At 57.0% G+C, this 57671-nt stretch carries 45 protein-coding genes and 7 pseudogenes (1 of these 52 running past the window's edge); 23 read left to right on the top strand and 29 right to left on the bottom strand.

Annotated features, from left to right (window positions below; all coding sequences use genetic code 11):
• On the bottom strand, positions 1-491 hold the 5' portion of the coding sequence (locus AVZ66_RS15385; RefSeq protein ID WP_058985043.1) for a winged helix-turn-helix domain-containing protein. It extends 433 nt beyond the left edge of the window; the window shows 491 of its 924 coding nt (coding positions 1-491); it begins with the start codon at positions 489-491; its stop codon lies beyond the left edge, outside the window.
• Between the two features lie 722 nt (positions 492-1213).
• Between AVZ66_RS15385 and AVZ66_RS15380 the strand changes: the two genes are divergently transcribed.
• The 8 genes and pseudogenes from AVZ66_RS15380 (at position 1214) to AVZ66_RS15350 (ending at position 7441) form a co-directional block, all read left to right on the top strand.
• Entirely contained in the window at positions 1214-2077 is an 864-nt protein-coding gene (locus AVZ66_RS15380) for a hypothetical protein (protein ID WP_058985042.1), read from the top strand.
• Positions 2078-2285: 208 nt separating this feature from the next.
• On the top strand, positions 2286-3212 hold the full coding sequence (locus AVZ66_RS15375; protein ID WP_058985041.1) for a transcription initiation factor IIB family protein: 927 nt from the start codon (positions 2286-2288) through the stop codon (positions 3210-3212).
• Positions 3213-3412: 200 nt separating this feature from the next.
• Entirely contained in the window at positions 3413-3655 is a 243-nt protein-coding gene (locus tag AVZ66_RS15370; protein ID WP_058985040.1) for a hypothetical protein, read from the top strand.
• A gap of 235 nt (positions 3656-3890) precedes the next feature.
• Entirely contained in the window at positions 3891-4709 is an 819-nt protein-coding gene (gene tbsP / locus AVZ66_RS15365; protein ID WP_058985039.1) for a transcriptional regulator TbsP, read from the top strand.
• Positions 4710-4774: 65 nt separating this feature from the next.
• Positions 4775-5005: pseudogene (locus tag AVZ66_RS16010) on the top strand (hypothetical protein); the annotation flags it as partial.
• A 75-nt stretch (positions 5006-5080) separates the two neighbouring features.
• A complete protein-coding gene (locus tag AVZ66_RS15360; protein ID WP_058985038.1) occupies positions 5081-5476 on the top strand; it encodes a hypothetical protein in 396 nt (131 codons plus the stop codon).
• Positions 5477-5624: 148 nt separating this feature from the next.
• Positions 5625-6575 (top strand): winged helix DNA-binding protein, encoded by a 951-nt coding sequence (locus AVZ66_RS15355; protein ID WP_058985037.1) that lies wholly within the window; start codon positions 5625-5627, stop codon positions 6573-6575.
• Positions 6572-7441, top strand: coding sequence for a hypothetical protein (locus AVZ66_RS15350; RefSeq protein ID WP_058985036.1), 870 nt, complete (start codon positions 6572-6574; stop codon positions 7439-7441). The genes AVZ66_RS15355 and AVZ66_RS15350 overlap by 4 nt, the downstream gene beginning before the upstream one ends.
• A 73-nt stretch (positions 7442-7514) precedes the next feature.
• Here the strand turns inward: AVZ66_RS15350 and AVZ66_RS15345 are convergent, their stop codons facing one another.
• A complete protein-coding gene (locus AVZ66_RS15345) occupies positions 7515-8879 on the bottom strand; it encodes a restriction endonuclease (protein WP_058985035.1) in 1365 nt (454 codons plus the stop codon).
• 347 nt (positions 8880-9226) lie between these two features.
• Between AVZ66_RS15345 and AVZ66_RS15340 the strand changes: the two genes are divergently transcribed.
• Both AVZ66_RS15340 and AVZ66_RS17220 read left to right on the top strand, forming a co-directional pair.
• The gene (locus tag AVZ66_RS15340; RefSeq protein ID WP_058985034.1) at positions 9227-9505 is read left to right on the top strand and encodes a type II toxin-antitoxin system Phd/YefM family antitoxin; all 279 of its coding nucleotides are present in this window, start codon (positions 9227-9229) and stop codon (positions 9503-9505) included.
• Between the two features lie 30 nt (positions 9506-9535).
• Positions 9536-9762: pseudogene (locus tag AVZ66_RS17220) on the top strand (type II toxin-antitoxin system RelE/ParE family toxin).
• Between the two features lie 152 nt (positions 9763-9914).
• Here the strand turns inward: AVZ66_RS17220 and AVZ66_RS15335 are convergent.
• From AVZ66_RS15335 to AVZ66_RS15310, 6 genes are all read right to left on the bottom strand, one after another.
• Entirely contained in the window at positions 9915-10574 is a 660-nt protein-coding gene (locus tag AVZ66_RS15335) for a helix-turn-helix domain-containing protein (protein ID WP_058985033.1), read from the bottom strand.
• A 75-nt stretch (positions 10575-10649) separates the two neighbouring features.
• Positions 10650-11741: a LeuA family protein gene (locus AVZ66_RS15330; protein ID WP_058985032.1), complete on the bottom strand. Its 1092-nt coding sequence runs from the start codon at positions 11739-11741 to the stop codon at positions 10650-10652.
• Entirely contained in the window at positions 11742-12974 is a 1233-nt protein-coding gene (locus AVZ66_RS15325) for a CaiB/BaiF CoA-transferase family protein (protein ID WP_082678920.1), read from the bottom strand.
• Between the two features lie 37 nt (positions 12975-13011).
• The gene (locus AVZ66_RS15320) at positions 13012-13644 is read right to left on the bottom strand and encodes an isochorismatase family protein (protein WP_058985031.1); all 633 of its coding nucleotides are present in this window, start codon (positions 13642-13644) and stop codon (positions 13012-13014) included.
• Positions 13645-13679: 35 nt separating this feature from the next.
• Entirely contained in the window at positions 13680-15533 is a 1854-nt protein-coding gene (locus AVZ66_RS15315) for a hydantoinase B/oxoprolinase family protein (protein ID WP_058985030.1), read from the bottom strand.
• On the bottom strand, positions 15530-17593 hold the full coding sequence (locus tag AVZ66_RS15310) for a hydantoinase/oxoprolinase family protein (RefSeq protein ID WP_058985029.1): 2064 nt from the start codon (positions 17591-17593) through the stop codon (positions 15530-15532). Before AVZ66_RS15310 ends, AVZ66_RS15315 begins: the two co-directional genes overlap by 4 nt.
• Before the next feature lie 351 nt (positions 17594-17944).
• Between AVZ66_RS15310 and AVZ66_RS15305 the strand changes: the two genes are divergently transcribed.
• A complete protein-coding gene (locus tag AVZ66_RS15305; RefSeq protein WP_058985028.1) occupies positions 17945-18292 on the top strand; it encodes a hypothetical protein in 348 nt (115 codons plus the stop codon).
• Between the two features lie 27 nt (positions 18293-18319).
• Here AVZ66_RS15305 and AVZ66_RS15300 read toward each other — a convergent pair whose 3' ends face one another.
• A complete protein-coding gene (locus AVZ66_RS15300) occupies positions 18320-18466 on the bottom strand; it encodes a hypothetical protein (protein WP_197407832.1) in 147 nt (48 codons plus the stop codon).
• Between the two features lie 157 nt (positions 18467-18623).
• Here AVZ66_RS15300 and AVZ66_RS15295 point away from each other — a divergent pair, with 157 nt between their 5' ends.
• Positions 18624-19553 carry an ArdC-like ssDNA-binding domain-containing protein gene (locus tag AVZ66_RS15295; protein ID WP_058985026.1) on the top strand — a complete coding sequence of 310 codons (930 nt, stop codon included), beginning with the start codon at positions 18624-18626 and terminating at the stop codon, positions 19551-19553.
• Positions 19554-19678: 125 nt separating this feature from the next.
• Here the strand turns inward: AVZ66_RS15295 and AVZ66_RS15290 are convergent, their stop codons facing one another.
• Positions 19679-20374, bottom strand: a complete 696-nt coding sequence (locus AVZ66_RS15290; RefSeq protein ID WP_058985025.1) for a hypothetical protein — start codon at positions 20372-20374, stop codon at positions 19679-19681.
• Positions 20371-21042 (bottom strand): helix-turn-helix domain-containing protein, encoded by a 672-nt coding sequence (locus AVZ66_RS15285; RefSeq protein ID WP_058985053.1) that lies wholly within the window; start codon positions 21040-21042, stop codon positions 20371-20373. The genes AVZ66_RS15290 and AVZ66_RS15285 overlap by 4 nt, the downstream gene beginning before the upstream one ends.
• A gap of 227 nt (positions 21043-21269) precedes the next feature.
• Between AVZ66_RS15285 and AVZ66_RS15280 the strand changes: the two are divergent.
• Both AVZ66_RS15280 and AVZ66_RS15275 read left to right on the top strand, forming a co-directional pair.
• Positions 21270-21560 (top strand): annotated as a pseudogene (locus tag AVZ66_RS15280) (hypothetical protein); the annotation flags it as partial.
• Positions 21561-21639: 79 nt separating this feature from the next.
• Entirely contained in the window at positions 21640-21963 is a 324-nt protein-coding gene (locus AVZ66_RS15275; RefSeq protein WP_058985024.1) for a hypothetical protein, read from the top strand.
• Between the two features lie 88 nt (positions 21964-22051).
• On the opposite strand, the gene AVZ66_RS15270 is transcribed toward AVZ66_RS15275, so the two are convergent.
• Entirely contained in the window at positions 22052-23278 is a 1227-nt protein-coding gene (locus AVZ66_RS15270; protein WP_058985023.1) for an RNA-guided endonuclease TnpB family protein, read from the bottom strand.
• Between the two features lie 605 nt (positions 23279-23883).
• Between AVZ66_RS15270 and AVZ66_RS15265 the strand changes: the two genes are divergently transcribed.
• Both AVZ66_RS15265 and AVZ66_RS15260 read left to right on the top strand, forming a co-directional pair.
• The gene (locus AVZ66_RS15265; RefSeq protein WP_197407831.1) at positions 23884-25170 is read left to right on the top strand and encodes an orc1/cdc6 family replication initiation protein; all 1287 of its coding nucleotides are present in this window, start codon (positions 23884-23886) and stop codon (positions 25168-25170) included.
• A 1769-nt stretch (positions 25171-26939) separates the two neighbouring features.
• A complete protein-coding gene (locus AVZ66_RS15260; RefSeq protein ID WP_058985021.1) occupies positions 26940-28157 on the top strand; it encodes an RNA-guided endonuclease TnpB family protein in 1218 nt (405 codons plus the stop codon).
• Between the two features lie 115 nt (positions 28158-28272).
• Here the strand turns inward: AVZ66_RS15260 and AVZ66_RS15255 are convergent, their stop codons facing one another.
• The 6 genes from AVZ66_RS15255 to AVZ66_RS15990 all read right to left on the bottom strand — a co-directional run bounded on the left by AVZ66_RS15255 (position 28273) and on the right by AVZ66_RS15990 (position 33848).
• On the bottom strand, positions 28273-28548 hold the full coding sequence (locus tag AVZ66_RS15255; protein ID WP_058985020.1) for a helix-turn-helix transcriptional regulator: 276 nt from the start codon (positions 28546-28548) through the stop codon (positions 28273-28275).
• Positions 28549-29386: 838 nt separating this feature from the next.
• Positions 29387-30502, bottom strand: a complete 1116-nt coding sequence (locus AVZ66_RS15995; protein WP_082678919.1) for a tubulin/FtsZ family protein — start codon at positions 30500-30502, stop codon at positions 29387-29389.
• 3 nt (positions 30503-30505) lie between these two features.
• On the bottom strand, positions 30506-31684 hold the full coding sequence (locus tag AVZ66_RS15245) for a tubulin/FtsZ family protein (RefSeq protein ID WP_058985018.1): 1179 nt from the start codon (positions 31682-31684) through the stop codon (positions 30506-30508).
• A 343-nt stretch (positions 31685-32027) separates the two neighbouring features.
• Entirely contained in the window at positions 32028-32750 is a 723-nt protein-coding gene (locus AVZ66_RS16475; RefSeq protein WP_157575746.1) for a homing endonuclease associated repeat-containing protein, read from the bottom strand.
• 38 nt (positions 32751-32788) lie between these two features.
• Entirely contained in the window at positions 32789-32959 is a 171-nt protein-coding gene (locus AVZ66_RS17140) for an HVO_0758 family zinc finger protein (protein WP_331456491.1), read from the bottom strand.
• Between the two features lie 268 nt (positions 32960-33227).
• Entirely contained in the window at positions 33228-33848 is a 621-nt protein-coding gene (locus AVZ66_RS15990) for a TetR/AcrR family transcriptional regulator (RefSeq protein WP_082678918.1), read from the bottom strand.
• Between the two features lie 227 nt (positions 33849-34075).
• Between AVZ66_RS15990 and AVZ66_RS15240 the strand changes: the two genes are divergently transcribed.
• From AVZ66_RS15240 to AVZ66_RS15225, 5 genes are all read left to right on the top strand, one after another.
• Positions 34076-35323 (top strand): COG1361 S-layer family protein, encoded by a 1248-nt coding sequence (locus tag AVZ66_RS15240; protein WP_197407830.1) that lies wholly within the window; start codon positions 34076-34078, stop codon positions 35321-35323.
• Entirely contained in the window at positions 35320-35682 is a 363-nt protein-coding gene (locus AVZ66_RS16795; RefSeq protein WP_197407829.1) for a COG1361 S-layer family protein, read from the top strand. The genes AVZ66_RS15240 and AVZ66_RS16795 overlap by 4 nt, the downstream gene beginning before the upstream one ends.
• Before the next feature lie 27 nt (positions 35683-35709).
• Positions 35710-37956 (top strand): RND family transporter, encoded by a 2247-nt coding sequence (locus tag AVZ66_RS15235; RefSeq protein WP_058985017.1) that lies wholly within the window; start codon positions 35710-35712, stop codon positions 37954-37956.
• 334 nt (positions 37957-38290) lie between these two features.
• Positions 38291-39886 (top strand): COG1361 S-layer family protein, encoded by a 1596-nt coding sequence (locus AVZ66_RS16990; RefSeq protein WP_231727233.1) that lies wholly within the window; start codon positions 38291-38293, stop codon positions 39884-39886.
• A 3-nt stretch (positions 39887-39889) separates the two neighbouring features.
• On the top strand, positions 39890-42355 hold the full coding sequence (locus tag AVZ66_RS15225) for an RND family transporter (protein ID WP_058985015.1): 2466 nt from the start codon (positions 39890-39892) through the stop codon (positions 42353-42355).
• A 1397-nt stretch (positions 42356-43752) separates the two neighbouring features.
• Here the strand turns inward: AVZ66_RS15225 and AVZ66_RS15220 are convergent.
• The 6 genes and pseudogenes from AVZ66_RS15220 to csg all read right to left on the bottom strand — a co-directional run bounded on the left by AVZ66_RS15220 (position 43753) and on the right by csg (position 50820).
• Positions 43753-44976 (bottom strand): RNA-guided endonuclease TnpB family protein, encoded by a 1224-nt coding sequence (locus AVZ66_RS15220; RefSeq protein ID WP_058985014.1) that lies wholly within the window; start codon positions 44974-44976, stop codon positions 43753-43755.
• Positions 44977-45235: 259 nt separating this feature from the next.
• Complete coding sequence (locus AVZ66_RS15215) at positions 45236-45421, bottom strand: hypothetical protein (RefSeq protein WP_231727232.1); 186 nt, start codon at positions 45419-45421, stop codon at positions 45236-45238.
• A complete protein-coding gene (locus tag AVZ66_RS15210; RefSeq protein WP_058985013.1) occupies positions 45418-45726 on the bottom strand; it encodes an AbrB/MazE/SpoVT family DNA-binding domain-containing protein in 309 nt (102 codons plus the stop codon). Before AVZ66_RS15210 ends, AVZ66_RS15215 begins: the two co-directional genes overlap by 4 nt.
• 595 nt (positions 45727-46321) lie before the next feature.
• The gene (locus AVZ66_RS15205; protein WP_058985012.1) at positions 46322-46597 is read right to left on the bottom strand and encodes a PadR family transcriptional regulator; all 276 of its coding nucleotides are present in this window, start codon (positions 46595-46597) and stop codon (positions 46322-46324) included.
• Between the two features lie 53 nt (positions 46598-46650).
• Positions 46651-47378, bottom strand: a pseudogene (locus AVZ66_RS15980) (IS6 family transposase).
• 544 nt (positions 47379-47922) lie between these two features.
• The gene (gene csg / locus AVZ66_RS15200) at positions 47923-50820 is read right to left on the bottom strand and encodes an HVO_2072 family ArtA-dependent S-layer glycoprotein (RefSeq protein WP_082678917.1); all 2898 of its coding nucleotides are present in this window, start codon (positions 50818-50820) and stop codon (positions 47923-47925) included.
• 269 nt (positions 50821-51089) lie between these two features.
• On the opposite strand from csg, the gene AVZ66_RS16470 reads away from it, so the two are divergent.
• Positions 51090-51833, top strand: coding sequence for a homing endonuclease associated repeat-containing protein (locus AVZ66_RS16470; protein WP_157575744.1), 744 nt, complete (start codon positions 51090-51092; stop codon positions 51831-51833).
• Between the two features lie 508 nt (positions 51834-52341).
• On the opposite strand, the pseudogene AVZ66_RS17215 reads toward AVZ66_RS16470, so the two are convergent.
• From AVZ66_RS17215 to AVZ66_RS16985, 5 genes and pseudogenes are all read right to left on the bottom strand, one after another.
• A pseudogene (locus tag AVZ66_RS17215) lies at positions 52342-52730 on the bottom strand (DoxX family protein).
• Between the two features lie 121 nt (positions 52731-52851).
• Positions 52852-53529, bottom strand: a complete 678-nt coding sequence (locus AVZ66_RS15185) for an IS6 family transposase (protein WP_058985010.1) — start codon at positions 53527-53529, stop codon at positions 52852-52854.
• A gap of 317 nt (positions 53530-53846) precedes the next feature.
• The gene (locus tag AVZ66_RS15180) at positions 53847-54074 is read right to left on the bottom strand and encodes a helix-turn-helix domain-containing protein (RefSeq protein ID WP_058985009.1); all 228 of its coding nucleotides are present in this window, start codon (positions 54072-54074) and stop codon (positions 53847-53849) included.
• Positions 54075-54631: 557 nt separating this feature from the next.
• Complete coding sequence (locus tag AVZ66_RS15175; RefSeq protein ID WP_058985008.1) at positions 54632-55081, bottom strand: hypothetical protein; 450 nt, start codon at positions 55079-55081, stop codon at positions 54632-54634.
• A gap of 21 nt (positions 55082-55102) precedes the next feature.
• Positions 55103-55440 (bottom strand): annotated as a pseudogene (locus tag AVZ66_RS16985) (DUF6516 family protein).
• A 561-nt stretch (positions 55441-56001) separates the two neighbouring features.
• Between AVZ66_RS16985 and AVZ66_RS15170 the strand changes: the two are divergent.
• A pseudogene (locus AVZ66_RS15170) lies at positions 56002-57330 on the top strand (ISNCY family transposase); the annotation flags it as partial.
• Positions 57331-57671: the final 341 nt, after the last annotated feature.

The raw sequence follows: 57671 nt of genomic DNA, 5'->3' as shown, positions 1-57671 counted from the left end.
TGTTGTTCGACGGTCTGGCGATGGTCGTGGTGGACGAGTTCCCGAGCAAGCGTACTCAGTTGTTCGAATCCCTCGTTCAGCGCATAGGCATCGTCGTCAGTCTGGTAGATAATCCCTCGATGCTGAAGTGGATCGAGGGCGCGATGAACAGTACTCCGGTGAATGTTGGCCCGACGTGCGAGCTCCGTTGGGACTCGCGGTGTTTCAAGATAGTAGAGCACGCGGAGCGTCGCGCCCGACAACAGTTCGGGCCATTCGATGTGCGAATACGCTTGGGTGATATCTGCGAGGAGTTCGAGTGCTTTCGCGTCCGATGGCCGGATCTGCTTTGTTTTCCCTTTTCGACGCGTCTCGACGAGTCCGGTCGCTTCGAGACGATTGACGAGTTCAGACGTGTAGCTGAGACTGCGGTCCAGCTGGGTCGCAAATTCGGAGACGGTCTGCTCACTATGCAGGACAGTGAGCGCGCGGATCTCGCCTTCAGTAAGCATCTGTTGCGTAGTTACGAATCGATATTTAAATAACTTCGCTATCTCGCAACGACTACGGCTGGCTCAGCTGCGGCTACTGGTGGCAACACGATGAAGACTCGGCCGCTCACGGGCGGCGTGTCCCCCGTTAGCTCTGGAGCGCCTGCGCTCCCGGTGACCGAGACGGCCTCGCCCGTTCTGCGTCGACCAGGTAGCGGCTGGAGCACGAGCGTCGATGTCGGTTGAACAGGTGATTCTCCACGGCCCGCCCCACTCGCCGCTGCCGCCCTCCGCTTGCTCACGGCTCACGCTGTTCGCCGTTCGCATCGCGGCGCTCACTGCGTTCGCGCCGCGCTTCGCTCGCGACCGACCAGTCCGGGCATGCGGGCGCTCTCCGCACCGCCCGCGCCCGTTCCGGGCTAAAATGCATCTGGTCTCGACGCCAGCGTTTCACCCGTCCGGGTCCTCCGGACCTCGCCGACGGCGACCGCGACGGACAGTGGTTGCGTCGCGGCGAACGGGAAATGCGCTGGCCGCTCGCTCCGGGCGGCGCTGGCGCGCGCGGCTGGCTGGGGCTACCTCATGCAGGCGCGCTCTCGCTCGCGCCCGGTAGGGCGCTCGCGAAGGCGCGAGCGAGAGCGCGCAGACGAGTCTGTCGGTCGGTGTCGTCGTTGAAAAATCCGCGATGTTGAGGCATCGCGGTGGCGGCGCGTGAGCGCCTTCAGTGGTACGAGTGAGTACCAATGTCTAGTAACAACGTCACTACGTATGTAGTTTCGGTCGATGAACAGGCATTCGAGAACGCAGACAAACGAGAGGTCGACGAAAATGGGTTCGAGGTCGTCGACGAGACCCCAGAGTTCCAAGCGACGGTCGACATGGAAGTGGAGGCGAAAGTCGATTCTAACCATCCAGACGCCCGCGTCGAGGAAGGTCCGGACCACCTGTTCGGGAAGACCCTCGAACAGGAAGAGCGCATCAAGGCACAAGAGGCCGAACTGGAACACATCAGTTCCCAAGCCGAACTCAGCCACCAAGAGGGACGCGCGAAGCGGACACGAGACATCGTCATCGAACAGTGTGACCGGGACAAACCGAAACAGAAGGAGCAGACAGATCCCCGAGAGGAGCTAACACAGGAGGAACTCGCAGAAGTGAACAGGCAGGCGATGCGGATCAGTGATGAAGTCGATGGCGGGTGGTCAAGAGCGGTCGTCGCCAAGCAACTCGCCGAAAAGGTCCATCACGGTCAGGACGTCACCAAGGCAGTCCTGGAGACGCTGGAAGAACTGAAGGCGGTGCCGGGGGCAATTGTACCCATCGCGGATGTGCCAGACGTGCCAGTTGGGGAAGTGACGGTCGAAGGGCAGGTTACCGAACTCTGGACCCCCAGTAGCAGTGCAATCGCCCAAGTCGGGCTGATCGAGGACGAGAGCGGGCGGACGAAATTCACGATCTGGGAGAACAGTCGAAAAACGGTGGTTCGAGAAGGGCAGACGGTCCGGTTCAGAGCAGTCAAGAAAAACTGGTACCAAGGCCGGTGCAGTCTCGCTATCACAGGCTGGAGTCGGATCGAATTCCCAGAGCGCGGCCGCTGGTGGAAATAGCCGGGCCTGAACCCCCTTTTTTGCTGGTGTATACGTAGTCACCGCCACCTCCCACCACCTCCACGGTCCGGGCGGCGCATAGCGCCGCCGGGCTTTCGCCACAGCAAACTACGACACTACCGCCGCACCGCTTGGTGTTTTTCTCCCCCTTAACGGGTGAGGGGCGTTCCGAGAGACGCGATCCGCGTGAGTCCCCTCGTGCGTACCCATGGCAACCAGAGAAATCTACGAAACGAGCTTCGACGAAGACGTCCAGACCGAGACCGAATCGACTCAGTGCCCCGAATGCGGTGGTCGAGTCACCACCAACGCAGTCGAAACCGTCTGCGAGGACTGCGGGCTTGTCGTCGACGAGCAGCGAATCGACCACGGGCCAGAGTGGCGAGGCTTCGATGACAACGAGCGTGAACGGACTGGCGCTCCGTTGACAGCAGCGCGGCACGACCGGGGCCTGTCGACGGAGATCGGCCGGCGGACCGATGCGAACGAGAACGAACTCTCCGGACAGAAGCGACGGCGACTAGCCCGAATGCGGCGTGAACAATCTCGTGGGCGGTTTCAGTCAAAAGCCGAGCGCAACCTCGCCCACGGGCTTGGTGAAGTCCGCCGGATCGTGAGCACACTCGAATTATCCGAGACGATCCGCGACCAAGCGTGCCAACTCTTCCGCAGTGCCCAAACCGAGGACCTTCTCCGTGGGCGGTCGATCGAGGCGATGGCCGCCGCAAGCGTCTACGGCGCCTGTCGCTGTAACGGGCGGCCGCAAACCCTCGACGATGTCACCGAGTCGGCGCGCGTCGAGCACTCGCGGGTGACGAACGCGTACACGACGCTGAATACGGAACTTGGCCTACCGGCCCAGCCCATGACGCCCAGTACGTTCGTTCCCCGCCTTGCATCAGAACTCGACGTCTCCGATCAGATTCAGCAGCGGGCTCGACAGTTGGCGGAAGCATCCGAATCGACCGCGGCAACCACGGGAGTTCAGCCGTCCGGGTTCGCTGCAGCCTGTCTGTACAAGGCCGGACGCGAACAGGGGTGGTTGCTCACTCAGTCCGACATCGCGGAAGCCGCAGAGGTCTCACCGGTCACCGTTCGAACCCGCCGCGACACGCTCGACGAACTGGCTTTGTGACGCCCACGTTGTTGATGTCCGGGTATCTCCCTGGAGAGGCTGTCATAGAACGCGTTCAACGAAGTTGATTTCATCTATCCACACAGTGAACACGCCGATAAGTAGATGTGCGAGTTTATCGAGGTCAGTTTACAACGCCGATCCTCAGAACCGTTCTGCTTGACAACAGTCTTATCTCGAATCCCATTGGAAGTACCCATATGGATGCTATCGGAAATATAATCCTTCGCGCCGACGGGTTGCTCTGGCATCTATCCAACGTCACTGTTGGCGTTGCTGTCTTTCTTGCTACCGTCCTGTACGCCTCGCCGGGGACCTATTCATTGAATCTGATTATAGCCAGTGTAGACCCATTCTACATCGTTGCTCCCCTCTCTCTACTGTACACCTGTTGGTGCGGGTTTGACTTGTGGCGGTGGTACGAGGACGACGGGATACTGTGATTCGGTAGGTCCACAACCTGTACTTAGCAATTAAGAGCTAAGACTTGGTAGCGATTGAGGAGTTCAACAAAGCCAAACAGCCCAGCTTCGCAGTTAATTCGCACGACCGCTCTGAAACGAACTGCTATGAGAGCCGTTCTATGACAGCTCCAGACCGTATGACACGAATGCTATCGTTTTACTACCTCGATATTCGGTGAAATTAAATACGTCGTCGCCCTACACGCAGACAGAAATGTCACAGAATCTACTAGGAACGAGCGTCGACGACATTATCCACGCCATCCTCGACGACAACCCCGACGACCTGTACGTCATCAACCCCGCCGGCCACACCATCAAGGAACTCGTCAACACCACTGACGCCTACGACGGAGACCTCCCCGACATCCGCCTCCTTGCCAATCATCGAACCCTCAAAGACGTGATGGACGACTTCCTCGTCGCAAGCACCGCCGCGAACCTCATCGAGGAAAACATCCTCGAGCTACGGACCGTCAACGGCGGCCTCCGGTCGTCGATGCTCGTGACGGCCGACCGCACCGTCGCACTCCTCGAAGGTAGCGAACTCACTGGCGGTCTTCCCACCGACGACGACGATTTCACCGACATTGCCTACGACGCCGTCGGCGACGACTGGGAAGCCGCCGAGGAGTTCACGCTCCGCACGCCCGCCATCGACCGCGTCCGACAGACGCTCGGCGAGGATATCGGCGAGGATGTTGAAGCCGATTTCAGCGAAGTGCTCGCTTCGATGGAGACCGCACGTGGTGACGGCGATGGCCTTGACGAGGTAACGGTGAGCTTGCTGGTCGCCGCGAAGAACCGTGAGCAACTCTACGACATCAGCAAGTGGGGCGAGGATGTCGGTATCGCGTCGAAGGCAACGTTCTCCCGCATGAAGACCACACTTGAGGACCTCGGGCTCATCGACACCGAGAAAGTCCCCGTCGACATTGGGCGGCCGCGCCTCCGCCTAAAGCTCGCCGACGAGCACCTCGAAGACGCGCCCCCAGCGGAACTCGCGAACGCCGCCCAGTCGGTTCTCTCGTAACCGCTCCGTCAAAACCGGCTAAAGAGATATCCCACGGACATCGACGTAGGGACCTGACCACTACTGTCGACGGCTACCCGGTGTGGTCGCGAGGGTATGAGACGAAAGACGCGAAATCGTTCCGGGACGAACTTCGGAAGCGGCCTGCACCCGAACTGAATTGTCCGGAGTGTCCGAACGATAACGTCCTCGTCGGTGAGAAGTCAGCAGACGGGGCGAAGATCCAGCGTTGGTTCGACTGCCCGGACTGTGGGTACGAAGCCCCCTCACGCATCGTCTACGGCGCCGAGCGGTAACTGAACGGACGTCCGCCTCGCTGTTTTTCGTCCGGGCAAGAGGGGTGGCCCGGTTCGACTGGGCCAGATCCACAGATGAGTCTCGAACTACTCAACCGACACAGTGAGGCACTGTTCGAGTTCCTCTGGTGTCCTGTCTGCGGGCACGAGATATTCAGCCACATTCCCTTCGAGGGGGTGTTCTGCAAGCACTGCAACACGCAGGTTGAACTCCAAGAATCACGGGAAACACGCGGCTACGAGGAAGCTGTCCTCGCCTGCTTCGACACCCATTCGACGTGGAACCTTCACGTCGACGAGAAACTTCGTCGCGACCTACCTGATGGGTCGGCGCGGGTGAAAGTCCTCGGTTCCCCAGGCGACTACAAGGTCGACTGGTGGAGTCCGAAGCCAGATGAGGATTGGGAGCCGGTCGAACGTGACGAATTCGACGATGTCGACGAACCAGACGAGGTGTCACACCTGGCTTAGCGATGTTCGCTCCAGTATTGAGATAGTAGCTCAACCGGCCATTAGAGACTACGGTCGCAGATCGCATTGACGAATCGTTGTTGAATCGATTTTCGTCAACCTAAACCAAGAAACGTATTTATAGGTATAGTACTTACAGTAGACATAGATGCTTACGAAGGCCGGACTCGCCGTCATCGACACGTTGAGCACCGGCCGGGAAGCAACAGCAGCCGATCTCGCGATGGAAACCGAATATTCCCAGACTCATCTCTACGACGTACTCGACGAGTTACTCGAATCGGGGTTGCTCGCCGAACACCGTGGGGCAAACAACCAGCGGGAAGTCTCCCTCACAGACCACCCGGTCGTCGAAGCGTACCGAGCCCTTCGATCCGAACTCGGACACGTCGAATGGCCCGACCTTCTCTCGCCGGCCACACTCCGGGTATGTTGGTATCTCGACGAGCCTCGACGCGTGTCTGAGATTGCCGAGCGACTCAATATCACTCGACAAGGCGTCCACAAGGCGCTGTCACCGCTCAAGCATCGTGCAATGCTATCCCCCTCTGGCCCAGAGTACGCGTTGAGTGAGGGGCTCTCGCCGCTGCTAGCGTTCGCTCAGGCCGTCGTGACCCACGAGCACCAGTCGCGAGCTCGGGAGATCGCACCGAGTGCAACTGTCGAGTGGTGCGACCCGAAACGGACACTCGTTCGCGTCCAGACCACCGAGGATACAGACGCACTACTAGACGTACCTGATTGGCAGGTGACCGGGCTCGGACGATTCGAGGAGTACGGCCTGCAGTTCTTCATTGCAGGTGAGCCCGCGTTCTGGTATGCACCCAACGAGGAACTCACGCCGGAGGAAGTGGTGTGTCACACGCTCATCCTCGATAGCGGCTCCCGGCGGGTTAGCTATGCGATGCTCTTGATCGAGGCGTTGGACATCGACCAAGAGACGCTCACAGACACTGCAACGTGGTACAACCTGGAATCCACGATAGCTGCGATGTACCAGGCACTGCAGGGAGGGGTCGAGGACTCGGACGTAATCCCTGTCGTGCTTCCAAGTGAATCAGAATATATGGCGCTCAAAGAGCAGTACGGAGTAGTATGACGGTATTCAAGGGTGGAGAGGCGATCAAAGAGTTCCTCGAGGAGTTCGATAGCTGGCTGTCAGAGTCCGTGACAGTGTATCTCCTCGGTGGATCTGCAATGACGGTTCGGGGGTTGAAAGACCAAACCGAAGATATCGATCTCGCGGTGGGTGTTGTTTCTGAGTTCGAACACGTCTACCAGACGCTCACGTCACAGGGATTCACCGTTGTCGACGAACCAACGGAGTCGTTCGAAGGCGTTGGAAAAACCGTCGAATTGCATCACAACAAGCGCGGGTTTCGGGTCGATATCTTCGAACAGCAAATCGTCGGGAAAGTCTGGATCACCCACCGGATGCGCGACCGGGCCGAAGAGTTCTGGACCGGGAACTACGTAACAGCACACATCCTCTCCGATGAGGACATGTTTCTGCTAAAAGCGGTCTCCGGCGGAGACCTGGGGAGTGGCCGGCGCCGCGACATCGAAGATATGCGAACGTATGCCCAGCGTGGGTTGGACTACGAGGTGATTCTAACGGAGATTGACGATCAGCGACCGTTCAATACTGGCTCCACTGAAGCACGACAAATCCGTGACCGCACCCACCCGCTATTCGCAATCGAGATGGCGGTGAGCTCATTGTCTGGGCTTCCGGATTCGTTCATCGACCGCATAGAAACGTTCGCGACAGCCTTCGAGATCGAATACACTGTATTGAATGCTGTTGACGAGGGTATCAACGGAGTCGAAGCAATTCAAGAGCGGGCGCTCTCGAATGTGCGGGCACTTTCTGGCAATCAAGAAGATGCCGTCGACGACGCGATTGAGCGACTGGTCACGAAGGATATTCTCGACCGGGATGGAGAAACGGTTCGACTTCGGTGACACACCACTTCCCAGGTGTTCCAAGAAGAGACGCATATTCCTCGTTAGGAAAACAATGTGAGAGCCAACCAATTCAGATGACACCGCCGATAACGAGGAGGACGATGAGGGTCAGCAGCGTCGCGATAACGCCTCCGCCAGCGAGGACCTGGTTCTCCATCGCCTTCTCGTGGATGGGCATGGCGGCGTACTCCTCGCGGAACGTCTTGAGGTTCTCCTCGTCGTAGAAGTACTTCGTCTTCAGCGCGAACCGCTCGGTGACCGCACAGCCCGTACAGACCGGTTCCTGCTCGAGCCGTTCGGTCTTGATGTGACTGTCGCAGGCGATCGCCCCGCAGTTCGAACAGTACGTGTACGCCTCGTCGACGCCGCTGGTCTCGCAGTGGACGCAGCGATGGATGCCGTCCTCGGCGGTGACCCTCGAGGGGCCCGCTACGAAGTACTCGTAGGGATAGGTGTACTCCTGAAGCTCGGTCGTCTGTCGAACATCGGGGAGATACACCGGTTCGATCGACTGGACGGAGATATCCGAGCGATTCGGCTCGCAGGTCTTGTTGTACGTGACGTTGTTGTCGCCGGTGTAGGTCACCGTCGTCGTGTGATGATCTTGAAGCCGGTCGACGGCCCACTCCTTGTACTCGGTTTGGGTCTGTCCGAACCGACGCGCTTCGACCTCGTTGAACACCTCGCCGAAGCGGTCGGTGTCCAACTCGACCGTCGCGTGAAGGTTCTCCGTGACCAACGTCGCGACGTCGTCGGCAGCGACCTGCGGCTGCCCGCGTTCGGCATGGACAACGAACCTCGTCCGCTCGTTGATCCGGTGGATAACGCCGACTGACGTTTCGAAGACCGCGTTCGTGTCGGCAGTGACAGCCACCACCGGTCGAAACGTCGCTTCTGAGCGGGGCGTCGGCAGGTCGGCCGCCTCGATATTCTCGATGTCGCGGAACGCCTCCTCAACGGGCGCATCGACGTTAGCCGCGGGATCGTACGGCCGAAGCGTTTCGTCACAGAGAATTTCGATACGACCGTTGTAGAGGTCGAGACCGATATCGTCGGCAATCTCCCGCAGATCCTCGCCGTCGAGCAGCTCGATAGGATGTGGGTCGTCGTTCTGCTGGAGGCGGGTCGCGTACTCCTGGGCAGGGTTGGTAAATCGGCCGGTGGTAGCGACCATACCCCGCTTTGGGCCGTCGAAGTCGAACGTGGCGATCGCCGAATGGAGCTTCTGGACAACCGGTCGCCCGACGGTGTCCGTGTGCTTGCACTCGACGATGATCGCGCGCCGAGTGCCGTCGACGACCTCCTCCATGATGACGTCGCGGCCTTCGTCGGCTGTTTTTGCGGCCTGGCGGACGTTCTCATAGCCGAGGTTCCGGAAGACGTCTTCCATCACGTCTTCGAACTCGAACCCGGAGAGGTCGTCCAGTACAGCCATTCGGATATACTTGGATAGTACGTTGCAACTGTCAAATACGTTGCCGAACAGCCCGCCGTCCTGTTTGTTGAACCCCCGAGAGGGGTGCGGGAGTTACCGAACTACCCGCGAGCAACGTATGAACGGGAACGCACCTGCAGCCGGTTCAGAGCCAGTCCTAGTAGCATCGCCCACTGAAACGCATGGAGAAACGGTCGAATACGTTGCTTTCAGTGTAGACGGTGGCGCCGTTGTCCTGAATCTCTCCGAACACCGGCGACGCTCCCTCGAGCGCAGTCTGAATCTCGTCAACCACAGTTCGGGGAACCAACCGAAGCTACTTACGTGATACAAGCGTATCACAGCATATGAGCACTGACAGCGACGCCGGTGGCGACGGTGAAATGGAGAAGATCAACGTCCGAGTGCCACAGTCGCTGCTGGCACAGGTTGATGATGCCTGGGAGGACCGCGGGTACGCGAGCAAATCGGAGTTTATCCGTGATGCGCTCCGGGATGCCGTCAACCCCTCGACGCAACTGTCTGAAGAAGCACTCGAACATCTAGCCGAGAGCCGCGAACAGCGAGAGCAGGGCGAAACAGTATCACAGGACGACGTGAAGGACCGGCTGGGCATCGATGACTGAAGTCGGTGGACACCAAAAGCACTCGATTTACTGGAAGAGGGTCGACACCGAAGCCCAAGAGCGACTGGTCAAGAAACTCGACGAGGCGAAAGATTGGACGTCCCACCGCCTCGAAAAGCTTAGCGGCTACCCGTATCTACAAGCTTCGCGCTGGCGACTACCGGGCGATTATCACCGGGGACCACAAGGAAGACGTTCTCATCGTCGAAGCGGCCGAGCACCGACAGAATATCTACGACCGTCACCTCCCACCGTAATCGGGACAACACTAGCCTATTTTCTAACGCGTCCGGACCATCGTGAAGAACCAACCTTCGATGTTTGGTTGAATCAATGTCAGGGTTAATACGATGTGAGTGAGCAGTCGGACCGGCGACAGCGAACAGACACTATTGTTCTCGGTGGTGGATCACTTTGGCGGTGTAGTCGGTTCGGTGTGGCCGCGCTGTTCCGTGCCGGTGGTCGCAGTTTCAAGCGCGTCAGTAAGAAGTTTTGATTCGGCCTTCCGGAGGTGTTCGAGCATCGTCGAACGGGTGATTTCCATGTCCGCAGCGAGTTCCTCGCTCGTAATCTCGCGGGGCCACTCGAAGTAGCCTGCCTCAATGGCGTGTTCGATTACCTCGTACTGGCGATCGGTGAGTCTGACGCCAGGCCCGTCGAACGCTGAGAGTTTGTCGAGAGTGACCGTCCCAATCTCTCGGAAGTCTTCAATCATCGCTCGCAGGTCCTGCCGGCGGAAAAAGAGGACCGTGTAGATACGGCGGTTTGGACCGATCGAGGTCTGGCGTCTGAGAATGCCGTGGTTCCGGTCAATCGCCGAGTAGGCCCCACAGGAAATCTTTGTGACCAGGACGTTCCCGTTGCCCAACTCCTCAATGTGTTTTACCTGGTCTGATTCCTGCAACGTGTCGAGGGCGGTGGGAACTTCTGCGCCAGATTCGACGACGAACGTCACGAGTTCATCGTGTAGTTCCTCGATAGCGATATCGAGATCCTGGTCAACCTCCGTGGCGAGTTTCGAAACGACACACTCCTTGTCTTGCTGGAGGTGGATCTCCGCCTGAAACATGCCTCTTCTCAGGGTAGGGACCATCAATAAGGCTTCGTCGGGAGAGGTCAGTTCCCGGTGTTTCAGTGGTGGGGATCAGGCCTTGAATTCACGCTCAGCCAACGCGAGTGCCTCGTCCAGGTCGAGCGGTCCTTCAGTGGCAAGCGCGTCGAGGTACGCAGTCACCATCTTTTCATCGGGTTTGATTCCCGCTCGCTGAAGGAGATGTCGCGCACCACTCTTGCCGGTTGGTTTTCCGAACACGAGACGACGCTCGCCGCCGAATACTTCAGGATCGAACGGTTCGAGTGTGGCCGGGTCTGAGAGCATCGCAGCGGTGTGAATTCCCGACTCGTGTTCGGCGATCTTCTCGCCGAGGATTGCCTTCCGATCCTCGTAGGGCTCCCCGAGGTTATCGAGGATTTCTCGACAGGTCGGAACGAGTTCGCCCGTGGTCAACCCGAGATCATCGTCGTAGTCAACGGCACAGGCGACAGCCACCTCTTCGAGCGGGCTGTTGCCAGCGCGCTCGCCCAATCCTGCGATACTAACGTCGGCTTTTTCGACGCCGGCACGATACGCGGCGAGCGCGTTCGCTGTCGCACATCCCATGTCGTCATGGAAGTGGACGCCGAGTCGATCGAAGTCGACGTGGCCGTCTAGGTCATCGAGGTACGCCTGGACCGTTGCGGGCGTTCGAGCGCCAACCGAGTCTGCAAGCGAGACGAACTCCACATTTGGGACCGTATCGATGATCTCGATGAGATGTTCTTGCTTAGTTCGAAAGGCGTCAGCTAGGGTTACGTGAACCGAAGCACCGTGGTCGTGGGCGTAGTCGACGGCTTCGCCGAGCATTGACAGCATCTCTCCACGCGTTGTCCCGAGTAGGTGTTCGAGATGCCGATCGGACGCCGAGACAAACGTCTCGATTACGTCGGCGTCGGTCTCCAGTGCAGCGTCGATGTCCTGTTCCAATGCGCGGGCCAGCGCGACGACCGCTGCGTCGGTCGTTCCGGCCAGCTCTGAGATGACTCGCTGGTCTTTCTCACCGGTGGCAGGGAACCCAGGCTGGATGAACGGTACGTCCAGATCGTCAAGTTTGCGGGCGCACTGAATCTTCTCCTCGGCTGTGAACTCCCGTCCGGGCATCTGGTCGCCTTCTCGGAGGGTTACGTCGGTCAACAGCATCTAGATGATCTCCTCCTCTTCGAGGTCAACAATCTCTTCGGGTGAGAGCCCGAGTTCGCCTCCGTAGATCTCCTCATTGTGCTCGCCGTGGCGCGGCCCAAGGAATTCCACGTCTCCGGGGGTACGCGAGAATTTTGGGATCGGTGCGAAGGTTTCGATTTCGCCCACGTCAGGATCGTCAACTTTGACGAAGTCTCCGCGGGCTTGGAACTGCTCGTCCTCACGGATGTCAGACATATCGTAGACCGGGCCGACGATAGCATCGTTCGCCTCTAGAATCTCGATGGCTTCCGCAGTGGTGTGCTGGCGTGTCCATTCCTCGATGGTCTCGTTGAGCGGTTCGCTGTTCTCGACGCGTTTCTCATTGTCCGCAAAGCGGGGGTCTTCGATCAGTTCGGGTTTGCCGATGGTCTTAGCGACTCGCTCGAAGATTTTCTGGTTGGAGGCTGACATCGTCATGTAGCCGTCTTTCGTCTCGTAGATGTTCCGCGGCGCGGTGTTCGGATGCTGGTTGCCGGTGCGCTCACGGATATGCCCGTCGTAATCGTAGGCCTCCACGTCGCCAAAGAAGACCCGCCAGAGCGGTTCGATCAGGGAGACGTCGACCACCTGTCCTTCGCCGCTTCCGCCACGGCCGAGGTCGCGCTCGTAGACGGCCATTAGCGTCGCCTGAAGGGCGAATTGGGCGGCGGTCACGTCTGCGAGGCTGATTGGTGGTAGGAGGGGTTCACGGTCGGGGAAGCCGTTTGCGTGGGCCCACCCGGAGATTCCCTCGGCGATGGTGCCGAATCCGGGTTTCTCTGACTTGGGGCCAGTCTGGCCGTACCCCGAGAGTCGAACCATAATCGCGCGCTCGTTGACTTCGTGGATGTCATCGGGCCCCAGTCCCCACCGTTCCATAGTCCCCGGGCGGAAATTCTCGAAGACGATGTCGGCGTCCTCAATGAGTTCGAGCGCGATTTCACGGCCGCGGTCCGACCCGAGGTCGAGCGTGATACACCGCTTGTTGCGTCCGAGTGACTTCCAGGCTAACGAGTGCCCGTCTTCGGTCTTCTGTGGCCACTCTCGGATGGGGTCTCCAACCTCTGGATGTTCGATCATCACGACGTCCGCGCCGAAATCACCCATCATCGTCGTCGCGAACGCACCGCTAATCATACCCGACATGTCGATTACGCGCAGGCCGTCCAACGGCCCCTGTCGTTCCCGCGCGGAGGTGTCGCTGTTACTCATACGGTACCACCAGTATTGGTCGTCGAAGGTGTCTCATTCATAGGTCTCCGAAGTACTCGATCACGTCGTCGGTCGTAGCTACGTCACCGTACTTCTGGTCGATGTCGAATAGGTTCGCGCGGTGTGGGCCGTCAGCGCGGTCGCCGACGGCGTCGGCTGGCACGATCGTTCGATAGCCATGCTGGAGGCTATCGACAGCTGTTGCACGGACGCACCCGCTTGTCGTAACGCCTGCCAGGACAAGCGTGTCCACACCGTGCGTCGTCAGTTCCGTCGCAAGGTCTGTCCCGAAGAACGCGCTCGCGTACTTCTTCAGGAGGATACGTTCGTCGTCTCTCGGATCAAGCCGATCGTCGACTGTAACAGCATCGGTCCCAAGTTCGAGTTCCCGTAGCGCGGGGACCTTCTCGATGAACCGGCCGGCGTCACCGTAGGACGCCTCGTAGGCGATGGTGGTGAAATAGCGAGGGTAGCCGTGTTCACGAAACGCCGCGAGCAGTCGCTCTGTCTGTGCAACCACGGCATCGAAGTCGGCTCCGAGATTCGTCTCCGGATTGGTGAACGCTTCGATGAGGTCGATCACGACCAACGCGGGTCGCTTCCCCATCCCAACCTCGCCGCCGAAGTCGTGGTCTGCGTAGTACGCCTCAGTGTCGTCGGTCCAGTCCATGCGTGGTGTTCGTCGTTGAATTGGAAACGATCGTATTAGGTCCGGTTATCGAACTCGCGTCGCTCTGACGAAATCTCCTCCGCGAGTTCTTCCTCCGGGGGGAGCGGGCCGTAGTCGAACTCTCCGGGGTTGTCGCGGGTCTCTCGAATTTCCTCACGCTTAGTTTCGGTCGCAGACTCGTCGACGGTTCCGTCCTCAGCGATGACGACTCCGTACTCCCCGTATGCAGCATCTTCAGTGACGAGGCCACGACGAACCTCCGTGGCGACCTGGCTTGGGTCACGGTCTAGCGGATCACCCAATCCGCCGCCGCCTGCGGTGCTGAACACGAGTTTGTCACCCTCGGATACAGCGACGTTCTCCACTTTTGAAGGTAACTCCTCTTCGGTACCGTCCATGCGAATTAGTTTTTTCTCACTTCTAGCCGCGTGTTTCCCGCCCTCAACGCCCCATGGGTACGTGTGGGCGCGGTCGTCTTGGAACGTAATTGCGCCGTCTTCCTCGAAGGTGTAGATTTTCGTGATGCCGTGGCCGCCGCGGTGCTCGCCGGGGCCTCCAGTGTCTTCGCGGGTACTGTATTCGTCAATCGTCAACGGGTAGTAGGCTTCCTGGTACTCGGCTGGGACGGTGCGGAACAACGGCCACCACGAGTGGCCGTCTAACCCGTCGCCGCCGGGCCGAGCTGGGATGCCGCCGTAGAGGATCTCAAGCATCTGGAAGTCGTTACCTTCTGAATCGGTGCCAGCGTAGACAAGGTTCGGCGAGGTGCCGTAGCTACCGGCGACCGAGAAGCCGTCGATAAGCTTCGAGAAGGTGGCCTGGAGCACGTCGAACTGCCGGGCCATTAGTGGCAGACGGTTCCCGAGCGGTGCCGGGAACTCTGGCTGAATGACCGTTCCCTCGGGAAGCGTGACATCGAAGAGGTCGTAATACCCGTCGTTGAACGTGAGGAGTGGGTCAAACGCCATAATGAGGAAAACCCCGGTGAACATCTTGAACATCTTCTCGTTCAATAAGAAGTTCACCGTGCCAGGAACCTGGTCGTCGGTCCCGGTCCAATCGAGGTAGACCGTGCTCCCCTCACGGTAGATCTCAAGGTGGAGTTTGATCGGGCCGTTCCCCATCCCATCGTCGTCGACGTAGTCCTCAAAGGTGTAGGTCTCGCCTTCAGGGATGAACTCCTCAATGAGGTCTATCATGCCATCGCGGGTGCGGTCTAGAATGGCGTCACATCCCTCCAAGTAGGTCTCCTTCCCGAACCGATCACACAGTTCTGTAACGCGTTCCTCTGCCGCACCCGTGCCAGCCGCTAGCGCCTTGATGTCGGCTTCGGCGTGATCGGGGAGACGCGTGTTGTGTGCGAACGTCTCCAGTAGCTCCTCGTCCAGTTCGCCACCTTTGTAGAGCTTGACTGGTGGGAGTCGCATTCCCTCCTCGAAGATCGAGGTCGCCTGGACTGGCATGCTGCCTGGCGTCTTCCCGCCGACGTCCATGAGGTTCCCCCACTGACTGGAAAACCCGACACGCTCGCCCTCGTAGAAGATCGGGCGCAACAGGAGCATATCTGGAGTATGTGACATCGCACCAGCACACATGTAGGGGTCGTTGGTAGCAATCACGTCGCCATCTTCGAGATCGTCCCAGCCGAAACTGGCATTCTCAATGATAGTATCGATGGCCGATCCGAACTGCCCCATCACCATCCGCCCCTGCGGGTCAGCGATTAGCGGGAATTGGTCGGACTGCTCGCGGATGACCGGGCTGATCGCCGTAGTCTCCAGTACGCGATCCATCTCGTGGCGGGTGTTCTCTAATGTACTCTCGATGATATCTAGCGTCGTCGGATCAATGTCGTGGTCACCGACGAAATCGGGATATCCGGTACTCATGTCAAGTCACCTCGATTAATCTCAATATTTGCATAGCGGTCGATTGTAGCGGTGTGATCGGGTTGAATGACGATCGTCGAGTCGTCCTCGACAACGATTGCCGGCCCAGAGATCTCATTCCCGGGCCGCAGCTCTGATCGGTCATAGATCGGTGTGTCCTGGTAGCTCCCGTTGAAGTACACTTCGTCGGTAGCGACCCGCGCATTAGCTGGGTCCGTGTCACCGAGTTCGTACTCCTCAATGGTGACGCCCTCAATGACTCCTTTGCCAATCACGCGGAGATTGGCAATCTCCAGGGGGGCGTCTAGTGAGAAGCCGAACTGCCGGTCGTGGCGTGCCTCGAAGTCGTTTTTGATCTCATCGAGTCCAGTCTCGGTCTGCAATGCCTCGATGTCCACCGGCATGGACATCTGAATGTCTTGGCGGAAGTACCGACAGTCGGCGTAGTACTCGAAGGCGTGGTTCGATTCGTCGACACCCTCCGAAACGAGCCAATCAGTCGCGTCGTCGCGAAGCCCGAGTAGTTTCTCGTGAACGTCGTCACCATCCACGTCTAGATCTGTCTCCAGGTACGTCTCGGAGAACTCGTTTTGCACGTCCGAAGTCAGAAAGCCGAACGCGGACATGACGCCCGGGCCCGGCGGGATTACCAGCGGGTAGGTCCCCATAACGTCCGCGAGCGCATTTGCGTGCATTGGACCTGCGCCGCCGAAGGCGACCAGACCAAAGTCACGCGGATCGTACCCCTGCTCAACGGAGACAACCCGGAGGGCGCCGTGCATGTTCTCATTGACGATGTCGAGAATAGCCTGTGCGGCTTCTTCGACGGAGGTACCCCGTTCTTCGGCGACACCCGAGATGGCCTCGCGGGCTGCCTTGCGGTCAAGGTCCATCTTGCCGCCGAGTTGTACCTGCGAAGGGATGCGATTGAGGACAACGTTCGCGTCTGTAACGGTTGGTTCTTCGCCGCCCTGGCCGTAACAGGCCGGGCCGGGATCGGCACCGGAACTTTCCGGGCCGACCTGAAGCGATCCCGAGAGTTGGACACGGGCAATGGATCCGCCGCCCGCCCCGACAGTGTTCACGTCGACTGAGCGCGATTTAAATTCACGATACCCGACTTTCGTCTGGCGCGTGGTTTCAGGTTTGCCGTCCTCGACGAGTGAGACGTCCGTCGAGGTACCTCCCATATCCAGTGTCAGCACATCAGGTACGCCTTTCTTTTCAGCGATGGTCGCCGCGCCCACGACGCCGCCCGACGGTCCAGAGAGCGCGAGTTCGACCGGGCGCTCTTTGGCTGCTTCAGAACTCATCAGGCCGCCGTCTGAGCGAACGACGTTCATCGTTGCCGTCGATCCAGCTTCTTCCAGCGATGCATCGAGGTCGTCGAGGTAGTCGATTACCTTCGGGCGTGCGTAGTCGTTGATGACCGTCGTCAGCGTGCGCTCATACTCACCGTACTCAGGAACAATCTCTGAGGAGATTGACACCGGCAGATCCGGTGCTTCCTCCGCGACAATCTCGCGCACCCGCTGTTCCTGTGCCGGATTAAGATACGCGTTGAGTAGGGCGACAGTCAGGGACTCAACGCCGCTATCTCTGAGTTCCCGAACCGCCTCTCGTACCTCGTTCTCGTCCAAAGGTTCCGTAACCTCGCCATCGGGGGAGCTGACCGTCCCGGAAATACCTCGCGTATCCATCAGGTCGGCCAACGGATCGGGCTTGTCCATGTCCATCCACCCGTAGAGTGGTCCCGGTGTCCACGCCCGGGCCAAGTGGAGAATATCCTCGTGTCCTGCTGTTGTGATGAGACCAACCTGCGCCCCGGTCTCTTCTAGCAGCATGTTCGTCACCACCGTCGTCCCGTGAAAGAGCAGGTCCAGGTCTGCGACCGATGAGCCTGCTTTTTCGGTCGCCTCAGTCACGCCCGTGAGAACGCCCTCGGACGGGTTCGACGGTGTCGATAGCACCTTATCGATTGTCAGCTCGTGGGTATTCTCGTCGAATACAATTACGTCGGTGAATGTCCCACCGACGTCGACTCCCAGATTATGTGTCATGTGAATACGTGACAATATTTGGCTGCGCTCGCTGCCTAAGCCTTCCCCCGACTAATGTTGGCGGTTTATACATGGCCTGTTGTAGTCAAGTAGTCTCGACGAATTCGCTACGCGCTATATCGCGTTGATGGGGTACGCGGCATAGATCTGCTTCTAGTATGGCTACTAGCGTGCGCATCCCGATATTGTAGCCGTATCTACAGTCCTATTTGGACGTTCTATAGCCAGTTCAAGGAGAGTTGCTGGCGATCAGAGCATCTACCTCCCGCCGACGTAACGCAGCGTGCTGTTTTTCGTGCCCCCGGAGAAGGCGAGGGCTCCTCCGAGAGCCCTCCGAGAAGGTGATTTCCAGTGAGTCAACAACAGAGTGTGGAAAACATCTCGATCGACGAGATCCCGGTCGATATCGCCACTACACAATCAGACACCGTCAAGCCCGCCGACGTGCCCGAGGAAATCGAGTCCATCACCCGCGGGCTCGCCAGCGAGCACCCGCCGACGAATCCACTGGTCGTCCTGAAAGCGGCCCAGTGGTGGTACATTCACGGCAAGGGCGGGTCGGATCCCGCCTTCCGATGGGCCATCGAGTGGGCGCGGCACCTTGCGACCGACACGCCGAGTGATACCGAACAGTTCGACGAGTTCCTCGAGTACCTCGTCACGGTCGGCTTCGCTGACGAGACGGCAGCGCTCCAATAAGCACGCCCCCATTCACACTCTGGGGTCTTAGAACTGGTAGCAGACGACGTCTTCCCCACCACAGGTGGGACAGGTCTCCGTATCGTCGGCGAGGGTTGTTCCGCAGTGCCGACACTCGTACAGGGTGGTCTGGTGCGTCCCGACGACCCCGCGAAGCGTGTCGACGAGACTCATTCGCCTGGGGATACTGTCGCACTGGTTGTTAATCCTACCCCACGATAGCATCCCCGTTGTAAACTCCGCCGTCCCGCCGTCGTTTGTTGTGCGCCCCCAAGGGGTGCGGCGCGTCCTGCACGGGCGCAATCGCCGTGAACTCGATTTGGTGACCACGATGGCTACGACTAGTGATTCGTCGGTGTCCTTCGAGGAGACCGACACACGGTCCGACGAGATGCACAGTACCATCGAACAGTGGATCGACGAGCTTGTCGCCGGCGTCGACGACGCACGAGCCAGCGAGGAGTTCCAAGAGTGGCTCGATGTCCAGAGTCGATTTCACGATTACTCGCATCGAAACACACTCCTCATCAAACTCCAGTGTCCCGAGGCGACGAAGGTCGTGGGCTACAACACCTGGCGAAATGAATTCGACCGGCACGTCCAGGAGGGCGAACAGGCGATCTGGATCTGGGCACCGATCATCGCCAAACAGTGCCTGGAGTGCGAAAACTCGCCGAGCTACCACGAGCAAAGCGACTGTGACTACGACGAGACGGCCCCTGACGAGTGGTCGAAAGGCCTGGTTGGCTTCACGCCCACCGCTGTCTTCGACGTCTCCCAGACTGAGGGCGAGCCGCTTCCCGACCTCGAAACCGAGGCAGCTGGTGACGCCAACGACCTAGTGCCAGCGCTCCTTGATGCGGCAGCTACTCTCGATGTCGACGTCCGTGTCGTCGACGCTGTCGAGTGGGAGCATGGCGACGCCAAAGGCGTCTGCAAACACCGGACTCTCCACGAGCGCCAGCCCGTCGTCGAAGCGAAAGCCCGCTCAAATCAGGCCGATCTCGCGGTGACATTGGTTCACGAGTACGCCCACGCGCTGCTTCATTTTGATGGCGACGACGAGCCCGAGCGCGCAAAACGCGAGGTCGAAGCCGAAGCCGTTGCGTACATCGTCGGGCGGTATTTCGACCTGGATACGAGCGGGTCAGCGTTCTATCTTGCCGCGTGGCACGACGACGATCCCGATGTGGTCCAGGATCGTCTCGGCCGGATCAGTTCGACCGCTCAGGAGATAATCGGGGCGGTCGCCGAGGGCTGAACACCCTTCCCCGGCTATTAACCAACGCTTGGGGGGTACTTTGTCCACACTGTTGGTTAAGTCGTTCGGCGTCCGACCCTCTGTGTTTCGATCGGTCCCAAGACAGACCCCACCGACAGTCGATGTTATAATTCAGAATCGATTCGGCGGTACTGGTCACGAAGGAACTCGATGACAGCATCGATATCCTGTTCGGGAACCGTTTGCTGTTCGAAGACACCTTTGAATGCGTCCGCGAAATCCTCCGACGTGAGCCGGTCGAGGACAGTCTCGATGCGACCAGCGAGCTTCTTGGACTCCCCGCGATGCAGATGAGTCGCAATCCGGTCAAAATCCGCTCCAGCAGCCAGCACCACCAAATCCCGGGAGTCTGCCTTGCGACCACTGTGAAGTTTCACGGCAAACAGCAACTCCCGTTCCGGAATCCTGGCTGTTACCGGGCGCCCGGTTCGAAGTTCCTCGGTGACAGAGTGCTGGGCCAGATAGCGATACGACCATTCAGCTTCCGTCTGGCGACAGCCCAGCGCGTCCACCATCGCGTCGAACCGAACCGGATTCCCGATGTCTTTCGTAAACCGGATAGTACGGCCCTCGTAGAGCTCATTTCGCTCGACATCGGCCGTTTTCTCGTAGCTGCGGTCGGTGAGAAGGTCAGTGTAGTCGTCGACCGACTGTGCCGGAATGACGACGTCGACATCCGTCGTGAAGCGTTGGTTAAACGCCGCAATCGCCCACCCACCAACGAGCACGTACGGTAGGTCAGCGTCAATGACAGCCTCCAGAGTGTCCAGCAATTCGTCTTCGCGTTCACCGAGACTCATGCATTGAGACGCGGATCCTCGTGGGACGCGTCGATATCGCGGTCGTACTCGTCAGCGATCATCTCCAACGCCGGCTCGTAGTTCACTCGATACTCCAACATATGCTCTATTGCCTCGTCCAACGGAATGACCGGATTGCCGTCGACCCACTCGCGAGTGATCTCCCCACTCGTCGGGAACAACACGTACGAGACGGGCGCGTCGTAGTCGGTCGCATTCGGCCGCTCTTCGATCCGGGTCGGGATCCCGAATTCATCAAAGAACGCCGTCCACTGTTCGACATCCCGGTCGGCGATCTGGATGAAGATCGGATAGTCGTCATGGCCGCGGGCGATTTGATAGCCGCCGTGGGTCCAGACGTAGACGCCGTCGATTTTCGTGTACGCAAAGGGCATCCCGGCAAAGTGCGGAATGACGTAGCCGTCGTCGATCGAAGGGGGAACAGCGCGAGAAACAGCCGAGACAAGATCGTAGTAGCGATCCCTGACAGCGTAATTCTCGATGTAGATGCCGTCATCCCGGCGGATGAAGCCTGCATCCTCCAACCGCTCGATCCAGTCGTAGACCCAGGAGTAGGAGCCGTCGATCTTCTGGGCGATCCGCCGGATCGAGTCGCCCGGGCGGGCCGCGGCCATAATCTTCGCCGGGGTCTCGTCGACGTACTCCATCATCGCTAGTTACCGGTATCGCATCTAACAGTATTAGTCTTGTCCCCCATATTCTCTATAGAGTTATCTCTATACAGATAGACTATTTTTGGCTCCGGTAGTCCGATCCGGCTCAGCATTCGAGCAGAAATAAATTAACCAACAAGAGATACGACTGGTTGCTATTTGTTGGTTAAGTTTTTCAACGCTCGCCGAGGGGCTGAGGCGCAGTCCTGTCTCCACGAATCATGAGTGAACCGTATCTGTCCGCTATCCTCGAAGAAGCGGAACGAGTTGCACAATATCACAGCCAAATCGCTCGGTCGACGGATCAACCAGCACACAAGTACCAGTACGCCGTGCTCCGCCTGCTCGAAGGCGAGGCTGACGAGACGACTGCGGGCGTCTCCGAAATCGACGGCGTGACCGTTGGGTATGGAGCGGATGACGTGATGTTCGACAGTTGGGGTGACGACGGCGAGTGGTGGGAGACGGTGCCGCCCCGAGAGGAGTGTCCCCGTTTCCGGATGTTCTACCCTGGCAGAGTCGAACCAAGCGAGATTAACCAACAAAACTATGGATTGATGGCTTTTGTTGGTTAACACGAGGCGACAGCGAATGCCCTACGAGCCACCGTCCCCGCCGGCAGGACTTCCTGCCAAATTGGTCGACACTCTCAACGAGGCGTCGCCGGAACAGCTTCGGGATGTAGCCCACTACGCTGAGGGGCTAGCCGAACACAAGGAACGGGAAACCCGTCTTGAGAAGGAATCGGACGAAGACGATATCGAGGACCGCCCCGACGACCTTCCAGACGACGTCCCCACGAAGGCGACAATCACCATCAAGGAGATCAACGGCAACCGCTACTACTACTGGCAGTGGCGGGATGGCGAAAAAGTCCGTTCTCAATACAAAGGCCCTGTCAACCCGGACGATTAACAGACAGCATCAAGATCGAACCGGGCTACTATGGGTCCCCCCGTGTTCGAAGTGTAAACTAGTACTTGGCCGGTGAACCGCCTCGGGGTCAAGCCCCGAGGCTTCCTGCTTCGATGACGCGCTTTGCAGACACCGAGGTGGTGTCCGTAGGGAGCGCAGTCTCCACAGGCGTGTCTTCGGGCCATCCCAGCCCTAACTCAGCAAAACCGCGTTGTAACACGTTCATCGCCGCATTCGCGTCACGGTCACACTCAAACCCACACGCCGGGCACGAGTGTTCCCTGACCCAAATCGGCTTCGCCGTCTCTACACCGCATGATGCGCACTCTTTCGTCGTCCCTTGTGCTTCGACCTGCACGACGTGGGAACCGTACAGGTCGGCCTTGTATTTGGGCAGAGTAATGAACTGTCGCCACGCCGCATCCTGCTTGCTCCGAGCGTTGTGCGAGTCTTCCAGCATCCCCTTCACGTCCAAGTCCTCAACGAATACGGCGTCGTACTCTTTAACGAGCCACGTCGTTATCTTATGCTGGTAATCCAGCACCTTCCGCTTGATGTGACGCTTGACCTTCGCCACTTCCCGGCGTTGTTTCTCGTAGGTGTTCGACTCGTTCTGCTTCCGTGAGAGCTTGCGTTGCTCGCGGCGGAGTCGCTCGTATTCGTCTTCGAGGTCGAGCCAATCCACTGTCTTACCGTCCGACGTGTGAATGTAGTTGAGGATACCAAGGTCGATACCCACGCTATTGGTGGAATCCAACTTGTCCAGCACGGGTTTATCCGGCAAGTCGGCGTCGTCGGTTTCCAGACCGAAGGAGACGAACCACTCGCCAGTCGTCTCTTTCTTGACGGTGACTTCTTTGATGTCTGCTTCGTCAGGGATTTCGCGGTGGTAGCGGATGTTGATGTCGCCGATTTTGGAGAGCCAGAGTGTCGCGTGTCGGCCACTCGTGTTTTTGAGTTCGAAGCCGGACTGCGAGTAGGTCATACTCTGGAACTCCCTCGGCGACTTCCACGTGAGTTTCCCGACCGTGCGCCCGGTTTGTTTCTGCTCGGAGAGGCTGTCGAGGTTCTGGTAGAACCGTGTAACGGTTCGCTGGAGTGCTTTCGAGTTCACCTCGGAGAAAACGGGGAACTCGTCTTTCCAGCCGGGAAGTCGGGAGTGGTGTTTGTACGCGGAGCCGATGTCGTCGGCGTCCACGTTCTCGTACTCGTACAACGTGTAGTTGTACGCTTGGCGATGAATGTCGATGTGATGTTCCAGCTCAACCGCTCCCTCTTGTGTTGGGTACGCGGGGTAGCGGTGACTGTACTCCATCGCTGTCTCTTGATTAACGATGTATTGTCACTTAATGGTTTGTACCCCTGCCTATCGGATTCAACACCGGGGTCAAGCCCTGGGGAATTCTCCTATACCGCTTGTAAAGCGTAGAAGCCGAAGGACGTTTTCACATCGATGGCGGGGGACCTCTTATTACACTTCGATGTCGGGGTGTCGTCCGTACCGCTTACACTTCGACAAGGGGGAGAGGAAAATTGACTGTGTCAATCACCAGATGGTAAAATCAGGGGGAGGCGTGGAAATTCTTGTTACACATCGATGACGGGGGGGACTTCCGGTGAATATACTTCGGTGTTGGTGCCAACAGCGAAGTCATAAATCAGGCGAATACGGTGAGTAGATCGACCAAAGCGAATAGATAAACATCGAAGGAGGTGAATCTTTTTAACGCCACGGTGTACAGCAAGCGTATGGCCGGTAGTGATCAAGAGGGAGCGGACCAATCTCCCCTCGAAGAAAGATCTCAGTCTAGGACTGACGCAGAACACGTAGATGCCGGTGGAGAAAATGGCGCCGGGGACGCGGTGTCCGAGCAAGACCGAGGAGTATCTGAAGGCAGTACTCAGCGGTCGATTCGAGATATGCTGGACGACGAAGGGGAAACATCGGTTTTTGTCAACCGAGACCTCGTCGAGCCGGATACGATTATTGACGAGAAGCGAATCGTCGGCCGTGATGACCAACTCGAAGCTGTCGTCTCGTATCTAAAACCCACACTCCAAGGAAATCGGCCCCCGAATATGCTGCTCTACGGTCCTGCCGGGACAGGGAAATCACTCATCATCGGAGCAGTCACACAACAGATCGTCGATCTCTGCCAATCCCAGGGCGAACGTTTCGGCGTTGTCGATGTTAACTGCCAGCCGATCAATACCCTCGATCAAGCCGTCTTTGACCTCGTGCAAACTGTCGCAAACGACGTTGACGAAGAGGTCGGAGTGCCAGAAACCGGCGTGTCGACAAAGCGCAAGTATCGACGTTTGTACGAACTCATCAACGAGCACTACGACTCAGTTATTTTCATCTTGGACGAGATCGACCTTCTGGTCGGTCGACGAACAAACGACGAGCCCGCCTACTCGAAGTTGCTCTATCAGCTGTCGCGAGCAAGTAATACGAACGAGATCGAGGGTCAAGTATCGGTTGCGGCACTAACGAACGACCCCAAATTTATGGAAGATATCGATGGTCGTGCCGAGAGTTCATTCAATCCTCGGGACGTCTACTTCCCGGATTATGACGCGAACCAGCTTCGGCAGATACTCGAAAATCGTCGCGATGCCTTTCGATCCGATGCCTTGACTGACGACGTACTACCACTTGTCTCGGCATTCGCAGCTCAAAGCCACGGAGACGCACGAAAGGCAATCGACCTATTCCGTGGTGCCGGTGATCTCGCGGACGAACGTGATGACGAAAAAGTCGGCGAAGAGCACGTCCGTGAGTCCCAACAAGAGATCGACAAGGACCGCTCACTGAAGTTGATAGAGGGGCTGACAACCCAGAAAAAGATTTCTCTGTACGCAACCGCCTGCGTCGCCAACTTCTCCAATTGGACCGGAAGTTCGGTGCCGAGTCCAGTCGGCTTCAAGGTCTATCAATGGGTTACCGACGAAATTGATGCTGACCAGATGACACGGGAAACCTACGTCAAATATGTCAAAGAACTCTCTACATATGGTCTCATCTCGACGGCTCGAAAAAGTCGAGGGCGCGGTGGAGGAATGTATATGGAATTCACGTTCACGGGTAATCCGGAAGCGATGATGAATCGGATCGTTGACGACACTCGTTTGGAAGCGGTAGCCGATCAAAAAGACATCCTTCAGTCAGTGGTCAATGCCCAGCTAAGGGAGTTCCACAACTAGTAAGATGACATTTTTAGAGGATTCTCTTGAAACACACCCCCCGTCTTCGATGTGTAAACGAAGGTCCAGTCAGGGGTGGATCTTGAGCTGAATAGGTCGGTAACGAATCAGGTGTCGATTCGGTGTAGAAGCGTACCTTTGTAATAACTCAAGTGTGGAACCCTCTCCCCCCGTCATCGAAGTGTAAACGAGAGCCGTAGGCCCACAAGAAAAAGCACGACTCCGAGTGTATATTGGTAGTAGAACAGGTTAAAGAGACGTTTTCGCGGAGAACAGCACCTTTGGAAACAGCTAATCCGATCACTCGGTTTGTCGAAGAGAACTTCTCCTTCCCTCGTAATTAGGTCTATTACGGTTATGGTTATTATGGAAGACACATAAAACTTTGTCAGACAATAGCCTGTCTTGAGTTGAGATCTGGTTAAGACGTTTGAGAACCGCTCCGGTGTATAGACGCTGATTCTTCCTGTTGCGATTGTTCTCTAGTTCTGCCCCTCCCTCTTCCGCAGAGCTTTACACATCGATGGTGGGGGGAGGGAGTGAACCGTCCTCTTTCTCTCGAGGCGGTTGGCGTTGGACCTCCAACTAAGATTTACCAATATTTCTCTACGGGTGACCTTTCTCTCGCTACTTGTTCTCTTGTGCTCGTTCTAAGGTTTGAGCCTTGAGGGTGGACAGTCTGCGGACTGTCCACAGGATGGGGTGAGTGCCGGGAGACGGGGAGCTGCTGGCACACACGTGGGTGTTCCGGCAGTTCCTGGATGCCGGTGGACACGAGCACTGTCTCCCAGCAGCCCGAGACTACGCTTGTGCGAGAGTATAGTCGTATCGACTTCCACAGGCGGGAGTGGCGAAACGCCGCGAGCCGCTGGCCACGGTATGTCAGCCGTAATGATTGCCGCCCTCAACGACAATACTGCTTCCATCGGCCAGCGACATCTGAATCTGTGATGCGGGCGATTGTAAACGTACCGGCTACCCGCGCTGGATACTCGTGATACTCGTTCTGGAATCGCGGGCGTGGAGGCTTCTGGACACACCGGCTAGGTGGGTTCGTCCCTGTCGAGTCGTCGACCGATTAGGAGTCCCACGGGAGAATCCGGCGGTCACGCTGGTGCGGATCTCAAGACAGCATACGCGAGAATCACGCAGGGAATACTTAATGTACTCCTCCTCAAAATGGTAGAGAATGACAACGTCTGGGGCAGAGCGCGGACGACAAGAATCAAAGCAGACTCACAGTAGCGTAATGAGTAATGACTAGCCACCCTCTATACCCTACCCTTTTTATAATAGGTCTCCTCGGAAGTGCGGTACTTGCGGGTCTCGGAATACTAGCAGTCCTCTCTTAGCAAATCATGCGGGGGAAGGACCATGTGCAGATACGGAGTTCGTGGAGGCGATGCAGATCTCTGGAGAACTCACGGCCACGCCGTGGACACACGCTAATCTAATGAGCGGTTCGTGGCAAAAGCAACACGGGACGTCCAAACACGATGGAGCATAGGGGTACCGGCAGTTTGGTACTGCCAGTCAGCCACTGACCACGACGGCTGGGTTAGACGGCTTCTCGTGATGTGGTGGCCTCCGCGGTTGCAAACTGAAACGCCCCCTCACTCGGGATTCCGCCGCATTCACAGGCGGTACAAGGCGGATGCCCCGACCCTTGAGGTCGGGGAGGAAGCCGACAACCGATGATACAAGCCACGCTACGATGGCAGGCCGACTCCTAAGTGTATAAGTAACACTGGCCATATATGTGAAACACAGTGGAGTACCGTCGTACCGCCGTCATCAAACTCGACACCCCCGAAGGAGCCGACCCGCTCCTCCGTGAGACTGTCGAGCAGTTCAACCACTGCGCCAACACCGCAAGCGACTGGTGCTGGCACGGCGACGACGGCTACCACGTTACTTCCAAAGCGAAAGCCGAACACGCCCTCTACGACCAACTCCGCGATGAAACCGACCTCACCGCCAACCTCGTCCAGAAGGGGATTCGCACGGCGGTCGAAGCCGTCAAAAGCGGCGTCGAACGGCTCAAACGCGGTGAGAACACGTCGCAACCGCACTTCTCAGCAGACAGCGCGGTGTACGACAAGCGGAGTGCGACGTTCCACCGCGACCACGTATCCCTTTCGACCGTAGATGGGCGCATCCAGTGCGAGTACATCCTTCCCGACGACTCGGAGACGCCACCGACCAAGTACGTCTCCGACGAGGACTTCGAGTTCAGGATGGGGCACTTGCAGTACCGCGACGGTGACTGGTATCTCCACGCTTCGATGCGGAAGGTCGAAGCGGACGAGGAATCGCCTGAATCCGAGGCCAAGCACAGCACAGTCCTTGGTGTGGATTTGGGCGTCAACAACCTCGCAGTCGCTTCGACGGGGCGATTCTGGTCGGCAGACGAGTTCAACCACTGGCGTCGAGAGTACGAGAATCGCCGTGCGTCGCTTCAGCAGTGTGGCTCTCGCCACGCCCACGAGAACATCGAATCAGTTGGACGGAAAGAGTCTGGACGATTCGAGATACACTTGCACACGGTGGCGAACGAGCTTATCGAAGAGGCCGTCGAGAACGACTGTTCGCATATCGTGTTCGAGGACTTGACCCGCATTTGGGAGAATATTCCCGAGGCGACGTGGCAACACGTGTGGGCATTCCGACGCCTCTACGAATATGTCGAGTACAAGGCCGAAGAGCACGGTGTTGAAGCCGTGCAGGTTGACCCTCGGAACACGTCGAAGCGGTGTTCAACGTGTGGATTTACCCACGACGACAACCGCCACGGCGAGGCGTTCGAGTGTCAGCAGTGCAGGTACGAGAACCACGCCGACTACAACGCGGCGAAAAACATCGGTTTGCAGTATCTCCGTCGCAGGCAAAATGCAGGCGACGGAGGCGCACCCGTAGATGTGCGCTTGAATCGCGGGACGTTGAATGTGAGTGGGGAGTACGTCCCCCCTGCCTCGGTTGAGGCATAGAACGGGAATCCACGCGAAAGCCTCGGGGCTTGACCCCGAGGCGATTTACGCTAGAGCAGATGTCAAGAGCCTCTTGCTCTGATGTCGTGTGGCTAAGCCCATACTACTCCTTACGTTAACTATCGAGATACTGGGCTTTCCACTCCTCACGGGCTTCAATCTCGCGTTCGCCTCGCTTGGTCATCGTGTAGCTGTTTGTTCGGTCGTCTTTCTGCCCTTTCTCAAGCAGACCCTCGTCAACGAGTTCGTTGAGGTTGGGGTAGAGGCGACCGTGATTAACCTCTGATTCGTAGTAGTCTTCAAGTTCGTCTTTGATGGCGAGGCCGTGCGGTTCGTTGCGGCCGGCAGCGACGTAGAGGATGTCTCGCTGGAAGCCAATCAGGTCGTACATATCACTCTCGTTGGCTAGTTTGTTGTTTTAAATCATTCGAGGTGGTTTGCGAGGTTCCTCCTCACCATTTAGGTAGCAGAAAGCCTATGCCGGATTGATTTACTGGTATTGCGTATGTCAGAGTGCCAGAACTGTGGAACACACGTGACTGAGGCATACGTTCGCGTGTTCACCCCCGACGACGTTGACGAACCACGTGTCTGTCCAAACTGTGAGGACATGACCCGTGACCGAGAGGGTGTCCGCGAAAAACGCACCTAAGCAACAACAAATCGTCGTCGCCAACTCGTCTCCAATCCCCAAGTCATTGAGAGCGTGTAGGGGTATGCCTAAGAACACAGATCCGGCGCTGTTGGTTGTGGAATGTTTCATTGAGTGACAGCGCGTATCCACGGCCTGAAGGCCGTAGATACGCGCCGGTTCAGCGTATAACAGACGAAATTGCCAGCCTACAGTCGAAACGCCGGGAAGGACGCTACTCATCATTGTTGAACCGTTGTACCATGAGGACATAGCAACGGGTACGGTAGCGACTAAACGCGTCCCGAATGTGGTGGCCACGATGAACGGTTTGGTACTGAGGCACATTGTCATACCGTGGGGTTTTGAAATGAAGGTCGGTCTCATGGCGGCAGAGACGTTCTGTTGAGAACACAGTGGGACGGAAGTCAGGCCAATGGGTGCGGCCCGTGGATTTGAGTGAGTTAACAACGACTAATTGGGGACACTACACACTTTCGAACGTCTCAACGGAGTGTACATGAACCCACAAGTTGCCTCTGTAGATCGTCAGCCGAACCCAATGGAGGAATCCTCACGCTAGAGCGTGAGGAGAATATCAATGGTGCTTGTAGTTAACAGCTTGTTCTTGGAGGGCGTCGATTCTGGGGACAGCTGTCACGTTTGAGAAGAGTACAACCACCTCTACCGTGCTTGACTGTTCACGAGGGTCATCTCCGGCGAGGATTTCGACTGTATCAGTAGCTTGTTCGAGCCAGTGTCGCGCGCTTTCGAAGCCGCGGCGTGAAAGTTCCGATGATGGCCCAGAAAGAACAACTAATGCGCGTTCGGCGCTTGCAATATCACACGAAACTGTCAGCTGTGAGTTGGCGGCCTGTCTGACAAGCGCTTTCACTTGTGCGGCATCCGTTGTGGTTTTACGCTCGTCGTCTCGAATACCCAACCAGACGAACAATCGGGACAGCAGGCCGGATGTATCAGGTTGGACCTCAGTTGCAGCATACCCGATAGACGCGATACCACCAGGTTCGAGCGTTCGGATGAGATCACTAGAGTCGACCGCGTTCTCAGCAATCGTCGACGAATCTAATTCTCCCGCTGCGAAAAGCGTCACAACCCGTGTTGCGAGCGTCTGGAGGGAGTTATCTCGGGATGTCGAATCGTCGTGTTGGGTCGATGAGGACCCAATCCACGTTTCGAAATCAACAGTAATCAGGCTATCTGCGCTCGAGACAACTGAACGAAGGGCGCGTGCAGCGTTCAACGCAGCCTGTCCACCGGCAGCTTCCGGCGGCAGACTACCCAGCACATACACGGGTTCGTCGTAAATTTCTTGCAGTTCCGCGGTAATAACTGACCCAGCACCGCTGCCGGTGCCGCTGCCAAGGTCTGCAACGAGGAGGATTCCATCAGCTTCGTGAACGGAAAGTGAATCGAGAGCACGGCGAATCTCAGGGCGATCGGTTTGGGTAACTTCGGCGGCGAGATCAGCATCGCCGTCGACACCATTATCGGTGACCTGATCGTGCGTATCCCCGATCAAAAACATTTGCTCATCGGTGATTACGTCCAGTTCGTCCGGCGCAGTTTGGGAAATATCAAAGACGACTGCATTTCCATGTGAGAACGCACGGCTAGTGTTTGCCTCAATCGCGAGGATTTGGTTGACAATACGGCTGCCCTTGTGACCGACGCCAACAAGTGCCAATTCCATCGGCTACACAACAGGGTCGAGATCGTCGTTTTCGTCGGTGATCAGATTATTGATTTCCTCTTCACGAACGGCTTCCTGTTCAGCAATTTTCTCCTGGGCGTCGACGGCTTGGTTTTGGATCTCCTCGATACGCGGGGTTTCAGTCACGTTTGAGAGGAGGACCGCTGCGGCAAGCTGTGGGGACTGCTTCCGTGGGTCGTCACCCACGAGGACCTCAACGGTGTCAGCTTCTTGTTCGAGCCATTGGCGTGCACTCTCGATGCCTTTTCGAGAGAATTCACTTGGCGGCCCCGAGAGGACAACGAGGGCGCGGTCAGCACTTGAAACTTCAGCCGGAACTGTAAGACGTGAATTCACGGCACGCCGAACTAAACCCTGAATTTTCGTCGCCTTACTTCCCTCATCTACCACGTCAGTTTGGTCGTCACTCCAGCGATCAAGCAGGCCGTCATCAGCGTTATTCTCGACGTCGGTTGCCGCATAGCCGATCGTTGATACGCCGCCAGTGTCCAGTGTCCGAATAATGTCACTGGAGTCCATCGCGTTCTCGGCAACTTCCGAATCATCAGTCTCGCCGGCAGCAAGTAGTGTAACAAGGCGAGCCGCCAACTCACGGTTCATCTGCTCGTATCCTTCTTCTATTGTCTGTTCACGGGCTCGCCAAGCGTCGTTATCGAACCCGATGAAGTTATCAACTTTATTGACAAATGATTGGAGGGAGCGGGCCGCATTCAGTGCTGGCCGACCGCCCTCGTATTCGCCCGGAAGAACACCGAGCCCGTATACCGGCTCATCATACATCTCTTGGAGGGCGTCAATCACGACTGGGCCACCACCACTGCCAGTACCACCACCGAGCCCTGCCACAACAAGAATCGCGTCGACCTCGTGAATCTCGATGTTGTCGAACGCTCGCCGAATCTCGTCGAGGTCCGCCTTTGCGACTTCGGCGCCGATTTCAACGTCACCGCCAACCCCATGACCCTTGGCTTTCTGGTTCGTATCGCCAATCAGAAGCCGTCGGTTCTCAGGGATGTAATCCGGCTTTGCTAGGTCCGTTCGTGCCGTGTTAATTGCGTGGACGTGTTGGCAAAGGTTTCGGTCAGTCCGTGACTCGAACTCGACCATGCGGTCGACAATTTTACTACCCGCATTCCCGACCCCAATCGTAGCGAGTTTCATCAAGAAGCCATACCCGCGCAAGAGTATTTAAACTCCGGGGAGCCGTATTCGGCTAGCTGCAAGTAGTCTATCACTCCGATATTGTGGGACTACCCGTGTCCGAAAGAAGTGGAGACTGGTAATTGGACTGGGAACCCGAAACTCCCACCGCTCGGGGTTTCCCCACATTTACGCGGAGGGGAGTGCTGCCAAATACATCCGAGAGACACATCAATTTTCTATCAGGTAGATAGGTAGAGTGCCAGATTGTGTTTCGGCACTATTAAGCTACCTATGGCTAAAAACAGCGGTTTTCACCTTGCTCTTTCTATAACTCCTTACTCCATCGAAGATATGTTGGAGGCTAGGTGTGTTCGTCATGTAGTGCTTCGTCAATGGCGTTCGACCACGAACCAAATGCGTTAACGTACGTATTGTGGCTGCGCTCCCCATACTCATTCATCTCACGTTGTGTTGGCTGCTTGTTCAATTTGTCGGCAAGTTGTTGCAAGTCCGTTCGTAATTCGTCTTTTGTTAACTTTGCTGATGGCTCGAATCCAGCAGCCTCCAGGGCATCATTCCATGATCCAAACCGCCGCACATAGGTTTTAGGGTCATATGCGCCCTGTTCTTCCATCTCACGAAAGGTTGGTCGCTTATCCAGTTGCTGGCCAAGGTGTGTAAGCTCATTAAGAAGGTCGTCATCACTAATCCGGCCCGAGAGATAGTCCGGGTTATAGCCAGCAGCGGCAATCGCTGCTGCCCATGAGTCAAAATGGTTCTTATACGTAGACCCCCAATACTCTCCCTGCTCGTTCATTTCCTTGATTGTCGGTGGGCGCCCGAACTTCTCCGCCAACCGCTGGAGTTCTTCAACTAGTTTTTCATCTGGAATCGCAGATTGTGGTGGACGTGGTTCAAACCCGGCTACTTCTAGGGCCGCTTGCCAGGACCCAAAGTGTGTATAATACACCTGCCGACTGTACGCTGTCTCGTCTTCTATCTCTTGTAATGTTGGTGGTCGGCCGTATTCTGCGGCTAATTCTTTAATTGCTGTGAGGAGTTCGTCATCAGAATATCCAACCATAGCTCGTATTTGTTCGACTCCAACTCAAATATCCTTACTTATGGCAGCTGGCGCCACTGACTACCACATTCCGGACATGCACGAATCGACCCGACATCATCCGGGTTATTCTCCGTAACAAGTTGTTCTCCGCATTGTGTGCACGTTAACCGTTCGTACATATCCTTCGAGATATCGTCTTGCCGGAGTCCACGACGGACAGAATCCATGTGTTCCTCGCTGTAACTCAACCGAGTAAACTCTATTGATAGAGATACGAGCGCATAGCTCCGCCTTCCCGGCAGAAGGCCGGTGACGATGACTCGGCTGAGGATGAGGCCTCTTTGACCGGGCCACAAGACAGCCACGCCGATGCTGACACCAAGCAGACGACGCCTGGAACGGATGCGTCTTGAAACCAACAGGCCGCTTCGCTGGGACTGAAATCCCGTGGTGGGATTCCTCCGCGTTCACGTGGAGGAGGAGGTCAATGGACGGCTACTTAATCAGGATCACGCGGAGATACTCGTGGATTGCTTCATGAACCGGGTTGAGATCGACTGTTGTCGTCACACGACGTGACAGCACACCTGTTGCAAGTGTTACGAGGAGGGCAGCAATCGGTTCTGTCGCTATATCACGGAAGTCTCCACTAGCGATACCGCGCTGAATAATATCTACGATATGGGCTTGCTGGAGTCGCTCAATCTCTGTTACCTTCTCCTGATACGGTTCGGCATACGTGGCTTGTGCTCGGATTTGGAGGAACACCTGCAGTGTCGGCTCTGCTGGTGGTGAGACGGCTCCTTTTGATGAAACAGATCGGCCAAAGATAACTTGATCGATGAACAACTTCAGTTTCTGTAATGGGGTTGCGTCATCCGGCTGCATGATTCGATATTCGAGTTCTGCCATAACATAATCAACAAGAGACAGTAGGAGAGTATCTTTATCCGAGTAGTGATGATAGACTGATGATTTTTGAATGCCAACTTCGTCTGCAATTCGGTTCATCGAAAGACCGTCATAGCCGTGTTTTTGGACGACAAGAAAGGCGGCCCGAAGGATTTCCTCACGGGTATCGTTAGGAGGCCCTTCAAACGGGCTGTTCGTTGGCATATGTTTACTTTATTGACTACCGGGTTTGAACTTGCGGCTTCTCTGGATATCTTTCCGACAGACAAAAGTTTATAGGCTCCCGAACGTTCGGTAGATATACTAATGGGATTAGCGTTAGTTGATTCAGGCAGCAGTCACAAACGACGCTTCAACTGCTTTGTCAATTCAGCGACACCCAAGACATCCACTCAGCACTCATGAAACGGGTTCATCTTCCAGCAATCCTCATGGTTGTACTCGTTGTTGGGTCCATCGGGACTGCTGGCCTCTCTGGGACGGTTGCTGCACAGGAATCTGGCGAGGTGATTGGCCAGCCAAACATCTCGTTTGCAACAACCACCGGTGACGTTTCTGCTGGGAAAACTGATACACTATCGTTGTCGATTACGAATCGTGGGAAAATCGACAAAGGCGGTCCCTCACAGTACGAAAATCGAGTGACAACAGCTCGCGGGATGACGATGAGTCTCGATGACGAAAATTCCCCGATTGACATAAACGTCGGGGAACTTGCGGTTGGTAACGTCCCGACTGGCTCCAGTCAGGTTGACGTCCCGATTACGGTTGCAGAGAGTGCTGAGCCGGGGACGTACAAAATCCCGGTTGAATACGAGTACCAGTACACGCGCGCTGTCGATTACGATGCCTACGGTGCCGAGTACAGCGACTTCACCCGCACACAAACCGGCTCCATCACCGTTGCTGTGACCGAGGAAGCCCAATTCGAAGTTGTGTCCGAGGGCACCAACAATGTCTTTGCGGGCGACACCGGAAATCTCTCGTTCACTCTCAAGAACACGGGCACGCGGACCGCAACTGCAGCGTCCGTCCGACTCTCCACGCAGTCATCGTCGATTTACTTCGGCTCGCGGTCGAGTGCGTCGGCTTCGACGAGCCTCTACGTGCCATCACTGGACCCCGGTGAGAAAACAACGCTCTCCACGCAGGTCGGCGCCGGGAGCGAAACCGCAGCTGGTTCGTATCCAGCCGATGTCGTCGTCTCCTATCGAAACCACAATGGTGTCATAGAGACATCCGATACGCTCACAACAGGTGTGACGGTACGTCCGGAGCGGTCCTTTGAGTTGCGTGATGTCTCCACGGAGAACTTCCGCGTTGACGAATCGGAGGCACGAATCAACGCGACGATTGTCAACACTGGCCCTGGCAACGCCCAAAACGTCGCGGTACAGCTCGGACAAACGTCGACGGTGACAGCAACGAACGGTGAGTCATCAGTCGGTGACCTTGCTGTCGGGGAATCCGCGTCAGTCTCGTTTACCGTCTCAATTCCAGCCAGCGCTGAACCTGGAACGAATACCTTCCCGTTCACTGTGCAGTATGAGAATGCCGACGGTGATGTCCGAACGACGGAGACGCCAATCCGGAAGTCAATCATGATTAGCTCCGAGCGTGCCCCTTCACAATCACGACCGTCTCAACGGGCGTCACATCTGGTGGCAGCGATTCAGTGACGGTCGGCATCCGCTACAACGGTGACCAGGCGGTTTCCGCGACGAACGCTAAGCTCTTCGTGAGTGACCCGATCTCGACGTCGGACGATAGCGCGTACCTCGGGACGATGGAGCCCGGTGAGACGATGAATGCGACGTTCACCGCCAGTGCCGGCTCTGCTGCTCTCGTCAAGGAGTATGATGCTTCTATCGAGGTCCGCTACGACGACGCCGATGGCGACACGAAGTACACCGATGGACTCTCGATTGGCATCCCAGTCTCACCCGCGAGCGGCGGTCTTCCCGTTCCGCTTCCGGTGATTGCCGGTGTCGTGCTCATCGCTGCGGGCGGCGCCTATGTCCTCTACCGTCGCCGATGATGGGACGCACACACGGGGGGACCACGCATGGCTAAGCTCCGCGGAATCTTCGCGTCAATTGGCGACCGGGTGCAGGCGCGCCCAATAGCGACAATTGCGCTCGCTGTTCTCCTCATCTTCGTCTCCGTCGGCGGCGCGGCACAGATTACGAGCGTCACCGGCGACTCGGCGTTCGTCTCTGATAATCCGACGTATGATGCGTACTCTGAGTCGTTCAGCCGCGGTAGCGTCGCGGTCCTCATCCGTGGCGATGTCACGGAACCGTCGACGATTCGCGCGATCGACAGACTCGACCAACGGATGGGTGAGACAGCGAATGTCTACAGCGTTACCAGCCCAGCCGACCGCGTAAGAGCTGAGTACGGACGGATTCCTGACTCGGAACGGAAAATCGAATCCGTGCTCGGCTCACCAGACTACGCGATCGTAAGTATCACTACTGATACGGGGCTCTCACAGCAGGAAGAACGCCCGATCTACGACCGGGCGGTTGATGTCAAACAGTGGGCGAACTTCCCGGCCGGCGTCTCCGTGACCGTTACTGGGAGCGCTGCTTTCTCCGCACAGATGTCAAGCGTCATCCAACAGAGTACTACCCAGCTTCTCGGGCTGGCAGTTGGGCTGATGGTAGTGGCGTTGTTCTTCCTCTTTCGCGGGGTTCGGTTGCGCCTCTTGCCGATCGTCGCTGTTTTCGTTGGTGTCATCTACACCTTCGGCGCAATCGGCTACCTTGGTATTCCGAACTCAACGCTGACAAGTGCGGTGTTCCCTATCCTCATCGGGCTAGGCATTGATTACTCCGTGCAGTTCCACGAGCGCTACGAAGAAGAACTGGAACGACATCCCCCCCGGACAGCGCTCCCAATTGCCCTCGGCGGTGTCGGTCCACCCGTACTCATCGCGATGCTTGCGGCCGCGCTCGGCTTTGCCGCAACGTGGGTGTCCACGACGTCACCCGCAACCATCTGGTTCGCGCAGACGTCCATTCTTGGCGTTCTGCTCACGTACGCCACCGGAATCCTCGTGTTGCTATCCCTGCTGACGATTTACGTCCGCTGGCGGTATGATGGTGAAATTGAGGCATCCTCGGATGCCGATAATGAGGTATCGACAGAGGACCGACTCACTGGTGTCGGCACTGTCGGGCAACTTATAGGACGCGTTTCACGTGTCTTTGCCTCACACCCGAAAACGGTGCTGATGCTTGCACTTGTGCTCGCGGGTGTCGGCTTTCAGGTAAGCTCGTCGCTGGATACGATGACAGACACCAACGAGTTTATTCCGCAAGATTTGCCGGCATACGTTGACCTCCAGCAGTTCCAGTCTGTTACGGGCGGGGGGTCAAGTGCGAGCTATAGTATGCTCGTCACCGGCACAAATCTGCGAGACCCCGAGGTGTTACACTGGATGCAACGCTTTGGCGATGTTGCGAGCGGGACACCACTTATTCAGGGTGTTGATTCGCCCGCGACACTTGTTGCAGCCCATAATGGTGGTGAGATTCCCCAGACTGAGGCGGGTGTCAAACGTGTCCTCGCCGAGATTCCACAGCAAACTCGCGAGCGGTATTATAACGATGGACGCGCTCATGTAACCGTCTCGACGGTCCAGGATATGAACAGTGCTGAGGTACTCTCGTTCCTGGATAATGCTGAGAGCGCGATTGATCACAGTAATCCGCCGTCCGGTGTCAGCGCTAAGGTTACTGGGACAGCCGCAATTTCGACGCCATCAATTATCTCACAGATCGATTCACGGAACGTGACAACGGCCTTGGGTGTGCTGTTCGTTCTTGGGCTGTTGTTGTGCTACTACCGTGATATCGTGAAGGCTGTCGCGCCGCTCGTGCCGATGATATTCGTGCTTGGCTGGCAGAATATCTATATGTATGAGCTCGGAATTCCAGTGTCGCCGCTGGGCGCTAGCCTGGGCGCGATGACTGTCGGGATTGGCGCCGAGTACACGATTATTCTGATGGAGCGCTACTACGAGGAAAAAGCCCGGGGCGGCGTGAGTAAGCTCGATGCCGTACAAATCGCCTCGTCGCGCGTCGGAAAGGCAATCAGTGTTTCAGGGATGACAACGGTCTTTGGATTCTCTGCACTGATTCTCTCCCCGTTCCCGATTCTTAGTGGCTTCGGCTTCCTTACCGTCGGTGTTATCTTCCTGACATTGCTCGCGTCGCTTGTCACGCTTCCCCCGACGCTCGTCCTTCTTGATGGCCTTGCGGAGCATGTGCACAACTACCGGACGTCACGCGGTCAGTCGGCCTAACGACCGGCCCCGTCTTTTGTATTGGGTAGTCGATGAGACGCTGTACGCAACGGACTTGGTTTTCACGGAAGACGAGACACGGGTGTAGGACCACCTTTCAACAGCGATAGAGTCCCACCGTTCATCACGGAGAGGATATTATAGTAGTAGATGATACTTCCTAAACACGAAGCTTGATGCCCTCACGACTGGTCGGTAAGTGTATATCAATGAATACAACCCTAGTTAGTTTAGCCACCCATCAGAAGCGACGTTTCGGCCGCTTCACGAACCCAGAGACGCCCGATATCCTCAGTCCTCACTCATGAAACGGGTTCATCTTCCAGCAATCCTCATGGTTGTACTCGTTGTTGGGTCCATCGGGACTGCTGGCCTCTCTGGGACGGTTGCTGCACAGGAATCTGGCGAGGTGATTGGCCAGCCAAACATCTCGTTTGCAACAACCACCGGTGACGTTTCTGCTGGGAAAACTGATACACTATCGTTGTCGATTACGAATCGTGGGAAAATCGACAAAGGCGGTCCCTCACAGTACGAAAATCGAGTGACAACAGCTCGCGGGATGACGATGAGTCTCGATGACGAAAATTCCCCGATTGACATAAACGTCGGGGAACTTGCGGTTGGTAACGTCCCGACTGGCTCCAGTCAGGTTGACGTCCCGATTACGGTTGCAGAGAGTGCTGAGCCGGGGACGTACAAAATCCCGGTTGAATACGAGTACCAGTACACGCGCGCTGTCGATTACGATGCCTACGGTGCCGAGTACAGCGACTTCACCCGCACACAAACCGGCTCCATCACCGTTGCTGTGACCGAGGACGCCCGATTCGAAGTTGTTGCCATCCAAGGGGCTGCGCAAGTTGGTGATAATAGTGACGTCTCGGTAACGATTCGGAACACCGGCTCACAGCTCGCCCGGGGCGCAAGTGTCACCGTCAACTCGCGGAGCAACGCTTTAACGTTCGATAGTGGGGGAATGAGTGCATCTTCCTACGTTGGTGATTGGCAATCGGGCGAAACACGCGAGGTTAATTACAGTGTTGCACTCGCTCCGGACGCAACCCAGCGTGGATATACGCTTGATCTCACCGTGAACTATGATGATACAGACGGGATCAGCCAAACTTCGGAGCCAATCACGGCTGGCGTCGAGACAATCGCTAAACAAGCATTCCGCTTCAGTGAGGTCACCAGTTCGCTTCGTGTCGGCGAAGACGGCGAGGTTGTCGGGACGGTCACGAATCAAGGCCCACAAACGGCTCATAGTGTCGTTGTTCGGTATGCCGGTACGACGCAAACGGTCATTCCGATTGAGGACTCCGTCGCAGTCGGCTCCTTAGCGGCTGGTGAATCTACGTCGTTCCGACTGCCAATCGAAGTCAGTAGCGAAGCGGAGGCTGGCGCAAAATCGCTTGATTTCGCCGTTGACTATCGGAATTTGGACCGTGACCAACGGACATATGACAAGCTGGATATCCGGGCAGCTGTCGCACCGGAACGCGACCAGTTCAGCGTTGAGCTTGCCGAGCAGTCGATTGAGACGGGCGGCTCACGGACAATCTCAGTCGAGGTGACGAACAACCTCAACGAGACTGTCACCGATGTTGAGGCCCGCCTGTTCGCTGATAATCCCCTTGATACCGGTGATGCTGACACGGGCTACAGGGAGGCACTTGATCCGGATGAAACGGTTACGATGACATTCGAACTGACCGCAGCCGGCTCTGCAACGCCAGAGAAGACCTACCCAATCTCCTTTGATTTCCGGTACGATGACGAGCGTGGCAACAGCCAGCTAACGAATACGATGCGTGTCCCGATCGATGTTGTCGAAAGTAGCGGTGGCGGGCTGCCGATTCCGCTGATTGCCGGCGTCATCGTCGTCGTCGGTGGGGCCGCAGCAGTTCTCTGGTACCGGAGGCAGTAACTGATGGGAACCGGCGACCGGATTAAGGCGGCGGCGAGACGACTGAACGAGACGATTGTCTCGCAACCGCGGACGGTCGTGGTTGTTTTCCTTGTGCTTACCCTCCTGTTTACGGGTGGCTTCGGACTCATCTCAACGGAAACCGATGCCACTGGATCGTTCACTGATAACCTCCAGGAGCAGCAAGCACTGGATAAAGTCAACGAAGAGTTTGAGGACCCCTTTGAGCCAAGTAGCGAATCAACGCAGCTGATTCACACTGGCGACAACGTACTCAGCAAAGAGGCACTCACACGGAATATTCAGCTCATTGAGCACATCGAAACCCGTGATGACCTCCGAATGGGGAACGCAGCGGGGCCTGCCCCAATCGTTGCGCAAACACTTGACCCGACAGCGACAACGACTGCCGAACAGCGCCGTGTTCTCGAGACGGCAAGCCAGTCCGAAGTGCGACAGGCGGTCCGCGAACTAGCCGAGTCCCCCCAGCTCACAGCGGTGATTGCCGAGGACTTTAACCCGAGGTCGGCCTCGGCAACCGCATCAATTACGTCCATCTCCCACGATGTCCCACAGGGCTTCACTGACGACGGCCTCACCGAGATACAGACGTCCATCCAGACGCTTGCAAACAACGGACCGGGCGAAATTCGAGCCTTCGGGGCGGGCATCACAAACGCCGAAATGGGGAACGTAATCGGCGATTCTCTGACGATTGTGATGCCCGTTGTGGTGGTGCTCCTACTGATCTTCTTGATCGTTGCCTACCGGGACCCGATCGACCTGCTTCTTGGGTTATTAGCGCTCTTAATGACGGTCATCTGGACGTTCGGCTTCTTGGGCTACTCCGGAATCCCGTTTAACCAACAGATGATCTCCGTCCCGGTTCTGCTGCTTGCCGTCGGGGTTGACTTCGGGATTCACATCATTAATCGCTATCGCGAGGAAACCGTCCAGGGATTCGAACCAACCGAGGCGATGCGAACCGCAAACAACCAGTTGCTGATTGCGTTCGTCATTGTGACCGTCACAACGGTCTTCGGGTTCGGCGCAAACGTCATCTCGGATCTCACTCCGATCCGGAATATGGGAATTGCCTCGAGTGCGGGGATTATCTTCACGTTCCTCATCTTCGGGTTGTTCCTGCCGGCGGCGAAACTCGTGGTCGATCAGTGGCGCGAACGACTTGGGGTCCCGGAGTTCAATTCACAGCCGATCGCGTCCGAAGGGTCGGCACTCAGTCGTGTGCTGTCGCTGCCTGCCGTTGTGAGCCGGTATGCACCGGTCATCTTTGTTCTCGTGTTGCTGCTTACTGGCGGTGCTGCCGCTGCATATGGCACTGGCGTCGACACGTCCTTCGAACAGGAGGATTTCCTCCCACCGGAAAACCAACCCGGCTACGTCACAGCGCTCCCGGAGCCGTTCGCACCCGGGGAATACACCGTCACGGAGACGACGAATCTGCTGGAGGACAAGTTCGCAACAAACCAGGACCAGTCAGTAAAATTGTATATCGAGGGGTCATTTGAAAACGACCACGCGCTCGAAGCCCTCGTCAAGCCGAATAACGACCCCCCAGATTCACTTGCCGTTGGCGATGGGGGCGGCACTCGCGCCCGAAGTATCGTTACGGTGATCCAGTCCTATGCTGAACAGAATCGCGAGTTTGCTGCTCTCGTTAATCGGAACGACCTGAACGACAACGGGATTCCAGATCAGAACCTTGACCGGATTTACGATGAGCTCTTCGCGTCGACGGCTGGCCCACAGGCGGCACAGTATCTGACCGAGGACCGGCAGGCAGCACAAGTTGACTACACCATCGATTCGGATGCATCACAGGCTGCTGCAGCTGCCGATGCCCGTGCGTTCGCTGAGGACTTCCGCTATCGAACAACGGCAACGGGACAGATTGTTGTCTTTGATGCCGTTATCAGCCTCATCTTCTCGTCAGCTATCCAGGGCTTAATTTTGGCGGTCGGCCTTACCGCCGTCTTCCTGGTCATCGCGTACGGACTGTTAGAACGCAAACCGATGCTCGGGGTTGTTAACGTGTTCCCGATTCTCGTTGCAGTTGCCTACTTAATGGGGACGATGCGGTATCTTGGAATGTCATTAAATGCGCTAACAGCAACCATTCTCTCCATCTCAATCGGGCTTGGCATCGCCTACTCGGTCCACACCACCCACCGGTTTATCGACGAGTTCAACGAGAGTGATAATGCGCACCTCGCCATGGTTCGAACCCTTACCGGGACTGGTGGGGCACTCCTCGGGAGCATGCTCACGACGTCACTCGGAACTGGCGCGCTCGCACTTGCAATTACGCCGGTCCTGGGTGACTTCGGGCTGCTGATGGCAATTAGCGTTACGTACTCGTTTATCTTCTCGATTATTGCGCTCCCGCCCGCAGTACTGCTGTGGGAACGATATCGGAACGCAACACCGTTTGCCGCACTCGCTAATTAGGATTCACCCGTTCTTCAAGGGGATCCTCCCGCCGTTTACACGGGACCGATGGGAATACCTTCGGGGCTTGACTCCGAGGTGATTCACCGCGTTCAACAGGGCCACAGGTCTTGTGCGTACATTGGAACCCAAACCTGGGGATGTGACAAGACACGGAACGGCTCGTTTACACACCAGAACGCTCGGCGTTCTGGGAACGGGGGTGCATCCAACAACTCCAACACCAACCACGGTCAATTCACTCTTGATGGTATCTTCGATGCGTTCGCTACGGTCTGTGAATCTCTCCTAGTTTGCTGTCGGCGTTGGCATTCTTGCGGGCATCTTTGGGCATTCGCTGGCAGCTCTCAGGGCATGTTGGCCGGGCTGGGATCGGCGTAATCAGCACTATTGTCGTCACCGTGACGTTGATCTTTCCTCTCCAGCGGAGGCATTAACGCCGGTGGGAATGCAGTCCTGGACGCCGTATTCCAAGACGACCTACCGGCTAGGGTGGGTGCAGGCAGCGGATCCGATTGCAAACTGTGTGTCACTCACGATTGGCATCGGGACAATCGTGGCCGCGTACGTCGTTGGCAGTAGCGTCTCGATACAGCTCCCGTGACCGTCGCCCACGCTAAAGAGCGAGTACCCCTCCGCGACGGCGACCGACCTACAGCGGTAACTTGCAGGTTCGTGCGCGCTTCGTCGGGATTGCCGTAAGGGTGTGGTATCCCCGACCAGTCGTCGTTGACTTACTCGAAGCGCGCAGGCCGTGCTATCGGCCTGACTTCCGTATCACTGTGTTCTTGACGGAACGGCTTGTGCAGGTGAGCGGTTGCAACTGGAGCTATCGACAACCCCCAGAATGCCCGCGGTGGTCTCAGCGTCTACTCGCGAGCCGTCGGCCCGTTCGAACGGCCCGAGGGACTTCGTCCCTCGCTGCCCGCGACTCGTGTTCCGTACCTTGCAGTGCTTGCTTCGTTGGGGTTCGCTGGGACCACCGCGCCCGTCAGTCTACCAGGCAACTCGGAAACCGGGAAGCGAACACTGGCATTGTTGTAGCTGAACAGTTCCCACACAAGACGCACGCGTCTCGGACGCCGTCAGGCCAGCGTATTCCTCGAACCAACATAGGGCAGTCACGCTGATTCAGTCCGGAACCGAGTGATCACGACATCAGCAACGTCATCGTAGTCACCATCGGCACCAACGAGAAGCATCCCGTCAACGTGGACGACAGTTCTAAGCGCAAACGCATCACCAAGCGCCGGCGAGTCCCGGAATTTGAACTCGGCTGCTGACGCCCAGGTCTGTTCGGTGTCGACGCGACGGATCCCGCTTTCCTCGAGGACGTCGACGACGGCATCAGCGCGCTTCTCGCCGTCAATCGCACGGACGATGTGAACTACCCCACCCTACCGCTCGCCTGACGGCTCGCGCTTGAGGGTGGGGCTTCCTGTTTCTATGACGCGCTTTGCAGATACAGGCGTATCCACAGGAAGCGCAGTCTCCACAGGCGTTGATTCGGAGCGTCCCGCTCCTAACCGCTTCTTGATACCGCGGGAAAGAATGTTCCACGCCGCGTTCGCGTCTCTATCCGCCTCGAACCCACACGCCGGACACGAGTGTTCGCGCACCCATAGCGGCTTCTCCGTCGAGACGCCGCAGGACGCACACTCTTTGGTCGTCCCGCGAGGATTCACCGCGACGAAGTGCGTTCCTTCGCGTTCACACTTGTATTCGAGCATCCGCAGGAACGTCCCCCACGCCGCCCCCGCTCGGTTCCGAGAGTTACCCGGTAGTTCGACCAAACCCTTTGCATCGAGGTCTTCGACCGCCACGAGGTTGTACTCCCGAGCGTAGTAGTTCGACAACTTGTGCAGGAAGTCACGACGTTTCTGTTTCAGGTCAGCGTGGCGTTCGGCCACGACTCGACGCTGTTCCTCCCAATTCGCAGACCCGTTCTGTTTCCGCGAGAGGTCACGCTGTGCGCGTTCCAACCGCTCGCGCTCGTCCGAGAGGTCGAGTGATTCGATGGCGGTGCCGTCGGTGTCGTGAGCGTACTTGAGAATTCCTACGTCGATGCCGACGCACTTCTCAGGATTCTCGGGTTTCGCAGGTGGGTCGTCCGGGGTTTCGACGCCGAGGATGGCGTACCACTTCCCGGTCGGTTCCTGCTTGACCGTGACGGTCTTAATGTCGGCGTCGTCGGGGAGGTCGCGGTGGAAAGTGATGGGAAGTTCTCCGAGTTTCGAGAGCCACAGTCGCGTCCGACCGCTCGTGTTTTTGAACTTGAAGCCGGATTGACTGTAGGTGAAACTGCGGTACTCGCCCGGCGCTTTCCACTTGAGTTGACCGACGCGATAGCCGTTCTCTTTGCGACCGCGAAGCGTCGAGAGGTTGTCGTACAGCCGTTGCACGACTTTCTGAAGTACCTTCGAGTGAACTTGTTTCAGGTCGTCCCACCACTTCTTGAGACTCGGCAGGAGTTTCTGTTCGCTGTATGCCGAGGTGTCGTCGGTGCGGTTGAGTCGATGAAGGAAGTGGTTGTAGACCTGTCTACAGGTATCGACAGTCCACGCTAACTGCTCTTCGAGAGCATCGGGCGGTCGGAGTCGATACCTGTAGTTGTAGTTCACGAGCGTTCTTCGATGAGTTCGTCAAGTTGTCCGCGAACGAACGACGAGAGGTTGAGGTGGTTCTCCTCGACCCACTCGGCTTGGTCTTCGCGGATGGTGATGTTCTTCCGCCTCACTACATACGCACTATGCGCACCTGTGCGTATAGTTGTTGCGATTGCGTGGGCCTGTGGGCCGAGCGTCGGACGTGTTTGATACTCGTGCGGCGCTGTATCCCCTCCCTACTCACTCGCTTCGCTCGTTCGTTGAGGAAGGGGCCTTAGCGCCTACTTTCAGTAATTCGAACCTCAGTGAGATTAATCGCCGAAATATAGCCGTCTGCTGCGCCTTCAACGGCCTCGATGTACGTCTCTACGGTGTCGCTCCCGGGTTCGTTGCAGAAGTAGGCGATGAGTGGTTCAGCGTCGAAAACGATTGTGTCGGGAATCTCAGCCCCGTCCGTCATGTATCAGTCTCGTCGTCACCGGTGTAGCGCTGCTGTAACTCCTCTTCACTGGCTTTGTCCGCTGTGCGTTCCTTCTGGAGGTGTTCGGTTGTCGAGTGGCCCTCCTCGTCGGTCTTCCCTTCTAGAACCCCACGCAGGTCTGTCACCGAGTGGATAGGGCGAACGACGATGTCGCCATCTTTGGTTTGAATGAATTTGACGCGGCCGGGCGTGTCGATGCCTAATTGCTCGTGGAACTCCTTCAGGATCGTGGCTTGCCCACGTGACGAGACGGATACTACTTTTTCAGACTCTGCTTCACACACATTCTCAATTCAATACTTCATTTCACACATTCATAAGTATGTCTCAGCTAGCAAGCAACCCCCAGTTTAACCAACATCATCAGTCAAATCGCGCCGAGTGTTGGTTAAGACGTGAATAGTCATCCTCACAGGACCCCACATTCGACGCCGAAACAAACATCCTCGCTAAACGTCAACACGTGTTAAGGGAGCGGTCGACGACCTTGTCACGGAGTACGGGCGACTCGTCGAGGAATTGCGGGCGTTGGGCCATTTGCGGGAGCGGCTTGTGGATTTGGATACGATTCGCCGCGAGCTTGAAAGAGGGGGCACACCCACACTGGCTTCAAAGTATTCCACCATCCTCAAACCACCCCCAAGGCCCATCCAAACAAATCCTAGAACTCAACTCACAACCACCCTCAACAAGTATCGACACTCACTGGAACGCGAACCACAACCAAATCACCGAATGGACCCCGACGTCTGGCCACTCCCTGGACAACCTTGTGGGCCCGGATACAATCCGCTACGAGCGTGAGGCCCGCACTAGCACCCACCGACCGCTCACCCTCCTGCCCTGGACGGTCTGCCGGGATGGTTTGTTCGGGTGTGGCTAAGCTTCGGTGTACTGGGCTTCCCACTCCCATCGCGCTTCAATCTCGCGCTCGCCTCGCTCGGTAATCGTGTAGACGTTTGTTCGTGCGTTTTTCTGGTCTTTCTCAATCAAGCCCTTGCCAGCGAGCTCGTCGAGGCTTGGATAGAGGTGGCCGTGGTTGACCTCGGATTCGTAGTAGTTGTCGAGTTCGTCTTTGATGCCGAGGCCGTGTGGTTCGTCGAGCCCAGCAACGGCGTAGAGGACGTCCCGCTGGAATCCAGTCAAGTCGTACATGTCATTCTCGTTGGCTAGTCGGTTTTGTAAACGATTCGAAGTGGAGGCACTGTCTAGTTCTGCACTTCCTCAGCTGGCGTGTTTCCATCGAGAGCTTGATGCGGTCGTTGGCGGTTGTAGTAATGCATGAATTGCTCAAGTCATTCGTGGACGCTGGACCAACTGCCCACCCACGAGGTATGGAAGCGGTCAACCCATATTTTGAGGGTGTGAACCCATTTTCGATGCGGGTTCGGTCGGTATAGTCAACCCGACCGCTCAATCCTACTTGAGCAAGGGTAGTCCGATACCCGAACTGATCAACGAGAAACCCGCCTCAGAGAGATCGTGTTTCTCGCGGAGTCCAGCGAAGAACGCGGCCGCTGGATCGGTGCCATGCGACCCAAACAATTCGACGTCGAGGCTCAGCTTTGTGGCGAAGTCTATTGCAGCATACAACCAAGATTATTCCCTGTTACTCTTGACAGCAGTCTCGTCAACGGCGACCCGCATGGCTACGCCGTCGGTGGGTTGCCAACGATATCAGATACGCGGTGTATCCACTGAAAGATTACTTGGTGAGGAGTTCCACGCCGAATAAGCGAAGAATCTCTTTTGTTTCTCGAAGTGACAACCGGTCTGATGGAGGTGAACGGCGAACGCCCTGACGGGCGTCCTCAAAACCCAGTGGGTTCTGATGGCTTCAGGAGAGCTTTACTCTCCTGAACGTCGCCGTCCGCTCGTTCTCCCAAGATTCGTCTAAATCTGGTTTATAGCTCTTACTGAGCAGGTCTGTGAGCATCTCTGGACAAGTTACTCAACGACACGCTCACTTCTCACACTCACTTAACTAGACAGTGCCATCCACACCATTAAGTAAGATCTCGTGGGATTGGCCGGGTACGTGCTGTTTTCTCGTTCGAGCGCGGCGTTACTGGATGATTAGAATAGTGTGGACGGTGTCCGAGGGCAGCCCTCGGTGAGAGACTTACACAACCCGTGTGGTGGGACTTGACTGAGAGGAAAAAACACCTCGCGTGGTGGCGAGGCGACGGCCCTACCCGTACCGTAGGCCCAGTCCTCCAACTGGACCCTATCAAATCACACAAACCCCCACAGTAAAGCCATTACGGAAACCCCAACACCGCTCTCTTTCTTCTGCTCTTCCCGTTCACAGGCCGAAGAACCCAACCCAATCCCTGTCTTCCACCACAAGAACACCTCTTGTCCGGCCTACAGCAAGTGAACCAAGACGATGCGTGGCGCTACCGCTGATGAGTGGAGCATCACATCAAAAGAAAATACGGCGTTGCGTGGACCGCCTTACGAGCGGTCAGTCGTGTTGGTTAGTTCTGGCGGAGTGCCAGCAGGGCAGCACCGAGCACGGCGATGAGCGCGATGCCCATGCCGAAGCCGGGGATGCCGCTGCCGGAGGAACCACTATCGTCCGTGGTCTCCGCGGGAGCTTCCGTGGTGGACGGAGCTTCCGTGGTGGACGGAGCTTCCGTGGTGGACGGAGCTTCCGTGGTGGACGGAGCTTCCGTGGTGGACGGAGCTTCCGTGGTTTCCTGGGCTGCTTCGACGATCTCAACGTCCTGACGGTCAGTGCTATCACCGTCGTCGGACTCGACCGTGTACTCGCCAGGCTCGACGTTCGCGAGGCTCATCTCAACGGACCACTGGCCGCTCGTGTCCCACTCGTCCGTTCCGGTGACCTGCACGGAGTCACCGTTCTCGTCGAGGAGCTCGACGGTAATCGTGTTGTCGTCAGGTGCGCGGTTGGTGGTCCCAGTAACCGTCATGGTACCACCAGTCTCGACACCTTCAACCGATTCGATCGTCGTCAGACCGGAGACGAACCGGAACTCTTCGGTGACGATCAGGTCGTCGCTGGCCGTGTCGTCAACCGAGTTCGACAGAATCTGCTCGCGGACCTGCTCGCCAGTACTACTACCGGCACCGTAGCCGCGAATTGCCTCAACAAAGGTGTCGCCACCAAAGTTACCATTCTCACCGAAGGTATCGTCGCGACCCGACGAGAGGATGTGGGCAGACACCGTGCTACCTTCGTTCATGTTGGCCAGGGAGAGGTCGTCCTGGTCGAAGGTGCCGTCGTTGTCAACCGAAATCGTTTCGGCATTAACGTTGCCGCGGCTGTCAACGAAGGCAACCGTCAGCTGGTTCTTGCCGGGGGCAGTCCCGGAGACGTCAACCTGTTGGTCTTCGCTGGCGACCTGGCCGTTGTACGTCTCGAACGACCCGTTCAGCTCGGTGTCCGTCACCGTCAGCGACACCGTGCTGCTAACGCCGCCGTTGAAGTCCGAGGTCGTTAGCGTGTTGTTAACGGACCCGGTGGCGTTGATACCCGCATCCTGGGCGTCAATGACACCGACCCGGTAGGTTCCGGGCAGCGACAGCAGGTTGTTACCATACTCGCCATCGCTACCGGTGAGGACGATGCTGTCCTCTTCGAAGGTATCGTCACTATCGACTTCGATCGTATCTTCGCCGTCGATTTGGACGAGTTCGTAGTCGTTGTTGTCGCGAGCGTAGATTGCGACTTCGTCGGTACCCTCGTTGGCGGTCCCGTTCACCGTAACCTCGGAGCCCACGACGTACGAACCCGTCGGGCTGTCGAGGGAGACCGTCCCTTCGTTCACGTCGAAGGACTCGTCGTCGTCAGTTTCGAGGTTATCGAGTGCGGTCTTGTTGACCGTGTTGTTGCCGTAGATGTAGTCGGTGTCGCTGTTGTTGGCGGGGTAGAGGTCGATGTCAATCGAGGCGTCGCTGAGGTACTGCGTCTCGATGGACCCGACACCGTTTCCGCCGTCGATTTCAACGACCGCGTATGCGAGGTCGTCGGTCTTGTTCGTGTGGAGCGTGTCACCGACGTTCCGGAAGATCTTCTGAACGTTCGCGTCGTCGATGTTGTCGCGGAAGTCACCTTCCTCGATGGCGACAACGTGGACGTTGCCTTCCGGGCTGTTTTCGACGGTGTACTGGAGGTTTTCACCCTGGGTGACCTCGTCGGAGGCCAGGTTCAGGGAGGCCGTCTGCGACGAGGAAATCGTCACGGAGACGGTCTGCGTTGCCTCGCCGTAATCGAGGTCGTCAGTCCCTGCGACGGTGAACGTGTAGTCGCCGGCATCAACGTTACCCGGGTTGATGTCGAAGGACACGTCACCGTTGTTGTTCAGAGTTGCGCTCTGGCTGCTGGCGAGGATTTCGTTGGTGACATCGAGGCCGTCTTCGTCTTCGACGGTGAGCTCGAGGTTTTCAGCGTCGTCGTAGTTGTAGTCTGCTTCGACGGTTGCAGTTTCGCCCGTCGTGAGCAGGCCACCGCTAACGTCAGCTTCCTCGCTGTTCCAGACTTCCAGCATCGACACGCGCGGCGTCTGCACCGTCACGTTGAAGTTAGAGTTGGCCGAGTAGGTGCCGGTGGCTGCGTCCCGCGGAATCGGCATCTGGAGGACTTCGCCTTCGCTGGCACCACTTGTGCGTTCGAACTGGCCGGGGCTAACTTCATCGCCGCTACTGTCGACGAACACGATGTCGTCCTCGCCCTGGTAGACGGTCGCGCCGTCGCCGACGCCACCTTCACCGTCAGCCGGCGACCACTCGCTGGTGTCGGCGTTATAAGTGCCGCCGGAAAGACGGCCGTCCGTGTTGAAGGACGGGTTGGAACTACCATCAGTATTCTCGACGGTCAGCTGCTGAATATCGGTGTACGAAACGTCTCCGCTGACGTCACCGATAGAACCACTGTCGTCAACGTCAACGCCGAACTGAGCTTGTGCAGTCAGATCATCGCCATTGATCGACGGTGTGGCGACGTTTGTGATGTCGAAGGAAACGCTGACCGTCTCACTGTTGGCTCCCGAATCGTCAGTTGTGGTGACGTTGATGATGTTGTTCGTGGAGTCAACATTATTGTCTCCCTGGTAGTTGACGCTTCCCTGGTTAACGTTGAAGTTCGTCACCTGGGTACTGGACAGGTTCAACGCACTGGGGAGACGAAGCGAGAATTTTTGGTTACCATTACCGCTGGTGTTAATGCCATCAGCGGTGAGCGTTACATTATGAAGATTCGATGTATCTTCGTCAACCGTAGCGGGCGTGATGGTGCCCGTCGGGTTAGACGCCGCAGCAGCACTTCCTGTGAACGCGATGCCGGCCGCGAAGACGCTGCCGATCATCAGCGCAGTCAGGAAGACCGCGCGGAGCTTGTCTGATTTGCTTGTCATAGGTTGCGTTAGTTGCTCGCTGATTTCCGAGTCCCCCAAAGGGGTACTGTGGAGCCCTCAGCGAAGCGAGGGGCAAGGTAGGGGCAAGCACTACTACAGCGGTCTTGGGTAAATGCTTTGTGTGTCGTTCGACGCGAGAACCGGGGAGACACCTACTCTAGCCCGAATAGGGAATGTGAACAAACGACACACAAATATATGGACATAGCCTCTAGGAAGGCTTCCGAAGAACTACAAGATTCATACACGCACGCGACGTAGACCGACGTATGTCATCGTGGAGCGATGAGGAATTACTAGAGGATTTACGTGTGCTTGCGGACGCCCTTGGCCATTCTCCAACAGCCACCGAATATCGTGAGCTTGGCGGCGAACATGATTCCGCGTACTATGAGCGCTTTGGGTCGTGGGCAAATGCACTAGCTACAGCCGGATTAGAGCCCTACTTCACGAGCTCGAGTTCTCGCGAGGAATTGCGTGCTGAACTCAGACGGGTCGCAGAATCGCTTGGTGAAACGCCGTCGACATCACAGATGAACGAGGTGGGGCATTATTCCGTGGATACCTATTACCAGCACTTCGAATCGTGGCCGGATGCAATTGCTGCGGCCGGCCTTGAAGAACGGACGCCGCAAAAAATCCCAACTGAGGACTTACTTGCTGAACTACAACGGCTTGCGCGCGAGGTTGAAGACCCGCCACCATCGACCTCTCAGATGGATGCAGAAGGAGAGTATTCCGCGTGGACGTATAAAAACCGGTTTGGATCGTGGTCGAACGCGCTCGAACAGGCTGGACTTGAACCGCGAGAACCACGAACACCACAGCCAGCGAATAAAATCCCGGCTGAAGACCTAATAGCCGAATTACGCCGCGTTGCAGCCGAGATTGATGACTCTCGCCCCTCAACAGGCCAGGTAGATACACATGGCGCGTATTCAGCCAAACGCTACCGCCTCCGATTCGGGTCTTGGGAAGCAGCCCTCGAAGCGGCTGGACTCAACTCTGAGTGAGCGAAGTAGGGTGGGGTAGTTGACGCACGAAGTGGATGACTGGACACGTCTCGTGGGAGCGACCGGAAAAGTCACCGGCGGCGAACGCGACCATCTCGACCAGCGCACACGCAGTCATTTGACCTCCTCCTGCGCGTAAAGACGTGGGAATCTCGCCACGGGATTTCAGGCCGAGTGCAACGACCCTGTGGTTTCAAGATGCATCCGTTCCAGGCGTCGTCTGCTTGGTGTCAGCATCGGTGTGGCTGTCTTGTGGCCCGGTCAAAGCGGCCCCATCCTCAGCCGAGTCATCGAGAGCGACTTGACGAGTACATCGAGGAACACGATTGGCATCCTTCCCGCCCTGAAGGGGGAGGCTTTCTTCTTGATTTTCCGTAACACAGTCATCGACACACCGGTTCAACCGCGAGAGCGCGACGGTCCGCTTGAGAGAACCGGCCGTGTCGTAGACCAGCAAACAGTCCACCCTGCGGGACGGGAAGCCGCGTCGTTCACGACGGGGAGGATGTCACTGGTTGGCTCGCCGGAAGAACGCGATGGCAGCGCCAAGGAGAGCCAAGTTCTGCAGGAAGGACGTAATTTCCTCGCCACGTGCGTCTTCGTCGACAGCCCAGAAATCATGCATAAGTGGGGTTACACCGATGAAGAACGCACTTATACTTCCAGCGGACAATCGTGGCAAGGTCCACGTCCCAACGCCGATACTCCCCCAAGAAGCAGACCGCTCGCTGCTGGAACTAACTGTTCAGCATATGGAACACCCTTGGCGTCAGCGTACGAAATTCGCCCCTCAAGGTTTGTTAGATTACGGATTGCTAAGGTGAGCAACCCACTTGAGAAGAGTAGGCGACCAACTAGGGATGGTGCATCGTTTTGTGGAGTGTCTGACTCCGCCATTATGCATATTATCTCGTTGCTTCGGTTAATATCTGCTTTCCCCCGAAGATCCTGCCGAGAAATATATTTGATTCAGTGATGGAATGTTGTTCTCCCGAAAGGACGTCATTATCGGCACTGTCTAGTTCAGCACCTCCTCGACCGGCGTCTTTCCATCGAGTGCTTGATGCGGTCTTTGGCGGTTGTAGTAATGCATGAACTGTTCAAGCCATTCGTGAACGCTCGACCGACTGCCCACCCACGAATTATGGAAGCGGTCGATCCGCATTTTGAGCGTGTGAAACCATTTTTCGATGAGGTTTCGGTCGGTATAGTTGACCCGACCGCTCAACCCTAATCGAGCAAGGGCAGTCCGATACCCGAATTGATCGACGAGAAACTCAGCCTCGGAGAGATCGTGTTTCTCGTCAAGTCGAGTGAGGAACGCAGCTGCTGGATCGGTGCCATGCGACCCAAACAACGCAACATCAAGAATCAACTTTGTCTCGATGTCTATTGCAGCGTACAACCAAGACCACTCACCGTTGATTTTGACAGCAGTCTCTTCAACCGCGACCCGCGTGGGCTGCGCCGAAGGCGGGTCGCAGTCGCTGTCAGCCAGCCGATGTACCCAGTTCCAAACCGCTCCATGAGAACGTTTAACGCCTAATTCAGCTAAAATCGTTGTTGTTTCTCTGAGCGAACAACCGGTTTGGTGGAGGCGGACGGCGAACGCCCTGACGGGCGTCGCCGTCCGCTCGTTCTCCCAAGTTTCTTCTAAATCCGCGTCATAGCTCTCGCTGAGCAGGTCTGCGAGCATCTTGGTCGATTACCTCAACGACCTGCTCACTTCTCAAACTAACTCAACTAGACAGTGCCTCATTATCGTGGTCCTCAAAGCGTTCTGGATACGGAATCAATTACATTAGCCAATGACAGTAGCAGCGATAGAAATAGTTGATTAATCTATTTGTAGATCCATTTTCGCGTATTGCCTCGTTCACCACCATATCGGACAAAGCAGTGTCGGCTATTCGTGTTTGAATACCCTCTTCCCCCGCTTTGAGGAAACAGCATTAACCGAATTCGAGTGTCTTGCACGAATTATTCGCAGGGATTCCTCGCGGGCCAATCGTCTTAGGCAAGCGTGTACACTTGCTTGCGGGCGTCGGAGAGCAAATACCGGGATTCCACGAGACCCTCCTCTTCAAGACGGGTGAGTGCGTACCGGACGGTTCGGTCTGGGAGAAGTGTTTTCTCGGCGAGTTCGCTCTGAGTAAGCCCCTCGTGATACTCAAGAACCTTTGCGACAAGTTTCGCGCTCGGCGGAAGGTCTTCGAGCGCTTTAATCATCTCTTGACCCATGCAGTTGTGCTCATACAACCATTCAGAGAATACAGCAAGATAATATCTCCGCTCGTTCCTATCAAAAACAACAGGCAGGAGTTAACTGAGGTTAGCGCTAAGCCTTGTCCCTCAAGGGGCCGTTCAAGCGAGCCAAACTCGCTCACGATCACGGAGTTTTTGATTTCCGTAGGCCTCGAGGTTTGTCAGCGACCTCTTGGTCTTCCCGTGTGGCTCGGTAGTGTGGATTGTTGCCCGGAGCGTACGCGCTTCCTCTCACCGTAAACGAGTGGGCTTCCGCGCTGTTACCGCTGTGTGATGACAGACCGTGATCTGTCCATAGAATGGTATTGGTGAGGGGAACGGGGACACACACACATAGTATTACAGAGCTTCCGGATGCCGGTGCACACGAGCACTGCCTTCCGCCAGCCCGAGACGCTCTTGTGACGGGTTCCGAAGGTAGGGAATAATGCACACTAGCGGCGGTGACTCACCTACCTGACTGGTCGCACGCACCCCTGCTCACGAGTAGGATATCGGCTTCCCTCAGAACAGTGAAAAGAGCTTAGTGATTTTCACGGGGCAGCGGTAGCCGTATCGCCAGCCTCCGAATCGAACGGGAGGTTGATAACGAGTTCGTCGAACCAGACGACCGGGCGCTTACTCTGACCGTCTTCCTCGAAGAAGATGATGCCCAGCTGGGCAAGCCGACTGAGTTCCTCGTAGACGTTTTTCACGTCCCTGTCAACAACCCTCGCAGCCTCGTTGATACTGTCTGGTTCTTCCTGTCGGATGGCTTTGATGAGGTCGAGAACACGCGGCGTCAGCGTCTCCATCAGATCGTCGTAGCTGGTAAACGAGAGCGTTGGCGTCGAATCCACTGCATCGCCCTGATCGAGTGCCTCGATCTCCACGGAGACGTCGTCGTGGAACTCACTGGATGACTTCACGGTTACGACGAGGGTTGATTCGGCCCGAAGCTGTTCGCGCTCCATCGGGTGCAGCGGCGGCGTGGTATCATTCATGGGTATCACCTCGTGATGGCCTCACTTGACCTCGAACTCGGATTTCGGAATCTCGCTCCAGAACCGCTCCCAGAGTTCGACCATCCCGGGGAACTCGATGGTCTCCGGGCCAGGTCTGTGGCGACATGTAGTTCGTGGCCTTTTGTGTCCTTGTTGGAGTTGTCGTATCGACGAATCGTCCCATCGTCAAGCGTGCGAGGTGGATCCGGTTCCGTCGCGCCGTAGTGAAGCTTGTACGCCCACCCGGAGGGGTACGCGTCTCGATCTGTCCGCATGCAGAACACACGGACAACCGTCCCGTTGGGATACTTCTCCACCTCGCTCACGCCATCCAAGTCGTCGTCCGTCAGTGAGCCCATCCTCACCTATTGGTTCACAGGCCAACACAGAGAACAGTTGAATACGCAGCGTCACCGGTTCTTACGACAGATAATCCGGAATAGTTGAAGATAATTCGCGGGGTGAATCACCTAGAACGGTAGTGAGCGCAGTCTCAGCAGCATACACGTCCTCGCCGCCGCCAACAGTAACCGTATTTGCTTCCGAGCGTTTCTCCGCCCGTGTTTCACGGAGAATTCGGTGGGGACTCAAAGAGCTCTCATTAAGTTCTTGCTGTAGCGTCCACGCTTCTTCTGCCATCACGTCGTGGTCTGATTCAGAATCTTCACTACTTGTATCGGAGTGGTGAGCGGCTCCACTAGAGAAGACCATCTCGTTTACTGATTCTTCGTACCCACACTCCGGACACACAACAAGCTCGCGTCCTGCATGGACCGAACTACCAACGAAGGTGTTTGCTACTCCGAGAACTGTTTTAGAGATTCGCTCGTAATCGTCCTTGGAGTTAACCGAGAACGTGCGGCGTTCCGGGCGCTTCTCGATTTCCTCGCTGCTAGCTCCTTCTTCGTAGGCGCGAAGCCATCTTCGAGGACTGCTTCCGGCTGGACCGCGCCAGCAACGCCTCCATCCCGGAGGGCTCGTTCTGGGAACAGCAGGCGTGCCTCGGGATGCGGACCGACATGCACCCGAACGACGGCGCGCAGTCCTTCGCCGAGGACACGACCCGCAGTAAGGACGCCCTCAGGCGACTCCCACCGGCTTCGGACGCGCACGCTCGGCGTTGAGCGCATCCACACTCTGCTCCAAGAAACCGCCCGCACGCTCGTTGCTCGGGCGAAATCGAGGGACAAGATGGGGCGCAAGCAGATGGCCGCCATCGACATCACGAAAGGAAGCCCGTGAGGCGGCAAGGTCACCCGCGACAGCAACGGCCGAAGTCAGGAACCGTGACTACTCGGCTACAAAGGCGAAGACATCCCGTTCTTCCAGTGGGCGGTCATCAAGCTCGTCGGCCACGACGTCCCGCTCATCCTCGACGCCATCCCGGTCGCCCGTGGCCGGAAGCACGAAGACCTCGTAGACAATCTCCTTGAGGACGCCACCGACATCGTCCCCGGGCTGAATCTCGTGCTGATGGACACGAATTCGCCAACGACGGCGTCAAAGACACCTTCAACGACCACGACGTCCACTACCTCAATCCCGGTGTGGTGCGGTCCAGCAGCGACCACGAACACCAGATTGCCAAGCTCGCCAGTCAGGGCCGAGACTTCGACGTAGTCGAACAGGAGCGGCTTGACGACAGGCCGACGCGGAAGGCGGTCTACCTCCCGAAGCGCGAGTGGGAACGCGAAGAGGGCGACGACGGAACGGACGTGACGATTCGGCAGGAGCTCATTGAGGACTTCGAGGGCGTCGGTGACACGACTCCGCTGTCAGAGGGTCGTAACGGAGATTCGCCGCTGAGCAACCTACTCGACGAGGTTGCCGAAGAAGAGGAGATCGAGGAGCCGGCGAGGGTCGAAGCGACGACCATGCCCTTCGAGACGAATTTCCCCGTGGGTGGACGTCAACCCCGAGGACGACCGAGAGATGAAACACCAGATTGGACGGCTGATAGCGCGCTACAAGCGTCGCTGTGGCGTCGAGAACGCATTTCGGAAGCTGAAGACGTTCCTCGCGGAGACGCAAAGCCCTGACCACCGGTTCCGGTACTTCAACTTCGCGTTCGCCTGCGTGCTGTACAACTGCTGGCGGCTCGTGGACATCCTCGTGCAACTGGAGATGGACGACGAGGTCGGCGACGAACCGGCGATTACCGCGAACTCGTTTTTGACGTTCGCAAGAAGAGTTACGGTCTCGATCCGCCGGACTACCCCCTCGTTTTCTCTGGGCTTGCTCGCTCGTGAGCGGTGCCGTTGTCCTGAACGCCGGTTTCTCTACGGAGTTCTGAACGGATTCCGATAGGTTTCCCAGAAGGGCGAGTTCAGTAGCTCTCAGATACTTCTTTCAGGATGGTTAGGAGTGAAACCTGTGCATCATAGAACCATCTTCGCAACATCAGCTCTTGTGCGAGAGTATAGTCGTATCGACTTCCACAGGCAGGAGTGGCGAAACGCCGCGAGTCGCTGGCTACGGTATGTCAGCCGTGATGATTGCCGCCCTCAACGACAATACTGCTTCCATCGGCCAGCGACATCTGAACCTGTGCTGCGGGAGATTATAAACGTATTGGCTCCCCTCTCCGAAT

Origin of the sequence: Halobacterium sp. CBA1132, from assembly GCF_001485535.1 — an archaeon.
Lineage (GTDB): Archaea > Halobacteriota > Halobacteria > Halobacteriales > Halobacteriaceae > Halobacterium.
Note: the sequence above shows the minus strand (reverse complement) of the source record. Positions and strands in the feature narration are given on the sequence as shown.

What these genes read in the sequence shown, in the direction of transcription:
- AVZ66_RS15295 (WP_058985026.1), top strand. Translation starts at nt 18,624, where the DNA reads ATGGCTACGACTAGTGATTCGTCGGTGTCCTTCGAGGAGACCGACACA.
- AVZ66_RS15380 (WP_058985042.1), top strand. Translation starts at nt 1,214, where the DNA reads ATGTCTAGTAACAACGTCACTACGTATGTAGTTTCGGTCGATGAACAG.
- AVZ66_RS15245 (WP_058985018.1), bottom strand. Translation starts at nt 31,684, where the DNA reads ATGAAACTCGCTACGATTGGGGTCGGGAATGCGGGTAGTAAAATTGTC.
- AVZ66_RS15215 (WP_231727232.1), bottom strand. Translation starts at nt 45,421, where the DNA reads ATGACGGACGGGGCTGAGATTCCCGACACAATCGTTTTCGACGCTGAA.
- csg (WP_082678917.1), bottom strand. Translation starts at nt 50,820, where the DNA reads ATGACAAGCAAATCAGACAAGCTCCGCGCGGTCTTCCTGACTGCGCTG.
- AVZ66_RS16475 (WP_157575746.1), bottom strand. Translation starts at nt 32,750, where the DNA reads ATGGTTGGATATTCTGATGACGAACTCCTCACAGCAATTAAAGAATTA.
- AVZ66_RS15335 (WP_058985033.1), bottom strand. Translation starts at nt 10,574, where the DNA reads ATGTTTCAGGCGGAGATCCACCTCCAGCAAGACAAGGAGTGTGTCGTT.
- AVZ66_RS15310 (WP_058985029.1), bottom strand. Translation starts at nt 17,593, where the DNA reads ATGACACATAATCTGGGAGTCGACGTCGGTGGGACATTCACCGACGTA.
- AVZ66_RS15330 (WP_058985032.1), bottom strand. Translation starts at nt 11,741, where the DNA reads ATGCTGTTGACCGACGTAACCCTCCGAGAAGGCGACCAGATGCCCGGA.
- AVZ66_RS15285 (WP_058985053.1), bottom strand. Translation starts at nt 21,042, where the DNA reads ATGGAGTACGTCGACGAGACCCCGGCGAAGATTATGGCCGCGGCCCGC.
- AVZ66_RS15350 (WP_058985036.1), top strand. Translation starts at nt 6,572, where the DNA reads ATGACGGTATTCAAGGGTGGAGAGGCGATCAAAGAGTTCCTCGAGGAG.
- AVZ66_RS15185 (WP_058985010.1), bottom strand. Translation starts at nt 53,529, where the DNA reads ATGCTCGCAGACCTGCTCAGCGAGAGCTATGACGCGGATTTAGAAGAA.
- AVZ66_RS17140 (WP_331456491.1), bottom strand. Translation starts at nt 32,959, where the DNA reads ATGGATTCTGTCCGTCGTGGACTCCGGCAAGACGATATCTCGAAGGAT.
- AVZ66_RS15300 (WP_197407832.1), bottom strand. Translation starts at nt 18,466, where the DNA reads ATGAGTCTCGTCGACACGCTTCGCGGGGTCGTCGGGACGCACCAGACC.
- AVZ66_RS15375 (WP_058985041.1), top strand. Translation starts at nt 2,286, where the DNA reads ATGGCAACCAGAGAAATCTACGAAACGAGCTTCGACGAAGACGTCCAG.
- AVZ66_RS15225 (WP_058985015.1), top strand. Translation starts at nt 39,890, where the DNA reads ATGGGAACCGGCGACCGGATTAAGGCGGCGGCGAGACGACTGAACGAG.
- AVZ66_RS15205 (WP_058985012.1), bottom strand. Translation starts at nt 46,597, where the DNA reads ATGTACGACTTGACTGGATTCCAGCGGGACGTCCTCTACGCCGTTGCT.
- AVZ66_RS15175 (WP_058985008.1), bottom strand. Translation starts at nt 55,081, where the DNA reads ATGAATGATACCACGCCGCCGCTGCACCCGATGGAGCGCGAACAGCTT.
- AVZ66_RS15275 (WP_058985024.1), top strand. Translation starts at nt 21,640, where the DNA reads ATGCCCTACGAGCCACCGTCCCCGCCGGCAGGACTTCCTGCCAAATTG.
- AVZ66_RS15360 (WP_058985038.1), top strand. Translation starts at nt 5,081, where the DNA reads ATGAGTCTCGAACTACTCAACCGACACAGTGAGGCACTGTTCGAGTTC.
- AVZ66_RS15325 (WP_082678920.1), bottom strand. Translation starts at nt 12,974, where the DNA reads ATGAGTAACAGCGACACCTCCGCGCGGGAACGACAGGGGCCGTTGGAC.
- AVZ66_RS15265 (WP_197407831.1), top strand. Translation starts at nt 23,884, where the DNA reads ATGCTGGACGACGAAGGGGAAACATCGGTTTTTGTCAACCGAGACCTC.
- AVZ66_RS15240 (WP_197407830.1), top strand. Translation starts at nt 34,076, where the DNA reads ATGGTTGTACTCGTTGTTGGGTCCATCGGGACTGCTGGCCTCTCTGGG.
- AVZ66_RS15255 (WP_058985020.1), bottom strand. Translation starts at nt 28,548, where the DNA reads ATGTACGACCTGATTGGCTTCCAGCGAGACATCCTCTACGTCGCTGCC.
- AVZ66_RS15995 (WP_082678919.1), bottom strand. Translation starts at nt 30,502, where the DNA reads ATGGAATTGGCACTTGTTGGCGTCGGTCACAAGGGCAGCCGTATTGTC.
- AVZ66_RS15320 (WP_058985031.1), bottom strand. Translation starts at nt 13,644, where the DNA reads ATGGACTGGACCGACGACACTGAGGCGTACTACGCAGACCACGACTTC.
- AVZ66_RS15340 (WP_058985034.1), top strand. Translation starts at nt 9,227, where the DNA reads ATGAGCACTGACAGCGACGCCGGTGGCGACGGTGAAATGGAGAAGATC.
- AVZ66_RS15235 (WP_058985017.1), top strand. Translation starts at nt 35,710, where the DNA reads ATGGCTAAGCTCCGCGGAATCTTCGCGTCAATTGGCGACCGGGTGCAG.
- AVZ66_RS15315 (WP_058985030.1), bottom strand. Translation starts at nt 15,533, where the DNA reads ATGAGTACCGGATATCCCGATTTCGTCGGTGACCACGACATTGATCCG.
- tbsP (WP_058985039.1), top strand. Translation starts at nt 3,891, where the DNA reads ATGTCACAGAATCTACTAGGAACGAGCGTCGACGACATTATCCACGCC.
- AVZ66_RS15370 (WP_058985040.1), top strand. Translation starts at nt 3,413, where the DNA reads ATGGATGCTATCGGAAATATAATCCTTCGCGCCGACGGGTTGCTCTGG.
- AVZ66_RS15270 (WP_058985023.1), bottom strand. Translation starts at nt 23,278, where the DNA reads ATGGAGTACAGTCACCGCTACCCCGCGTACCCAACACAAGAGGGAGCG.
- AVZ66_RS15290 (WP_058985025.1), bottom strand. Translation starts at nt 20,374, where the DNA reads ATGAGTCTCGGTGAACGCGAAGACGAATTGCTGGACACTCTGGAGGCT.
- AVZ66_RS15345 (WP_058985035.1), bottom strand. Translation starts at nt 8,879, where the DNA reads ATGGCTGTACTGGACGACCTCTCCGGGTTCGAGTTCGAAGACGTGATG.
- AVZ66_RS15355 (WP_058985037.1), top strand. Translation starts at nt 5,625, where the DNA reads ATGCTTACGAAGGCCGGACTCGCCGTCATCGACACGTTGAGCACCGGC.
- AVZ66_RS16990 (WP_231727233.1), top strand. Translation starts at nt 38,291, where the DNA reads ATGGTTGTACTCGTTGTTGGGTCCATCGGGACTGCTGGCCTCTCTGGG.
- AVZ66_RS16470 (WP_157575744.1), top strand. Translation starts at nt 51,090, where the DNA reads ATGTCATCGTGGAGCGATGAGGAATTACTAGAGGATTTACGTGTGCTT.
- AVZ66_RS15180 (WP_058985009.1), bottom strand. Translation starts at nt 54,074, where the DNA reads ATGGGTCAAGAGATGATTAAAGCGCTCGAAGACCTTCCGCCGAGCGCG.
- AVZ66_RS15990 (WP_082678918.1), bottom strand. Translation starts at nt 33,848, where the DNA reads ATGCCAACGAACAGCCCGTTTGAAGGGCCTCCTAACGATACCCGTGAG.